Genomic DNA, 57,671 nt, shown 5'->3' on the forward strand with positions numbered 1-57,671 from the left:
AAGAAAGTATCAATACCCGCCGGTGCAAGTTGCTTTGCCGCACTCGCCATAAAGCTTGTTTTCACTAACGCTGCAACCTCTCCGGCATCGTCTGCCGTCATCTGTCTGATTGTCATGCGCTTCCCCTTCCTGACGCAATCTGCTGAATCGTTTTACTGTCGCTCTGTCAGCGCTGCACTTTTGCATTACTCTTTTAGCACTGCTCTTTCAACAGCGGTAAAATCACACGTCGATATTCCGCCAAAGCAATATTATCCGCTTCGACGGTGGCAGCGTCCGGTTCATGGAGCGATGTCCAGATGACCGCTTCTGCTTCCTGTGCCGACAGCTCACCCGTCCAGTCTGTGACCACATAATAATGCAACCGCTGTAACTCAGTGGTGGGATGGTACAGCGTACACAGTGGAAAATAGGCAATGGGTGTGACGGTCAACTCTTCGACAACTTCACGATGCAGTGCCTGTTCCAGGGTTTCTCCTGCTTCAACATGCCCACCGGGAATGGCCATCAGTCCAGGGTCAACCACTTTGGTCAGCTTGCGCTTTTCAAGCAGGACCTCTTCTCCGCGTATCAGCAAAAAAGACACGCAATCATGTACTTCCCTTTGCATTATTCTGCTCTTCCTCTTCTCGCCATGGGATGATCCGGGTGCAATTGCAGCAAATCCCACAAGTTGCCGTATAAATCTTCAAACACGGCCACTGTGCCGTAATCCTGCTCCTGAGGCGGACGCACAAAGCGGATGCCGTCAGAGACCATTCGCTCATAATCGCGCCAGAAATCGTCTGTGCTCAGAAACAGAAAGACCCGGCCTCCGGCCTGATGACCGATAAAATCGCGCTGTTCAGGTTTTGACGCTCTCGCCAGCAGCAAAGTGACACCGTTGGAACCCGGAGGCGACACCACCACCCAGCGCTTATCCTGTTCTGGTTGCTTATCTTTTTCAAATTGATAGCTATCTTCAATCAACTCAAATTTAAGCTTATTGACGTAAAAGTCGATCGCTTCATCATAGTCATCGACGACCAGCGCAATATGCACTATGGCTTGTTTCATCTGGGTCATTCCTGTTGATACTGCTGAATCATAAAGCCTTCGCTGCTTTGGGGTGGCTCAAAAAACCGGGTGATGGCATCAAATGCTTCATCCGTGGTAAACGGGCTGCCGGCAGGCAAATTTTGGCTGCGAATTTTCAACTGTGCTTTGCAAACCTCGTCCGGCTTGTCCACATAGTGCAAACAGTGTTCAACACCCGTGGCTGATATCAGGGCCGCGAACCACTGGCGCTGCGACACCGTATTCGCCGGGAAATCCAGCACAACCGATATCCCTTTGCCGAGTAAATCCTCAACATGCGGCTGTAAGGTTTTCTTGAGCCGCTCGGAATACTGAATGTAATCCGCCAGACTGCGAACCTCTTCCGGATATAAGGTGCTCAGCCAGTCATCTTCCACCAGCAATACGGCATGTTGCGTTTTGGCAATCTGTGCCGCTAATGTGGATTTTCCCGCCGCCATTTTGCCACACATAAAATGCAGGGTCGGAATCGCAGTCATTCGCTTCTCCTCATGGTTCATTTAATTTTCAGACATTCAGATTGTCTGACGCGTTAAAGGAATACATTCGCACTTCATCCCGTGCAAACCATCCCATACGCTCATAGAATCGCTGGGCCGCGGCATTTTCACAGAAGACAAACAGATGTGTTTTGGCTATCCCAATGCTTGCCAGCCCTTCAACGGCCTGTTCAACCAACAGCTGTCCGATCCCTTGAGATCTCAGCGTTTCACTCACCGCCAGATGCTGAAGATACCCCCTGCGGCCATCTGTTCCGGCCAATACAGTGCCGACGATATTGCCATCAATTTCAGCCACAAAACTGGTTGCCGGGTTTCGCGCCAGATACCGGGCGATGCTTTCCCTTGAGTCGGCGTCGCGCAGTGACAGTCCTTCAGCTTCTGCCCACAATGCCATGATGGCGTCATAATCTTGGATATCCATCAAGCGTATCACCACGCTTTCCACACCCGGTTTTGCAACGGTGTTCGTGTCATTGACGACCATGTCAGACGGCTCCGCTCTGTTCACACCGATACACCTTGCCGCCAACCCATAATTTGCCGTCTTTGGCTTCCAGATGAATCAGATTCAGATATTCCGGATACCCCATGTGAACGAAAGCCGGCTCTTCCAGAGATAAAGGCAGCGCCGCACAACATACCGCGCAAGCCGGGTCCTCCGGTATGTTATACAAGGGGTTAGAGGCTCTGGCATACCAACCGTCGCCAGTGGAGACATACAACACATAACCACTGAAATTTTTCCCCTGATTCCAGTTAGCCAGTGCATCCAGATCGAAACGGACGGCATTCAGTGCAGCGAGGTCTTTGAGCTCGATACACCATTTGGGTTTACCGGCACTGTAGAGTCCGGCTTTGAGGATCTGGCTGGCCTCCAGGCCAAACCAGCCAGGATCAGCTTGACCGGTAAAATCGGGAGAGACAGCTGTCGACAAGGTCATGCTGACGCTGACTACATCTCCGGATTTTTGTACGTCGCTGATACCCGTGCCGGTTTCAACACGAAACGACGCCTGAGCAATATGGCTGGCCGCACCCAATAGTGCATGGCCACAAATTGGCGCTTCTTTGGAACCGGGATAAAAAAAGCGAAACCGGACGTCGGCTTGCTCGCTGTCCGACATCACTACAATTACAGGAATACCGGAATCTATCGGATTTTCCGGTACTTCTGAGACAGCCATCAGGTTACCGCCCAGATCCTTGTGCTTTCCAAATACGTTATAAATGTGCATCTTTCAGTCCAGATAAGGTTCAACGACAGACAAACAACGACTTACCGTGTCTTCTTTCTCTCCGACCGGCGCAACATAGTGGATTGCGTTTTTGGCGGCCTCCACATTCGCTAATTTCGCAATGAGCCAGGTTGCAAGATACTGAGATGCCAGACAACCTCCTGCTGTTGCGACCGACTGGGATGCATGAAAAGGCTGCTCAAGCACCATTAATCCGGCGTCCATCGCCCAGGGCTGAGTCGTCAGGTCGGTACAGACAGGCGCGTTATCCAAAATGCCTAATGCCGGCAACAGCAGCACACCCGAACACTGAGTGGCAATCAGCTGTTTTTGCGGCTTCAGCGTTAATGCGCTCATGAGTGATTGGTCGGCTACGATCTGCCGGGTCAGCGACCCGCTGCCGATGATGACGGCATCGGCCTGATTGGCGTACGCCAGAGGTTGGTGGGCGGAGATGGTTAGTCCGTTCATTGAGGTTACTGTCGGCGTGGGACTGGTGATCTGCACCTGCCAGTTCTCGCTTTTGACCCGATTCAGTATTGAGTAAGCAACCAGTGAATCCAGTTCATTGAATCCTTCGAAAGTCAGTATGGCTATTTTCATTGCAGCATCCTTTGCAAATCAAAATGGTACGCTAGAGTAACGAAAGACAGATTACCCTGATTGAACAGCCAGTTACCAGCCCGAATTTACCTGTTTCATTGTCCTGGACGCGGCACTTTTTCATCGCTGACATTCTGTTCCTGAATAATCTCTTCCGCCCACTCATCGTCTTCAGCTTCAGCTTGCAGGCCGTTTTCCTTTTGGGCGGCAGACGGCTCAAGATACAGTTCAGTAAACAGAGCGAAATGATCCGATCCAATAGACGGCAGACGCTGAATCTGGCTAAGTCTGAAATGGTGGCTGTGGAAGATATGATCCAAAGGCCATCGCAGAAACGGATAGTCGGCGTGAAAGGTATTAAACATGCCCCGCCCCACGCGCGGATCCAGTAATCCGCTGATCTTCCGAAACAGCCGAGTGGTCGACGACCAGGCTACATCGTTCAGATCGCCTGTCACAATAATGGGCTGTGTACTGCCAGATACGCTGCGTGCCACCAGCACCAGTTCGGCATCCCGTTCTGCTGAAGCCGGATTTTCTGTCGGGCTGGGCGGTGCCGGATGCAGAAAATGCATTCTGATTTTTTCGCCGCAGGGAAGCACCAGCAACGCATGCATGGAAGGCACGTCGTCTTCGATCAAAAACTCAACGCTGGTATCCTCCAAAGGAAACCGGGCATAAACATGCATGCCGTAAAGATTATCCAGGGGACACTTCATGGTATAAGGCAGTTGGGTTTCAAGCGTATCCAACTGAGACTGCCACCAGTCGTCCGACTCCAGCGTCACCAGCACATCGGCCTGATACTGATGCACCAATGTGATGAGCTTATTTGCCTGACGGTTCGGGGTCAGCACATTGGCTGTGATGATGCGCAACCGCCTATGCCCGCTCTCACCGTTCGCCGTCTTCACTTCCTGACGCCAGAGCCGCGTATAAGGCAAAATCCACCACAACTGCCAGCCCAGACACACAAAACACGACAACGTGACCAGCCAATGGGCGTGAGCAAAAGCATTAGCCACCAGCAAAAACAACGCAAACACCGCCAGTTGCAAACGAGGAAAATCCCAGCCGCGCACCAGCCAGTGCGGGTGTCGCCATAAAGGCAACAGTGTGGCTATAACAAGTAACAACGTCAGAAACGTTAGCGCATCAACCATAACATTTGCTCTGAAACCCAACACTCGCCATTCGCCCATGCAGAAAGTCATTACTTCCTGCCCTAAGTATTGAGTTTAGAAGGTGTTTTTTACACTGGGGATATTTCCGCCAGCTCAGCGTCACAATGTCTCATCATGCTTCAGCTTTTTTGTACTCACAATCTCTGGCTGACTCATGGGTTGAGAATGACGATCAAAAAAGGGATTCGGCCGTCCTTTTCCGGTCAGTTTCCAGCCCAAAATTTTCAGCAATACGCGAATCATCATGGGCCAGACGCGATTATTGCGCAGTATGTCTTCAGGTAATGGCGGATTGGCATGTTGCGGGTAGGCATGCGCCCGGACCGGGCCAAGCCGCTCCTCCGTTCTGTCTTGCGCTGATATCACTTTTTCAATCAAGCCTACAAAAGGAAAACCAGGCTTGAGGGTGTTTGCTATAGGCGTTTTGCAGCATCCGGCATACCAGCGAAATAAGCCTTCCGGTGACAACCGTAAACAGCGAATATGCTCACTGCCATTTGTCCATTGCACGCTGGCCGGACTGAGCTGAAAAATCGCCGTGCCCCGATGTGCCGTGAGTATCCGTTCGGGCGAGAGTTGCTCGGCAAATGCCTGACAATCTTTGCAATAGCACACCACGCGGTTGCCAGACGACGGCGCGGGCACTTCTGCTTTTCCCTGTATCTGACCGCATTCACATCTCAGCTGAATTGTCGCCATGCTGCTTTCTCCCTGATCAATGAGATTTATTGTGTTGTCGCTGATGGGTTTGCTTTGACGTCAGCCATACTGGCATTCAAGTCCGACACCATCCGCTCTTGCAACTGTAAGGCATACTCTCTCAGACGCTTTGCATTATTCGCAAACTTTTCACCGCCACATGCTATTCCTTTGTAGGTAATATCCGGGCTTGAATAAACAGGAAGCCACTCATCTGCATAGGCCATCACAGTACCTTTCCCGCCACATCGATAGCCAAATGCGTATGGCCGGAATGCGTGTTGCTGATGTGATGCCGTGGTCTCTTTCAATTCATCTATTCGCACATCTATCTGACCTGAGAGAGTATCTATATCATGCTCGGCACCGGCCAGGTGTCCTAGCTCATGCTCAAGTATGTCACTGCTACAGGCTAAATCAGCAATAAAGAACTGAGGATAAACATCCACATATGTCATACCGCACTGTTCCGGTAATGTGTTTGTAGATCGCTTAGTGCTGAACAACACGCCGTAAAAATGATTGGGTCTGGACGCGAACGTCTCAATCAGATCAAAGTGATGATACTCAAGCAAATCATGGACAAGTGTAATCTCATCAAACTCTGCAAGATTCAGTTCATCAGCAACCACAATCTGATGAAATGTACGGCGCATAGGCACGCAGGAGTTTTTCAGAATCTGGTTAGATGTTTGTATCCAACTATCGATAATACCGCTCCTGACAAACGGTGAATAATCCTCCATTGCTTCTTTCGACACAAAAAAGGTAATCGGGGTATCTACCACGTCCGTCATTTCGCATTCAGGCAACTGCAACTGATTCGATGAAGCGGCACCATCAAAAGCAAGCGTTAAAGCAATAAAATACAATAAGATAGATAACACATCAGATTCTCGCTACTCAGAAGAACTCACTATAACAATCATGATGCATAACATCGCATGATATTAAGGTTAATGTGCGTCAATGCACATTTCCTCAACTCGACGATTTCAACTTATCCCGGACAGACACATTTTGGTTGTCCTCAGTTATAGTGTTACAACCTGCCAGTGAAAGAGACACATCAATGCCAGATAAGCTCAACGATTTCAGTACCAAACTGCTCATCAATCAGGCGTTAATTGATCATCAAATCGCCTGCAGAGAATTGCTGTACGACTTTAATCACTCGCGCCCCAGTGAGCAGCAAAAACGGCAAGACATCCTGAACAAGATCCTCAAACAATGCCAGGGCACACATATCGAACCGCCCTTTCGCTGCGACATGGGCAGCAACCTCTCGATTGGCAAAGACGGCTTTATCAATTACGGTCTGATTGTGCTGGATATTGCACCCGTCACGATTGGCGACCATGTGCTGATAGGCCCAAACGTTCAGCTTTGTGCGGCTGGCCATCCGGTGCTGTTATCAGAACGGGTACAACCCTATGCCTGTGGCGATCCCATCACGATTGGCAATCATGTGTGGATTGGTGCTGGTTCCATTGTGCTCGGAGGGGTTTCGATTGGCGATAACACAGTGATTGGCGCAGGCAGTATCGTGGTGAAAGACATCCCTTCAAATGTGATCGCTGCCGGTAACCCATGCAAGGTTCTCAGACGCATCGATCATGGTCAGTTACCTACAGAAGAGGAGATTCAGGCGTTATATCAGCAATTAGGGTTAAAAGAGTAAATGTCCATCCTTAAACATCATTGCTGACAACGGATATTGTTTTCTCTATTACAAATCGTCATAAATATCATCGTCGTCTTCAAAGGCAGATCCGATCGACCAGCTATCGACACGGCGAAAGTCTAAACCACTAAGGTCAGCGGCTCTGAGGGCTGCAACGACAGATTCATGAAACAGAAAAGTTGGGTCTTCTCTCAATCGAAAAACCAATCTTTTTTCTAAAGGCACTTGATCCAGCACCTCTTCATCTAGCGACAGTTTCAATAGAGTAAACCTGTCACCGACATAGGTTCCAGATATTTCACTGCGTTTCTTATGAATCGCTTGATGATGATTCCAGATATGCATGTAATAGTGTTCTGACCAAATTTTATCACCATTGACGATATTGGTTTGATAAAAATCTACGCCTGGTAAATTAAACGGTGCAAGAACTTGTCTGAATTTTTCAGAAACCAATTGTTCTGCGGTTTCATGATAGTCACAAGGTTGAAATTTGGCGCAATTACCTTCTGTAATTTCAACAACGCCAGGGCCAAGAACATGATTTTTCAAAGACCATAGAGACATTAAATGGTCTAACCCTTCATCAGAATTCTCCGCCATATCTAACATATATGCGCTTGACTCGTGGTTTTCTCTCAAAATATAGTACTGACTGTCGTATTTCATGATTACAGCTTCCGATGAATCCGAATATGTTGATCTGCATACTGAATCTTATACGCCAAATCTGGATGAAAATACAATGCTTCATCATCATAGGCCAACCAAACTTGTTCTCCGGATTGAATGGCACTCGCGACCTTATGCAAAGGTTTTGCCTGAACAAACTCGTATTCCAAATCCTCTTCATCGAAACGCACCATAGCCGGCAGGGTCTCGATATCCTCAGTAATCTCTAATTCATCGCTGATGTAAACGCCAGGGAAAAAAGTAAAATCAAGGATAACTTTTGGCTCATCTGAATAAAATTTTGTCTTTGCCATTTCCGCCAGTGGACCCGGTTGTTGAAAGCTTTGTTTGATCCAGTTTTCCATCAGATGATCTCCACAGGAGAAGCAACAACACCGGTGATATTGTTATCTTCAATGATTCTTTTGACTTTTTCGTTGATAACAATTGAGCTACTAAACTCTTTCACTCTGAATACATCATACTTAATATCAACTTCATTTATTTTATTTGCATCAAATACCATATCCATGATAAACCCATATGTCTCAAAATAATCACTATAGCTACTCGCTTGTGATTTAACGACGTCTAATAGTGAATATGTAGGAAATACATTCATATAAAAATAATTGTGATGTAGCTTTCCATCAACATCTACGACAACGGGAATAAATTGAACACCAGAAATGAAATTATCAATGAAAGTATTAACCAAACGCTGATGTGGTATCAAGTCAATCGCTTTAAGTACGTCAGACATATTTCGCTGTCGATATACTTCCCTAACATTAATTAAAGGCTTGTCAAAATACAATTTAATAGACAAGTCGCTTTTATCCAGAATATTCTTATACTTGCTATCAAAAGAAAATGAAGCTTCACCCCTTATAAAGTCACTTTTTAACTGATAAAATTTCACTGAGCCTCCAATTCAATAAACCTAGCGTCATTAAAATAATTATCCTACGCATGCACTCGGGTGGTCACTGTGAGAGTAGTCTGTTATTCAAAGGCAGATCCGATAGACCAGCTATCCACCCGTTCAAAACTCAAACCTGTAAGATTCGCCTCACGAAGTGCCTGCACAACTGTTTCATGGAACAGGAATTTAGGCTTCTCTTCCAATGTGAATACTAATCGTTTTTCTAGAGGGATTTTATCTAGAACATTTTCATCCAATGATAACACCTCTAACGTAAAATCATCATCTACATAAGTGCCATCTATTTCTGACCGTCCATGGTGGATTGCTTTATGATGATTCCAGATATGCATGTAATAGTGTTCTGACCAAATTTTATCGCCATTGACGATATTGGTTTGATAAAAATCTACACCGGGTAAGTGAAACGGCTCCAGAACTTGCCTGAATTTTTCAGAGACCAACTGCTCTGCGGTTTCATGATAGTCACACGGCTGAAATTTGGCGCGATTACCTTCTGTAATTTCAACAACACCAGGACCAAAAACATGATTTTTCAAGGACCAAAGAGACATTAAATGATCTAACCCTTCATCAGAATCCTCCGCCATATCTAACATATATGCGCCTGACTCATGATTTTCTCTCAAAATATAGTACTGACTGTCATATTTCATGATTACAACTTCCGATGAATCCGAATATGTTGATCTGCATGCTGAATCTTATCCGCCAAATCTGGATGAAAATATAATGCCTCATCATCATAGGCCAACCAAACTTGTTCTCCGGATTGAATGGCACTCGCAACCTTATACAAGGGTTTCGCCTGAACAAACTCGTATTCCAAATCCTCTTCATCGAAACGAACCATCGCTGGCAGGGTGTCGATTTTTTCAGCGATGTCTAATTCATCGCTGATATACATGCCAGGGAAAAGAGTAAAATCAAGGATAACTTTTGGCTCATCTGAATAAAATTTTGTCTTTACCACTTCCGCCAGTGGACCCGGTTGTTGAAAGCTTTGTTTGATCAAGTTTTCCATCAGATGATCTCCACAGGTGTTAATTTAACTCCTGATACATTTAGCTGACTTAAAATCAACTTCACCTTTTCGTTAACAATAATTTTCCAGCAATGTTCCTTTACTCTAAAGACATCGTGAACAATATTGGACTTAGCTAATTTTTTTGAATCAATTACCATTCGAGTAACTGTTTTGTAGCTTTCATAATAATTACTGTATCTCCTTGCTTCGGAGGCATACTCATTGAGTAATGGATATGAAGCAAAAACATTCATGTGATAATAATTCTTATATAACTTTCCGTCATTATTAACTGAAACAGGAAAAAATTGCACCCCACGAATATAATTATACGTAAGTATGTCTACAATATTTTGTATAGGCAATAAGTCAAGCGCCTTAAGGATATCAGACATTGCTTTTTCCTTATATTCTTCATCGACAAATATTTTAGGCGGAGAATTATAGAACCTAACCCCTAGCTGACTATAATCAAGGATGTCGATGTAATCTTCATCAAAATGAAATGAAGCCTCACCTTCAATAAACTCTCCCTCTAGCACATAATAGTTCATTTACCCACCTGATTTATCAAGAATACTTTTATCATTAAAATAACAGTCAGATATATAGCCTTATTTCCCTAGCCACAACATTTAAAAAAGACTCACCTTCATTACAATTAAATTACATCATTGTATCTTTCATTTCTTGATATTATATAAGTGTAATGACCATTCATCTACTCGCTGAAAACTCAAACCTGTGAGATTCGCCTCACGAAGTGCCTGAACGATTGTTTCATGGAATAAAAATATTGGATCTTCTTCTAACCTGAATACAAGACGTTCTTCAAGTGGAATCTTATCTAAAACATTTTCATCAAGTGATAAAGATTCTAATATAAAATCATCATCAATATAAGTACCATCTATCTTTGACCTTCCTTTATAAATTGCTCTATGATGATGCCAGACATGTATATAATAATGTTCACTCCACGTTTTACTTCCGCTAACAATATTTGTTTGGTAAAAATCCACGCCAGGTAAGTTAAACGGTGCCAGAACTTGCCTAAATTTTTCAGAGACCAACTGCTCTGCGGTTTCATGATAGTCACACGGCTGAAATTTGGCGAGATTACCTTCTGTAATTTCTACAACGCCAGGGCCAAGAACATGATTTTTTAAAGACCATAGAGACATTAAATGATCTAACCCTTCATCAGAATTCTCCGCCATATCTAACATATATGCGCCTGACTCATGATTTTCTCTCAAAATATAGTACTGACTGTCGTATTTCATATTATTACCATACATGTAACTTCCAGATGAACCTGACTAGCCCCAGACCTCTGACTCAAATCTCATTACATTCTGCTGTATCCATCATTAAAGCCCCAGTGAAGGGGCCGACATTAATCACATTATTTATAGCGATTACAAATCATCATAAAAATCATCGTCATCGTCTTCAAAGGCAGATCCGATCGACCAGCTATCGACACGGCGAAAACCTAAACCACTGAGGTCAGCGGCTCTGAGGGCTGCAACGACAGACTCATGAAACAGAAAAGTTGGGTCTTCTCTCAATCGAAAAACCAATCTTTTTTCTAAAGGGACTTGATCCAGCACCTCTTCATCTAACGACAGTTTCAATAGAGTAAACCTGTCACCGACATAGGTTCCAGATATTTCACTCCGCTTCTTATGAATCGCTTGATGATGATACCAGATATGCATGTAATAGTGTTCTGACCAAATTTTATCGCCATTGACGATATTGGTTTGATAAAAATCTACGCCAGGTAAGTGAAATGGATCCAGAACTTTCCTGAACTTTTCAGAGACCAATTGCTCTGCCGTTTCATGATAATCACACGGCTGAAATTTGGCGAGATTACCCTCTGAAATACCAACTCTTCCCGGTCCAATAACGTGCCTTTTCAAGGACCATAGAGACATCAAATGCCCTAACCCTTCATCTGATCCTTCTATTTTATCTAACATGTAATCCGTTGCACGACCACTTTCTTTTAACATGTAGTATTGACTATCATATTTCATTTTCTTGCCATCACACGATTCGTCTTCTCATTGACCATCTCTCAAACTGTTGATAATTCAGAATATTGAAAAAACATATGGCCACCATAAACATTTTATGGCAGCCAGTGTCGTAATAGTCTGTTATTCAAAGGCCGAACCAATTGACCATTCATCTACCCGCTGAAAGCTCAAACCTGTGAGATTAGCCTCACGAAGTGCCTGCACAACTGTTTCATGGAACAGGAATTTTGGCTTCTCTTCCAATGTGAATACTAAACGTTTTTCTAGAGGAATTTTATCTAGTACATTTTCATCCAATGACAACACCTCTAACGTAAAATCATCATCTACATAAGTGCCATCTATTTTTGACCGTCCATGGTGGATTGCCTTATGATGATTCCAAATGTGCATGTAATAGTGTTCTGACCAAATTTTATCACCATTGACGATATTGGTTTGATAAAAATCTACACCGGGTAATTGAAACGGCGCCAGAACTTTCCTGAATTTTTCAGAAACCAATTGTTCTGCCGTTTCATGATAATCGCAAGGGAAAAAATTTGATGTATTTCCATCATACACTTTCACTTTTCCTGGCCCTAAAACTCGACGACTAATCGAACGCAATGACATCAGACTGAACAATCCTTCATCAGTACCCTCTGTATGTCCAAGCATATATGCGCCTGACTCATGATTTTCTCTCAAAATATAGTACTGACTGTCATATTTCATGGTGTCACATATCCTATAGCTTCAAATATATCGATTTAATTTTTCCAGATTTTTACTACTAAAGACTGTCATACAATTCATCATCGAATGTTGATCCAATAGACCACTCATGAACACGAATAAAACTCACACCAGTTACATTAGCATCACGGAGTGCTTTTACAACAGTTTCATGGAACAGAAACTTAGGTTTTTCTTCCAATGTGAATACTAATCGTTTTTCAAGGGGTATTTTATCTAGCACATTTTCATCTAATGATAACGCCTCTAATATGAAATCATCATTTCTATATGTACCATCTACTTTTGAGCGGCCTTTATGGCTCACACTATAATGGTTCCATATGTGCATAAAATAATGATCATGCCAGACACTATTATTATGAATGATATCTGTTTGATAGAAATCAACACCAGGCAAGTTAAACGGCAACAAAACTTGCCTGAATTTTTCAGATACCAACTGCTCTGCTGTTTCATGGTAATCAAAAGGCTTAAAATTACTCATATCACCATGTGAAACTTTAACTTTACCAGGCCCTAACACACGACGACGAATTGAATGAATTGACATTAGGTGTTCCAACCCCTCATCTGAATCCATACGCTGACCTAGCATGTAAGCACCAGACTCTGAGTTTTCTCTCAAGATATAGTATTCATTGTCGTACTTCATATTATTACCATACATGTAACTTCCAGATGAACCTGACTAGCCCCAGACCTCTGACTCAAATCTCATTACATTCTGCTGTATCCATCATTAAATCCCCCAGTGAAGGGGCCGACATTAATAACACTATTAATATCAATTACAACTCATCATAAAAATCACCGTCGTCATCTTCAAAGGCAGATCCGATCGACCAGCTATCGACACGGCGAAAGCCTAAACCACTGAGATCAGCGGCACTGAGGGCTGCAACGACAGACTCATGAAACAGAAATGTTGGGTCTTCTCGCAACCGGAAAACCAATCTTTTTTCTAAAGGGACTTGATCCAGCACCTCTTCATCTAACGACAGTTTCAACAGAGTAAACCTGTCACCGACATAGGTTCCAGATATTTCACTCCGCTTCTTATGAATCGCTTGATGATGATTCCAGATATGCATGTAATAGTGTTCTGACCAAATTTTATCGCCATTGACGATATTGGTTTGATAAAAGTCCACGCCAGGTAAGTGAAACGGTGCCAGAACTTGCCTGAATTTTTCAGAGACCAACTGCTCTGCGGTTTCATGATAGTCACACGGTTGAAACTTAGCGCGATTACCTTCAGATATACCTACCCGACCCGGCCCCAGCACTTTTCGGTGAATAGGGAAAAGAGACATTAATCTCTCTAATCCATCATCTGAACCTTCAATTTGGTTTAACATGTAACTAGTCGAATCACCACTCTCTCCCAGAGTATAATATTCACTATCATATTTCATTTTCTTGCCATTATACGATTTGTCTTCAAATCGACTATCTCTCAACCTATTGATAATTCTGAATATTGAAAAAACATATGGCCACCAGAAGCACTTTAGGCAGCCATTGTAGTAATAGTCTGTTATTCAAAGGCCGAACCAATTGACCATTCATCTACCCGCAAAAACTTCAAGCCTGTTAAATTAGCTTCACGTAGAGCATTCACAACAGTTTCATGGAATAAAAATTTAGGTTTTTCTTCTAACCTAAAGACAAGACGCTCTGCTAATGGTATTTCTTCTAATACCTTATCATCCAAGGACAGACTTTCTAAGGTAAAACTATATGTTTTATAATTTCCATCAATTTCAGAACGTAATAAGTTTATACATTTATAACTATTCCAAATATGAAGATAATAATAATCTGACCAAACCTTATTACCATTGATGATATTTGTTTGATAAAAATCAACGCCAGGTAAGTTAAATTTCAACAATACCTGTCTAAATTTACCCGAGATCAACTGTTCTGCAGTCTCATGATAATCGCATGGGCTAAACCTGCTAGAATCGCCATCCAACACTTCTACAATGCCTGGACCTAACACCCTTTTACTAATGGACCTAAGTGACATTAGATGCTCTAATCCTTCATCAGAACCATCAGCTTGTTCAAGCATATATGCACCTGACTCATGATTTTCTCTCAATATATAGTACTGACTGTCGTATTTCATATTATTTTCATGCAAGGAATTTCCCAATGAACAGACTCAGCCACAGGCCTCTGAGTCAATGTTTATCAAATCCAGCCGTATCTATCATTAAAGCCCCACTGAAGGGGGCAATATCAATTACATTATTTATATCAATTACAAATCATCATAAAAATCATCGTCGTCGTCTTCAAAGGCAGATCCGATCGACCAACTATCGACACGGCGAAAGCCTAAACCACTGAGGTCAGCGTCACTGAGGGCTGCAACGACAGATTCATGAAACAAAAAAACAGGTTTTTCTTCCAAGGTGAAAACAAGCCTTTTTTCTAAAGGGACTTGATCAAGGACTTTTTCATCTAAAGACAACTTCAATAGGGTAAATCGGTCATCAACATAAGTCCCTAATATTTCACTCCGCTTCTTATGAATCGCTTGATGATGATTCCAGATATGCATGTAATAGTGTTCTGACCAAATTTTATCACCATTGACGATATTGGTTTGATAAAAATCCACGCCAGGTAAGTTAAACGGTGCCAGAACTTGCCTGAATTTTTCAGAGACCAACTGCTCTGCGGTTTCATGATAGTCACACGGTTTAAACTTAGCACGATTACCTTCAGATATACCTACCCGGCCCGGCCCCAGCACTTTTCGATGAATAGGGAAAAGAGACATTAACCTCTCTAACCCATCATCTGAACCTTCAATTTGGTTTAACATGTAACTAGTCGAATCACCACTCTCTTCCAAAAGATAATACTGACTGTCATATTTCATGATTACAGCTTCCGGTGAATCCGAATATGTTGATCTGCATGCTGAATCTTATACGCCAAATCTGGATGAAAATACAATGCCTCATCATCATAGGCCAACCAAACTTGTTCTCCAGATTGAATGGCAGCCGCGACCCTATGCAAAGGCTTTGCCTGAACAAACTCGTATTCCCAATCCTCTTCATCGAAACGCACCATAGCCGGCAGGGTCTCGATATTCTCAGTAATCTCTAATTCATCGCTGATGTACACGCCAGGAAAAAGAGTAAAATCAAGGATAACTCTTGGCTCGTCTGAATAAAATTTTGTCTTTGCCACTTCCGCTAATGGACCCGGTTGTTGAAAGCTTTGTTTGATCCAGTTTTCCATTAGACGATCTCCACAGGGAAAGCAACAACACCGGTGATATTATTTTCATCAATAATATTTTTTATTTTTTCGTTAATGATGACTTCACTAACATACTCTTTAACTCTAAAAAAATCATGACTAACATTAGCTTTATCAAGCTTATCCATATCGAAAACCATATTTAGTATGAAGTCATACGAATTATAATAATCACTATAATTTCTTGCTTGCGATGAAGATAAATGCAGCAAATTATAAGATGGAAAAACATTCATATAAAAATAGTCATGGTACACCTTACCATCAACATCAACATCAACAGGAATAAATTGTACACCTGTGACAAAATTTGCGGTAAGAACATCAACCAACCGTCGATGAGCGATGTAATCAACTGTTTTTAAAACATCTGACATTCTACGTTGTTTGTATACTTGATCGACCTTAATAAGAGGAGTTTTCTTATAGTATTTAATAGACAAATCACTTTTATCTTCAATGTCATTAAAATCTTCCACAAAAGAGAAATATGCTTCATCTTCAATAAACTTACTCTCTAGCAAATAATAATTCATTTATCCTCCAAGTTTTGCTTTTTTATTTCCAATTAACACTTTATCATTAAAGTAAAAATCAAGAAATTGAAGCACATCAATCAGACCATCCAGTGCTTTAGCACCGTTTCGGGCAGTGACGCCACCGGTAATGGCGACAGCGGCAACGGGGGCGCGACACCACCACTAACAGCACCGGCCAAGGCAGTACCGCCGGTGACAGCGGCAAAATCGATACCTTTTTGCGTCCCCTGCGACACCGCCAGACGCGTCAGTTCATCCGCTGGCATGGCTTCCAGAAAAAGGCGTGGCAGGCTGGCAAGATAGGCTCGGGTTTCAGGATCAACCACTAACAGCAAGAGTATTTCCATTGCCTGACTGGCTTCCTGCAGGCCCAGTTTCACCCGGTCAACTTCCTGCAGTTTGCGCTGCATCACGTCTATATCACCGTCCACAATGGCTTTCACCAGCAGGTCGATACCAATATCAGCTTCGTCCATCAGCTCGCCGAATTCGCCAAAATCAGGCAGATAATCGGTGACACCTGAACTGATCCCCATGCCGGTGCTTTTCGCATAAGACCAGCTTTGCTCCAGAAATGACAAGTCATCAAAGGCGTCTTTGCGGCTGCGCATTTCTGCCAGTTCTTCTTCAACGCTGGCCTTCAGTTCAGCAAACTGCTCTGCTGCGATCATCGGCGCGGTTGCAGCCTGTTGGCGGGCAGTTTGCACCATCTCGCCCACCTGGCCATTCAGTGCTTCAGGGATCGCTTCCCTGTGCTTTTCGAGCTCCTTTTCTGCCTTTTTGGCTTCTTCTTTGTCACCAAACGTCACTTCAGCACCGACTTGAGGTACGCCGTACAGCATCACACTGCCGTTCGCATCCAGTTTTCCTTCCTGTTTTTCGCCATTGGCGAACATGACAGAGTAAGACACATAGCCTGCTGGCGTTTGTTCAATGTCATCGTACGTCAGTCGAATCGCCAGCGGCGCTGGCAATGCGTTCAGCGAGTGAACCACATCGGTAATGCTGCCGCCCTGCGTGGTGCGCTGGTTATTGGTCGGCACCACCATGATGTTTTCGCCCTTGCTTCGAATGGTGGCGATTTTCTGTTTCAGGCCGCTCATTGCCGCTTAAATGTCATCGGGCAGATTTTTACGGACCGTTTTCACCGATTCCAGCCGGAATATGATTAAAGCCCCACTTAAGGGGCCAATATCAATCACCGTGTTAGTATCAATTACAAATTATTATAAAAATCGTCTTCCTCTTCTTCTGTAGAAAAAGCAGAACCTGGCCCCCAGTTCTGAATGTTCAGAAAATTAACACCAGTCAACCCAGCCGCTTTTAACGCAACAACAACTGACTCATGGTAGAGGTATTGGGGATCTTCATTCAATCTAAAGACTAGTCTCTCATGTAAAGGAACCTTATTTAAGACTTCTTCATTTAACGACATTTTCTCCAAAATAAACCGATCATCTTCATACGTACCATCATAGACAGATCGCTTCGGATGTAAGGCTCGATGATTTTGCCAAATATGAATCAGATAATGTTCTTTCCAGATATTCCCTCGATTCTCTATATAAGCAGGGTAAAAATCGACTCCGGGGAGCTGAAATGAATCCAAAATATTTTTAAATTTCTCAGACACTAGACCTGCTGGCAAGACCTCATGATAATCACAAGGTTTGAAATTACCATCATCGCCCATAGTTATGTGCACATACCCAGGACCAAGGACTTTTCTTTTTATCGAACGCATAGAAAGCAGCTTCAATAATCCATCATCAGATTTCTCGCTTTTAGATAGCATGTAAGGTGCTGATTGACTATCCTCAGTCAACAAATAATACTGTCTGTCGTATTTCATATTATTTTCATGCAAGGAATTTCCCAATAAACAGACTCAGCCACAGGCCTCTGAGTCAATGTTTATCAAATCCAGCCGTATCTATCATTAAAGCCCCACTGAAGGGGGCAATATCAGTTACAAATCATCATAAAAATCATCGTCGTCGTCTTCAAAGGCAGATCCGATCGACCAGCTATCCACTCGGCGAAAGCCTAAGCCGCTGAGGTCAGTGGCTCTGAGGGCTGCAACGACAGTTTCATGAAACAAAAAAAACAGGTTTTTCTTCCAAGGTAAAAACAAGCCTTTTTTCTAAAGGCACTTGATCCAGGACTTTCTCATCTAAGGAGAGCTTTAATAAAGTAAATCTGTTACCAATATAAGTTCCTTTTATTTCGCTTCGTTTTTTATGAATCGCCTGATGATGATTCCAGATATGCATATAATAGTGCTCTGACCAAATTTTATCGCCATTGACGATATTAGTTTGATAAAAATCTACACTGGGTAAGTGAAACGACGCCAGAACTTGCCTAAATTTTTCAGAGACCAACTGCTCTGCCGTTTCATGATAGTCACACGGTTGGAACTTGGCGCGATTACCTTCTGATATGCCTACCCGACCCGGTCCCAACACTCTTCTGTGAATTGGATGAATGGCCATGAGTCTTCCTAAACCTTCATCAGAACCATCAATCTGATCTAACATATAATCCGTTGCACGACCACTTTCGTTTAACATGTAGTATTGACTATCATATTTCATTTTCTTGCCATCACACGATTCGTCTTCTCATTGACCATCTCTCAAACAGTTGACAATCCAGAATATTGAAAAAACATATGGCCACCATAAACATTTTATGGCAGCCATCGTAGTAATAGTCTATTATTCAAAGGCCGAACCAATTGACCATTCATCTACCCGCTGAAAACTCAAACCTGTGAGATTAGCATCACGAAGTGCCTGCACAACTGTTTCATGGAACAGGAATTTTGGCTTCTCTTCCAATGTGAATACTAAACGTTTTTCTAGGGGTATTTTATCTAGTACATTTTCATCTAATGATAATACTTCTAGAATAAAATCATCATCCACATAAGTTCCATCAATTTTTGATCTACCTTTATGAATTGCCTGATAGTTATTCCATATATGCATATAGTAATGTTCTGACCAAGTTTTATTTCCGCTAACAATATTTGTTTGGTAAAAATCCACACCAGGCAAATTAAATCCTTGCAACACCTGCATGAATTTTTCTGAAACTAATTGCTCTGCAGTCTCATGATAATCTGATGGTGTAAATAAATCTGGATTTCCCTCAATAATTTCAACCACACCTGGACCAAGAACACGATGTTTAATTGAACGAATCGACATCAAGTGCCTTAACCCCTGATCAGAAGTTCTTTTTTGTTCTAGCATGTAACTGGATGAGTTACCACTTTCTCTTAAAAAGTAATATTCGCTATCATATTTCATTTTATTTACCCAATCGTAATGTACCGTTAAAATGACCTAGCCCGTAGTTATGATTTCTATTTCTCTTACAGACATTGCTTCTTTGTAAACCAAGTTTCTTAGCTTCAATACTTTTAACATTACAGCACCCCAACCGACTGCCTTTTTTATAATCTCGATTATCCCAAGCAATTGTCCATGTAAAATCTTCAATATAACGCAAAACTTTATTACTTATTTTTTTCATATTAAACTCAAACTTTCCATTTAATATCTCTCGATTTTCTGCATGCTCACAGAGCTTACCTTTTTCTATTTTTCTTTTAACATCTAGAACAAGAGCTTTTGCTGACTTAGGATAAGATAGGTTTCTATCTTCTTCAATTAATACTGAGTTATAATCATTCATCTCAATTGTTACTTCTTTTTTTACATCTTCATTTAAAATATCCCTCTCTAAACCCTCAAGTTCAGTAATTGCACCTCGCTTTCTATTATATGCAATTCCTTTTGCATGATTACCTTTATGTCGCTGAACTGCTAACTCACAAGCCAAACTCATATCAGCAGGTAATGTCACTAGGTTATGAATCCCATTAATATCATAACTAAAATTGTCAAAAAGCTCTGAAAAAATATCACCTTTCACTGCTTCTTTAGGTATAACATGATGAACTTCTAACGAACTATTCCCAATAAACCATTCATGCTCGCTTGGAAAAGATTTATTTCTTTTCTTATAAGCATCTGCCATGTTTTTCTTATGTGGACCATCACCATTATTCCCTTTCCCCGGCTTCAACCGATTCCGGTTCTTACATTTAGGGTCATCGCAGATCGGGCAATGTTTTGGCAGATTAGTCTCATTATCCTTTTCATGCTGTTTTTTATCGTGGCGGTTGAGCGTGGTCTTTTTGCTGTCGGAGATCTTCATCAGCACATCAATCAGACCTTCCAGTGCTTTACCACCGTTTCGGGCGGTAACGCCACCGGTAATAGCGACAGCGGCAATGGGGGCTCCGACGCCACCGCTGACAGCGCCGGCCAAGGCAGTACCGCCTGTAACAGCGGCAAAATCGATACCTTTTTGCGTCCCCTGCGACACCGCCAGGCGCGTCAGTTCATCCGCCGGCATGGCTTCCAGAAAAAGGCGTGGCAGGCTGGCAAGATAGGCTCGGGTTTCCGGGTCCGACAGTAACAGCAAGAGTATTTCCATTGCCTGACTGGCTTCCTGCAGACCCAGTTTCACCCGGTCAACTTGCTGCAGTTTGCGCTGCATCACGTCTATGTCACCGGTCGCAATCGCTTCTACCAGTACATCAATACCGATATCCGCTGCGTCCATCAGCTCGCCGAATTCGCCAAAATCAGGCAGATAGTCGGTGACACCTGAGCTGATCCCCATGCCGGTGCTTTTCGCATAAGACCAGCTTTGCTCCAGAAATGACAAGTCGTCAAAGGCGTCTTTACGGCTGCGCATTTCTGCCAGTTCTGCTTCAACGCTGGCCTTCAGTTCAGCAAATTGCTCTGCTGCGATCATCGGCGCGATTGCAGCCTGTTGGCGGGCAGTTTGCACCATCTCGCCCACCAGGCCATTCAGTGCTTCAGGGATCGCTTCCCTGTGCTTTTCGAGCTCCTTTTCTGCCTTTTTCGCTGCTTCTTTATCACCAAACGTCACTTCTGCGCCAACTTGGGGTACGCCGTACAGCATCACACTGCCGTTCGCATCCAGTTTTCCTTCCTGTTTTTCGCCATTGGCGAACATGACAGAGTAAGGCACATAACCTGCTGGCGTTTGCTCCATGTCATCGTATGTCAGTCGAATCGCCAAAGGCGCTGGCAATGCGTTCAGCGAGTGCACCACATCGGTAATGCTGCCGCCCTGCGTGGTGCGCTGGTTATTGGTCGGCACCACCATGATGTTTTCGCCCTTGCTGCGGATGGTGGCGATTTTCTGTTTCAGGCCGTTCATCGCCGCTGAAATGTCATCGGGCAGGTTTTTACGGACCGTTTTCACCGATTCCCGATGGGCTTTGATGTTGTCGGAGATATAGGTATACCCACGGGTATCTGAGTGAAAAAGGATCGTTTCCAGCCGGGCATCCGTTTTTTCCAGAATGCTGCCGCATTCGCGACTGAGCAGGGTTGCCTTGGCGTCCCAGTCCAGGTTGTCCAGCCACTCACTCGGGTTGCCAGTGCCCAGATGACGCATGGAAGCCAGCAGGTTGTTGCCGGATTCCTCTTTGTGATAATTGACGAACAGATCAAACAAGACGCCGTCTGCTTCCAGTATCGGCAGCATGGTGCTGATCAGGCCGAGGATGTCTTGCTCCGACACAGGCTGCTGGTCAAAGAAGTTGATCAGGCGCGCTGCGATCTCTTCTGCCTGACCCGGTTTGGGGTTCAATGGCAGATGCGCGCGAATTTCCACTTCCAGCATGTGACGAAATTCAAGGCTGTCTGCCAGCGTTTCGCCCAGATAACCCCAGATACGCTTTTGCATATCGCCCCTTGGGACCCAGAATGGCACGCACATGTGTGATGCGCGGTCAAAAAACACCTCGTCATCAAGCGTGGCTTTATCCGGGTTGGCAGGGCGAGGATAATTGATTTTATAAGGTGCTGGCGCTTCACCGTATTCAACGGTGCAGCCTTTGGTGGGCAAGCCGTCAACAATGGCTTCACCTGCGTTATTCAGTGTGCCTTCTGCCAGAACGGCACCGGATTCATCTTTCAGTTTGAAAGGGGCATTGGCGAGCGGTTTACCGGACGTGTAACGACATTGAACACGCAGCGCATGGGTTTTGTCTTCATCTGGCTGAACAGTCACCGACGGGTTTTCACAACCAAAACACATGGTATTGCCTGCGTTCATGGTCATCATGTCGGTTTTACGGGCCACCCCGACACCTTCAATTTTCACTGTGGAAGATGCCGTGGTGAATTTGGCTTCCGCTTCGGTCGTACCGGAAACAATGCCTTTTTTATCGCCGCCTGCATCGCCGGTGCTACACGAAAACTGGCTGCTTTTCAGGGCAATGCTATTGCCACCATCGGCGGTGACGGTTGTGCTTCCATCGGCCAGATCGGCCGACTTCGCATTGTTTCCGTAAGGGATGGGCACAACGGGTGGCCCGACTGTTGTCATACATACATCAGGGACGGCAGCATTCGCTTCACCGCCTGACCCTTTATGAACAATGCTCAGACCATCAGCACTGATAGTGACTCCCATGACGCTTTCCTCGCAACACAGACTAATGAATAGCCATTATTCTACCAGATGCCCATCATCGTATCCCATTGATAGAAAATAGGAAATAGTAGTTAATATGACTTTTTTTCCAGTCATTCTGACAGTTATTCAATTCTTGTGAGGAATATCAAGCTAACGACTAAAAAGGTTGGATTTGCCTCGCAACACCACGATGCACAGTGAAAAAAGAAAGCGCCATCAGCCTGACTGTATCTCGTAAACCATGGTGGTTGAGCCAGAAAAGCCTACCAGCCATTTCAGATAAGGAAAACGATCGGTTCTGACCGGATGGAAGCCTTTTTCGTCATACAGTTTTCTGGCTCTCGGGTTGCTGTCGATAACATCAAGCCGCACTTTCTGATACTGATTCTCACGGGCATACGTGATGATGTGCGATAACAGTTCCGAGCCGAGTCCCTGACCTCGGCAGGCGGGATCCACCACGATGCCGTCCATAATCAGCTCTTTGGGATCAGGCTTGCGCTCAAACAAACTCAGGACAAGCGCGGCCCAGGTTCCGCGCCAGAAGCCCAGGACTCGCCATAACCGCTTTAAGGTGATGCCACCCGTCAGCGAGCCCTGCGCTGTCTGATACCCGGCAATCCCCACGATTTTTTCATTGGCGATCACCACAAAAGAAAAATCCGGATTGAAAGATTCAGCCAGCAAATGAATCCGCTGCGCTTTGCTGGGAATCGCGGCTTTAAACTTGTGTCCAAACGCATTTTCATAAAGAGATGCAACAGCTAAAGCATGGGATGCATGCCAGCCTTGCTGAATCATTGAATTGTCCATGAAAAAACCTCTGAGCAGTCTTCTTGCAGGAAATCATAACCACGGCAGCACTGACTTTAATCGACAAAACATCGTCATCAAAACGAGATTACGCTGTGCGTGCGCCAAGCCACACAATACGCAATCAGATGTCTATATTAGGATACAAGATCACAGATCCTGTACCGTCATGATTCCCTCAGTGATCGCCACCTGTTGGTGTCTGAGATAATCAATATCCGCCAGATAAGCCAGATGATGCCCTTCAGCAAAGTGTTGTACGAACTGCGCGTCACCCATGTCAGCCTGTGCCCGCATGAAATCGACCAAACTCTGCAAGCGTGTGATCATTTCACTGACTAATTGCTGTCTGTCGGAGGCAGAAACGCCGTAGCTGTCACAGAACAATCTGGCCCGGGCTATCTGTGTGTCGAGCGTCCCCAGCTGATCGACAGGATCGGTTTTAAAAGGCGACCAGCAATAGACCGAATAGGCAATATCCCACAGCCGGGGTGCCGGATGAGCGGTATCGAAATCGAACACGCCCACGACTTCATGTCCGCTCAGTGCGACGTTGTACGGGGTGAAATCACCATGACAGATCACCTCGGCAGGCGCTCTGGCTGGCAGCATCCAAGCCGTTTCCGCCAGATTCACTGTTTTCAGGAAACCTTGCGAAGCATCATGCAATTGCCGCAGCAATCTGGCAGCGCTGATCAATGCCTCTTCTGAGGCTATCGCTCCTTCAAGTGGATAATTGTACGTCTCGCCTTCGACAAAGCTCAGTACCTCAGATCCCGCATCCATCCCAATCACTTCAGGACAGGCACGAAACCCCTGTTGATGCAGATAACGCAATAAAAGATGAACCGTCGCAGACCAAGCCTGTACTGGCCTGACAACCGTTTCACCCTGACGGTAAATCCCTGTTTCCCTTCCTCCGGAAAGCGTTTCCATGATCATCCTTATGATTGATTTGTCAGATCCGTCAGCACCTGCAACGCCAGGTCCGCTTTGTCCGCCGGTACAAAAACGTGATCGTGATAATACGCGGCAATCACATTGGCGCTGATGTCATGCTTTGCCAACGCAGTGGACACCGCCGCCGTCAGCCCGACGGCTTCCAGGCTGGAATGTACCGTCAGGGTAATACAGCGAAAGGTCGATTCATACTTGATTGCAGCCGCTTCTGCCGACTGGGTCGTCAACACCAGCGTTAAGCCTTCCTGCTCCTGAAATGTCGCCAGCGGGGCATACTGCAGATACTCGGTAATATCTCCGTTGACGGTGCAAAAAACATAGTCGTCTTCCCGCGTTACCGGCGACATGGTTTGCAGCAGCCGTTTCAAGTCCATGATGCCTGACATTTTTCCTCCTTGTTCAATGGTTCATTATTGGGTCAGCTGTTTGTACATCACGTAACAGTCAACCAAGCCTTGATTCTTGTGCCGGTAGGCGCCGGGTAACGTGCCGACGATCTGAAAGCCCAGTTTCTGCCAGAGCTTCACGGCAACCTCATTGGTCGATACCACTGAATTAAACTGCATTGCGCTGAACCCCTGTTCAAGCGCCACACGTTGTGAATGCTCGCACATGGCACGCGCGACGCCTTTGCCCCGCGCGGCCTGCGTCACCATATAGCCGCAGTTACAGACATGGTTCCCCGGCCCCATGGCATTAGCTTTCAGATAGTAAGAGCCCAGCACAATATCGTCTTCCACACATACAAACGTCTTGAGTGGCATCTCGCCCCACAATGTATAGGCTTGCTCACGGCTCATCTCCGGATCAAAGGCGTAAGTTTCCTGCGCCTGAATAATGCGCCTGAATTCAGGCCAGAATTGTTCAAAATCAGCGGCATCCATTTCACGTATCAGCATATCTGGGCTCCCTTGGCTGTGATTGACTGAATTTACGACGAAAACTGCGGGCTGTCATGCCTTGGTCTCACCGAAACAGACAGACAAAAACAATCATGGCTGTGTTACCGGCCTCCTTTGACAAGCACATCCGTCCCACAGTCCTGCCGTCACTCGCCTCTGACCTTTCTGGATCCTCAGACACACAGGAACTGGATCTCCTTTGGACAAACGGACCTTCCTAGAATGGGTTTTCAGACTTATGAGTCTATACCGACAATCTGCTCAGTTCAGGAAGCCGCTATGCCAGAAAATGCTCAATTACACCATTTTGCACTGAACAATCCGACATTACTGTCGGTTCTGTGCAACAAAAGCGACGATGCCATTGAAGTCATCAATCCGGCCAGCGATGAGACACTCGGTTATGTCCCGTCTCTGAGCAAAAACGCCATCATTGATATCATTGAACGGGCCCACCTTGCACAGAAGCAATGGGCTAATCTGCCGGCAAAATCCCGTTCAGCCATGCTGCGTCACTGGTATGAGCTTGTCATGGCGAATCAGGATGATCTTGCCCGTATTATGACACTGGAACAAGGTAAGCCCTTTGCTGAAGCCAAAGGTGAGGTGGCTTATGGCGCCTCATTTATTCAATGGTTTGCCGAGGAAGCAAAACGTACTTATGGCGAAAGTATTCCTGCCACCAGCGAAGACAAACGCATCATTACCATCAAGCAACCTGTGGGCGTGGCAGCCGCCATTACCCCCTGGAATTTTCCTATCGCCATGATTACCCGCAAAGCGGCACCCGCACTGGCTGCCGGATGCAGTTTCATTGCCAAGCCTGCCAACCAGACGCCTTTAAGTGCTTATGCGGTCGCCGAGCTGGCTTATCAGGCCGGGATTCCCAGAGATCTGCTGGCAATGGTCAACAGTCACTCTTCCGTGATGGTGGGCCAGTTGTTCAGCACCCACCCACTGATTCAAAAGCTGTCATTTACCGGCTCGACTGAAGTTGGCCGTGTCTTAATGAGCCAAAGTGCCGATACCGTCAAACGAACTTCTATGGAGCTTGGCGGTAACGCACCGTTTATTGTGTTCGAAGATGCCGATATTGAACGTGCGGTTCAGGGGGCGCTGGCCTCTAAGTTCCGGAATGCCGGGCAAACCTGTGTCTGTGCGAACCGCTTCTATGTCCATGACAGCGTTTATGACGATTTCGTCCAGCAGTTCAGCCGTGCTATCCGTACGCTGAAAGTCGGTCACGGTCTGGATGAAGGGGTATCCATCGGCCCGCTAATCGATCGCCGCGCCAAAGATCAGATCTTGGCACTGATCCAAGGCGCTGTGGTTCAGGGAGCACAAATCGCGACAGGAGGTGAAGATCTGGGTGGACTGTTCATCGCACCTACCCTGCTGACAGAAGTCACACAGAACATGGACATCGTGCAGAAAGAAATTTTTGGCCCGGTCGCCCCTGTGCTCCGCTTCAGCAACGACAGTGAGCTGATTGCAATGGCCAATGACACAATTCACGGTCTGGCCAGCTATTTCTTTAGTCAGAATATCAACCGGGTATTCCACATCGCCGAGGCTCTGGAGTTCGGCATGGTTGGCATCAATGAAGGCATTATTTCGACCGAAGTTGCCCCGTTTGGCGGCGTGAAGCAATCCGGCATCGGCCGCGAAGGCGGACGCCAGGGCATCGAAGAATATTTACACACGAAGTATCTGTGTTTTGGCTCCCTGTAAGCCAAGCCAGCCACTGCACATCATTTTGACAAGGAATTCTGCATGAACAATCACCACTGGCAACAACGCAAAGAGGCGGTTATCGCAAAAGGAATGGGGAATCTGGCACCGGTTTATATAACACAGGCTGAGAACATGACACTCAGCGATGTCGAAGGGAATCAGTACATTGACTTTGCGTCTGGCATTGCTGTTACCAATACAGGTCACAGTCATCCGCAGATCATTGACGCCGTCAAGCGACAGCTCGACCAATTCAGTCACACCTGTGCCATGGTTACCCCTTACCCGGCTTTTGTCGAGCTGGCTGAGCAGTTGGTAGAACGCACACCCGGAAGCAGTGCCAAAAAAGCCATTTTCCTGACCACAGGTGCCGAAGCGGTCGAAAACGCCGTGAAGATCGCGAGAGCAAAAACCGGACGCAGCGGTGTCATTGCGTTTAAAGGCGGGTTCCACGGCCGCACCAATCTGTGCATGGGACTGACAGGCAAAGTGACCCCATATAAAGCCGGTTTCGGTCCTTTTCCGAACGAGATCTATCACCTTCCCTTCCCGAATGCCTGCCATGGCATCAGCCAAGCCCACAGCCTGAATGCGCTGGAGGATTTATTTACCAGCACCATTGAACCCGCTCGCGTCGCGGCGATCATTTTTGAGCCGGTTCAGGGTGAAGGCGGTTTTTATCAGGCTCCGCCAGCGTGGGCTCAGGCGATTCGCCGCCTTTGCGACCAGCACGGCATTGTTCTGATTTGTGATGAAATTCAGACGGGGTTTGCACGCACAGGGAAACTGTTTGCGACCGAATACCTTGGCATCGAACCCGATCTCATGACACTGGCCAAAGGTATCGCCGGCGGTTTCCCGTTATCGGCCGTGGTCGGTAAAGCTGAGATCATGGATGCCGCCAGCCCTGGTGGATTGGGCGGTACGTATGCAGGCTCACCACTCGGCTGTGTCGCCGGACTGGAAGTGCTGAAGATCATCGACAAAGACAATCTGTGCGACAAAGCCAGCGCGATCGGCGAGGTGATGAAACAACAACTGGAAACGCTTCAGCAATCCTTCCCTGAAATTACCGATATCCGCCAGTTAGGCGCTATGGTCGCGATCGAATTAAGTGACCCTGTCACTCATAAGCCGCTTAGCGATCTGACAAAGCAGTTGGTTCAGTCGGCCCCCCAAGCCGGACTTATCCTGCTGTCGTGCGGTGTCAGAAGCAATGTCATTCGGCTTCTGCCACCGCTCACCGCTGACATGGATGAGATCCGACTCGGACTGAACCGGCTCAGGGTGCTGTTTGAGCAACTCGTTAAATAACACTCAACTCACCGGCCGTGCAAGCAGCCGGTGAGATACCTGCCTGGATCACAAGTTGCCATACTTTTCTGCTTTTAGCGCTGTTCTCTGTTCTCCCCTGCACTTGTTACTGATATGTTAAACAGTGAAGGTATAGCGACAGGTTTGCCCAAGGATAAGGGCACCTTGAAATAGGACGTAACATGCTAAACCAACTGATTGCACTGGATCCGCAGTCTCGCTTATCTCTGGGCGAACAAATACAGGCCGGCATTACTGATGCTGTGATTAAGGGCTATTTTCCCTCTGAAAAAAGCCTGCCTTCTTCGCGTAAACTCTCTCAAACCTTGAATGTGGCACGTAATACCGTCATCCGAGCCTACGAGCAACTGGTTGAAGACGGGATCTTAATCTCAAGGGAACGCTCAGGCTATTATCCGAATCCGGGTATGGTCAACACAGCAGCAATGGCAGACTCTCCCCCTCTCACCAATGAAGATTCAGTAAACTGGGCGACGCTGATCACCAATCCTGCAGAGCAGTCTTCCGAGCCAATTCATGATGATTGGCGCACATTCACCTACCCTTTCGTTTATGGCCAGGTCGATAGCAGCATGTTTCCGGCCAATGAATGGCGAAAATGCAGTCTCAGGGTGCTCAACCGAAAAAGTTGTGAAGTCTGGACGGGTGATCAGGCTAACGATGATGAGTTGATTGAACACATTCGCACACGCATCCTGCCCCGCAGAGGCATTCTGGTCAATCGTGACCAGATTCTGATTACATTGGGCAGCCAGCAAGCACTGTTCATCCTGGCGCATTTATTCAAACGAGACGGCCTAACCGTTGGGATTGAAGAACCAGGATACCCGGAAGCCAGAAAAGTGTTTGAGGCTCACCATGCCAGACTGTGCCCGCTGGATGTCGACAGCGAAGGCCTGATGGTCGATGACAAACTGGCACAATGCGATTTGGTGTACACCACACCCAGCCACCAGCTTCCGACCACAGTGACGTTATCCGACGAAAGGCGCCATGCGTTGCTGGCGATGGCAGAGAAGCATAATCTGCTGATCATTGAAGATGACTATGAACATGAAACCAATTATCTCGACTCCCCCGTTCCGGCGCTCAAGTCGCGGGCGGATGCAGAACGTGTCATCTACATTTCCAGCTTGTCCCGGGTTTTGGCACCCGGGCTGCGCATTGGTTTTATGGTGGCATCCCCTGCCGTGATTCAGCATGCGAAAACCGTACGTTCGCTGATGATCCGCCAGCCACCGGCCAACAACGTCAGCAGCCTTTCTCTGTTTTTGTCTATGGGATATTACGATTCGCTGATGCAAAAGCTGATTCATGCCTACCGCCAAAAGTGGCAGGTGATGGAAGACAGCCTGAATTATTACTTTCCCCAGTACAATGCGACACCGGCTTTTGGCGGAACCGCGTTCTGGATTGAAGGGCCACCTGAGCTGGATGCCAATGAATTACAACGCATTGCCAAAGAACACAGCATTCTGATTGAACCCGGGGATCGCTTTTTCAGCCGCAACAATGGCCGCCACTGTTTTCGGCTGGGTTTTGCCGCGATACCGATTGACCGTATCCGTGAAGGCATTGCCCAGCTCGCAAGGCTAATGAATAAGCTACTACCGCCGGAGCACATCGACAATGCCGTGGGCGTACGCTACCGGGGCGATGCTTTGCGTGAGCTGCTTAATGGCTGTCAGGTTCTGGCCAGTGACTGCTACCACGTGCCCTATCTGATTACCTTTCAGCGTGACGGGCAAATTCATGGGATTGCCGATCATCCCAATGATGAAGATGAAGGTTACTGGTGGATTAAAGATGACCGATGGTACAGACAATGGCGCAGATGGCAATTTGCAGAAGAGCGCAGCTTTGCCATTGTGGTACATGGTGAAATTTTCAAATGGTTTGATGAATCAGGCTGGTGCGTCAATCAGGGGATTCTGAACCCGAAGACCACGTTTCAGGTAAACAGCGAAGAGGTATTATCCAATACGGTGACCGCACTGCCGGGGTGATGTGTCTGATGCGTAAGGGAAGTATGTAAAGCTATCTGAAGCAAAAAAATCGGGGCTGTTAAGCCCCGCACTCAAGGAACCATTGTTCAGTTTCTTATTATAATTCTGTAGGCTTACGGCATAATGCCGCACGGCCAGATACCTTAAGAGTATCCAATCGATCCAAATATGGCGAGCGATCTCCCTGATATTGCGGAAAAATCACGTCATGATCACGATAACTCTTTAAAATTTGTCCCAAGCCAAGTACACCTCGCTCTCTGGAACGGCGTACCCGGTTCAAATCCAGCTCCAGTGCAATCACTTGTTCAGTCGTACCCGCCTGATAGAGTATGTCGCCATCCGGGCCGACCACAATAGACTGGCCGTTCCCCAGATTTCCGGCACTATTAATATCAACAAAGTAACACTGATTTGTGACAGCATGGGTACGCGCCATGCAACATTCCAGTTCTCTGTCCAGCGTACCTGTCATGGTGGGATGAATGATCACCTCCGCACCTTGCCAGACCATGGCACGAATCGTTTCAGGCACCCACATGTCATAGCAGATAGAAACCCCGAAGCGGCCGACATCCGGTACATCAAACACCACAAATTCATTGCCGGCGCTGATACCCTGCTCGTAGGGCTGAAAAGGATACATCTTCCTATACCGGCTGACAATTTCTCCTTGCGGATTTATTACCTGCACAGTATTAAACACCTGATCACCAGCCCGCTCATACATAGACCCGGGTACCAGCCAGATCTGCAGTTCACGCGCCAAGGCCTGTAACCGCTCTTCAGTCGGCCCGGGCATCGGTTCCCGAAACGCCGGATGTGAGCCAAATGGTGCTAACTCACTAAAAATCACCATGTCTACCCAGGGAAAACGCTGACAAGTCAAGCGGGTTTCCGCTTCAAGCCGACTCAGGTTATCGCTCTGTCCCAGTGCAAGCTGCAGACCCGCAATCGCAAAATAACTCATTTCATCAACTCCCCGATTGGAAAGTGGCAGGCCACCCTGTGTTGACTCTGTTCATGTTCGTCATCGCCAGGCTCATCGTTTCTGGCGTCAATCACCGGCTGTTTCTGCTGACACAACTCATTCCCGTTGGGACAGCGCGTATGAAAAAGACAACCAGCCGGTTTATTCATCGGACTGGGGATTTCCCCTTGCAGCGGCTGCAGACTATCCCGTTTGGCTGGATCCAGCGAAGGAATCGAATCCAGCAACGCACGGGTGTAATGATGTTTTGGCTGACCAAAGACCTGCCCGACGGGTCCGGATTCAATCATCTGACCGAGATACATCACCAGCACATGATCGGCGATTCGCTCCACCAGCCCCAGGTTATGCGTAATGAATAAGTAACTCAGGTTGCGCTGCAAACGCAGCCGATTCAGTAAATTCACCACAGTCGCCTGGACTGACACATCCAGTGCAGCGGTCGGTTCATCCAGAACCAGCAGGTCGGGATCAAGGATCAGTGCCCTTGCGATGCCAACACGTTGCCGCTGACCACCCGACAGTTCGTGCGGCATCCGGAGTAACATCAGCGCATCCAATCCGACATCGGCCATGACAGCCAGTACCCGTTCCCGACGTTCTGCCTTACTCAGCCGGAAGTGAGTTTTAAGGGGTTCTTCGATTAATTGAAAGACATTGAGTCTGGGATTCAGCGAAGAATACGGGTTCTGAAACACGATACTGAAACGCTGCCGAAGTGATTTCATCGATTTTCGATCCACCTTGGCCAGATCCATACCGTCGAAAATCACTGTTCCCTGATCCGGTTCAATCAAGTGCAACACACTCATGGCCACCGAGCTTTTACCACACCCCGATTCCCCCACTAAAGCCACACACTGACCGCGGTGGATATCAAAATTAACTTCAGAAAAGGCCTGCAGCGGCTGTTTACCGACCCAATACTGCTTGCCCAATCCGCGAACGGACAACAAAGGTGCCGTCACACCCATTCCTTCTGATTCATGAACCAATGCCTGACTGTTAACCATTAGCGACCTCCCTGTTGAAGCTGGCTAGCACGCCTTCGGCCTGAAAACATCTGACTTGTCGTTGCCCTATCGTGGACATGTTCACCGCCTGCTCATAACACTGCGAAACACAGTGCTGACAACGGCTGACAAACGCGCAGCCTGAAAGCGGCTGACGCAGATCCGGCACGCTGCCTTTAATCGCAAACAGGGGCGCGTTGCCATGCCCGATTTCCGGTACAGATTGCAGCAGCCCTTGTGTGTAGGGATGCAAAGGCTGAGCAAAAAGCTGCTCGGTTGGCGCAATCTCCACCACTTGCCCGGCATACATCACCGCAACGCGGTCACACAGCGAGGCCACCACGGACAAATCATGGGTAATAAAAATGACAGACAGGCCTTCTGTGCTGGCCAGTTCACGCAGCAGCACAATAATCTGAGCCTGTATGGTGACATCCAGCGCCGTGGTTGGTTCATCGGCAATCAGCACCTCCGGCTCGCAACTCAACGCCATAGCGATCATGATTCGCTGCAGCTGACCGCCTGAAAACTGGTGCGGGTATTTTTTCAGCGCGATGTCGGGATCGGGTAAATGCACTTTATTTAAGAGGGCGCTGGCTTTGCTGTACGCTGATTTTTTATCAAGGGGCTGATGCCGTCGAATCACATCGGTCAACTGCCTGCCGACCGTAAAAAACGGATTCAGTGCCGTCATCGGATTTTGAAAAATCATGGCAATTTTTTGCCCGCGCAGGCTGGCGAGTTCTGCCTCGCCCGCCGACACCATGTCGGTTTCACCCAGACGAATCCGGCCTGAAACCTCAGCGTTCGCCGGCAGGATCCCCATACAGGCGGCGGACGTCAGCGATTTCCCGCAACCCGATTCACCAACCAAGCCAAGCAGCTCCCCCTTTCTCACCTCAAAGCTGCAGCCGTTGATTGCATGCATTGTGTGGTGAAAACCGGGAAATCGCACCGTCAGATTCTCGACGGATAAAAGTATGTGATTTTCCATCATTCACGTCCTTTGAAAGTCGGATCCAGCATATCGCGAAGGCCATCACCCAGCAGGTTCACGGCCAATACACACAGAAAGATGGCCAGACCAGGGAAAACCGCTGTCCACCAGAATTCAAGAAACAAGCTTTGCGCATCGCCAATCATCAGTCCCCACTCGATGGTCGGCGGCACAGCGCCTAAGCCCAGAAAGCTCAGGGCAGCAGCCCAAAGGATGACGTAACCAAAATCCATCGAGACCTGCACCAGTAAAGGGGTCATCGCATTCGGTAATAAATGCCGAAACATGATGGTGACATGGCTGACGCCAATCGCCTGGGCTGAATGCACATACAGCTCATTGCGCACACTGAGCACAGCGGCACGTAATATCCGGGCATACCAGGGGAACCAGGAGACAGCGATCGCCAGCATCACGTTAAACAAGCCCGGCCCGAGGATCGCAATCATACAGATAGGCAATAGCATGGGCGGAAACGCCAGAAAGACATCCGATACCCGCATCAGGATCGTATCAACCCGCCCACCGGCATAACCAGCGACTAGCCCGACCGGCAAACCGATCAACAGGGAAAAAACCACGGTGACAAAACCGATAATCAATGACACCTGGGCCCCATAAAGCACACGGGAAAAGATATCGCGACCCAAATTATCAGTGCCGAACCAATGCGCCGCATTGGGCGCCTGCAATTTATGAGCGAAATTCATCTGGGCCGGATCATAGGGTGCCAGCCAGGGCGCCAATACCGCAGCCATGCAGAGCAGGATCAGTAACCCTGCGCCGATAAATAACAGCGGGTTATTGCGTACTCTGTGAGACCATAAGGCTGCCGTATGGCGCCAGCCTGTTTGTAAAGTCAGTGCCTGTTCCATGACTACCCCTTCACACTTAAACGCGGATCAACGGCGAAATAAATCAGATCCACAATCACATTCACCAGCAAATAACTTCCGGACAAAGCCAGCGTCACACCCATCACCGCCGGAAAATCATTGGTGATGACAGAATCCACGACATAACGACCGATCCCGGGCCAGTCGAACACGAATTCGACAATCACACTGTTACCCAGCATGAAACCGTAGGTCAGCCCCACAACCGTCAGTAACGGCACCAGCGTCGCTTTCAGGGCATAGATAAAATGCGTGGTCCGTTTGGGCATGCCGAACGCGTGACTGGTCCGTATGTAGTCCTGATTCAGCACTTCGACCATCAGATTTCGGGTGGTCCGTACGAAAATGGCAAAGGTCGCCAGACTCAGTGACATCACGGGTAAGATTAGGTGAAAGACTGCACTCTTGAATGCCTGCCACTGTCCATCCAGTAAGGTATCGAGCAAATAAAAACCGGTCACAGACGGAAATGGATGTTCAATAAAGACCGCTGAGGCAATCCGTCCCTGAAGCGGAAACCAGCCCAGCCAGCCGTAAAACACCATTTGCAGTATGATGGCGAGGAAAAAAGAAGGGACGGCAATCCCCATCAGGGAAACCGCTCTGGAAGCCTGATCTGCCAGGGTATTTTTACGCACCGCGGAAAACACCCCAACCGGTACACCCATCAGGACAGAAACCAGAATAGCGATAGTCACCAGTTCAATGGTCGCTGTCATGTGTGTGCCGATATCCGACACCACACTCTGGCCGGTTCTCAGGCTGTTGCCCAAATCCCCGGTGAGCGCTTTACCCAGATAGTCTGCATACTGATAAATCAGGGGCTTATCCAGCCCCAGCGCTATGGTTGCCTCGGCAATTTGTTCCTGTGTCGGTTTGGACCCCAGCATCATTTCTACCGGTGACGAGGGCAGCACCCTCGTCAGAAAAAATGTGATGGTCAGGACACCGAACAGAATACCGCATAGCATGCCCAAGCGTTTGGCAATGTAACTGCTCATCGCCGTCACCTCCCTGTGATTGTGCCTGAATGGTGGGCGTCTCTCAGCCTTGGTTCAGCTGATAGAAAAAGGTCGCTGCATAGGCAGGATTAGGTTTCAGCCCTTCAATTCCCTTGCGGTAAATCACCCTGTCTTTCAGATCGGCATAGAAGATCGCCACAGCGTCATCTACCAGAATCTTCTGAGCCTGCTGATACAGACGGATTGCTTTTGACCGGTCTGAGCCTTCCAGTTTGACACCTTGATCCACCAGGCTGTCGTAGCGCTGGTTCGAGTAATGCGACAGGTTAAACGAGGTTTTATCTTCGGTACGGAATAACCCGATCAGCCAGTCCGACGGCGTGGCATAGGTCGGCCACCAGGTCATGGATTGCAGGTTAGGCGCTGTTCGCAGGTTCTTGGCATCGTTCCAGATTTTACCCCAAGGGCCTGGTTTAACTTCCAGTGTCACCCCAATTTGACGCAGGTTTTCCTGGTACATCAGAATGGCGTTTTTATAAGCATCTGACGAGTTGATATAAGAAACAGACACTTTCCAGTCTTTTTCCGGCACGCCGGACGATTTGAGTAACTGCCTGGCTTTTTTGAGATCAAAACCGGGCGACTGGATGTCAGAATTCGCGCCCCACATTGAGGTTGGGACAATCCCTTTAGCGACAGAAGCACCGCCTGCGTAGACATAATCAACCACAGACTGATAATCCCATGCATGGGTCAGTGCCTGACGAAACTGCAGATTATCCGTGGGGTATTTTTGCGTATTGATCAGAAATTGTGAGTTTTTCCAGGAAGCGACTTCCTGCACCACCACGTCTTTGTTTTTCGCCAAAGACTGAATCAGATCCGCTGACGGCAGACTGATGAAATCCGCATCACCCGCTTTGATCATCTGAATCTGGGTGGCTGGATTGGCAACCAGTTTTAAGATCACACGCTCATACTGATTGTCTTTCCAGCCGCCCCAGTAGGCCGTATTTTTATCCAGCACCACTTGTTGCCCTTGCTCCCAGGAGCGCACCTGATAGGGACCGGTGCCTGCAGCATGCCCTTCATTAAACCAGTCGGTGCCTTTTTCGGCGGCTTTCGGAGAATAGATATAAGCGCCATATTGAGAAGAGGCAATGAGATCGATGGGCGCGGGATTTTTCGTGGTAATCGTCAGTGTGTGAGTGTCAGGCGCATGGATAGCTTCGACTTCAGACCAGATATAATGCGCGCCTTTTTTCATCGCAATGGTACGTTCAAGTGACTGTTTCGCAGCCTGTGCAGTCAGCTTTTCACCGTCATGAAAGGTGACCCCTTCACGCAGTCTGAACGTCCAGGTCAGGCCATCATCGCTTACCGACCAGGCGGTTGCTAACGCTGGTGTGAAGGTTTCTTCGCTGCCCGGTGGGTTATACCACAGCAAAGGTTCATACACGTTGCTGAGCATATTCACTTCCAGTGAAAAGGCAACAGCCGGATCCCAGTCCTTGATATCGGCATACTGGGCATAGGTTAAAGTGTCTGTGCCGGCGGCCAGTGTGTCTGCTGAATACATCACGCTACCGGCTGCCATGGTCACACTCAGTGCACCCAGTAAGGTCATTCCCTTTTTCTTCAACATATGTCGCTCCACGTTAAGCTCTGTAGTGAGGATTTGCGCCTCGTACAGCCGCGCACTTCACCCGCTGCGCGGCGGTCTTTTCGTAACATCAGCTTAACAATAGAGGGATTAGGACACCTGTCATAGATCCAGATTTTTCTGATGAGGGGTCCAGTTGGGAAAATTCACGATCAAACCAGTCAGCAGGCTATCTCTGAGCTTAAAAAGTCAACAGCTGTCATGTATTTACCGCCAGGACATATGACAAAAACTGGTTTTATGATTCCCATTATCTTCCAGGATGAGATCGAGCGGCAATAAAGCGGTATCTAAAGCAGCCGACGTTACAATATCCACCACGGAAAGTGGGATCGTGACAATCACTATGGGTGGGAATGCCAGAAGCGCATAAACATTACACTCCGCATTATCCGTTGCATAATCGAAACCACCGTAAGGCTGCCCGACCTGGTAACCCGAGCCAACTCTCGATGCAATACTCGAACAACCCGTCAATAGACAAACGCACAGCAATAAACTCATCTTTCTCATGAACACATATGCCTTTCATTTCATTACACATGGGCGTTCTATATCATGAATTCCGATAAAAACGTTCTGCAGCAAAGACTTTTGGAGCACAGCTCGCAACAAAAAACGGCCCCGCAGGGCCGCTGTCATTCTGGTTTTTTTCAATGAATTACTGGCAGTAGGGTTTGATTTTTCCCGCCTCTGCGAAGGCTTTGTCCCACTTAAACTCGTCATTGTCACTGACGTAGTAATAGATCATATCGTTCGGCAACATCACGAACTGGATACCACCATAACCAGACATATAAGGTACGTGGACATCACACTGACCCGGTACGCTTTGTTTCAGTGACCAGAAACTGTTGCTGTAATATTTGTTGGTGTAGGTCGTGCTAAACGGCGGTGTTGACAGGTCACGGAATAACGCAATATCCAACTGTGCAGGATCCAGTACCTGCTGTCCGTTTACCTGACCATGATCAATGCTGGTAAAACGGGCCAGTTTGACAATGTCATCTCGCAGGAAAGTCAGGCCGTATCCGCCAAATGGCATTTTCACACTGTCGTAAGTGCGACGGGTATCCTGCGTACCGAGATCCATGTTCAGTGGTGCCCAGATATCTTTGACAATCACGTCTTTGAAGACGTCAGCCTGTGCGCCAAACTTGTCTTTCACGTAGGCCTGAGCCGTCGCGGTGGCAATATACGTATCCGTGGTGTGGTAAATAAACAGTGTGCCAGGTTCTGAACTTCTCGGATAACGGCTGACTGAATAGTCCAGCTTATTTTGATGACCTTCCACCAGGAAGAATCCCGTATCATTGGCAACCGACCCTTCATCGCTCAGTGAATCACTGGTCAGACGATAATTTCCTGTCGCCATGTCAATCGCGTGATTCACTGTGACTTGCTGCCAGTCATTTTCCGGATCGTTCGCAGCTTCGGGCAGCCAGTCTGTAATCTGCTCCTGCATATAACCCGGATACAGGTATTCCAGTCGCATGGTCGCAGTCCCTGCCATCGCCGATTTCGCGGTCGAGTAAGAAGGCACACGCAAGCGATCACAATAAGGGTGTGTCCCGGCCCGGGTTTCACAGCCCGCAGTATAGTGCGTGCCGTCAACATAAACACCGTATACAGACATGTAATCAGAGCTGACTTCACTGCTGTTGCCAAACTGACTGACATCCACATTGGCCGCAGGATAGTCAGAAGCCAGTGCTGAAATAGGTTTGACCGGCACTTTACTGGCTTCATAGGCCTGATGCTGTTGCTTAATCAGCAAGGCATCAGTGACTGTTGAGGGTGTGTAAGTTGCCGCGACCCTGCCCCACATATCGACCTGATAATACAGGCAGGTTTCAGACGAAATCTGATACGCGACATCACTCATCCCGTTGTCGTTGAACGTAAAGCTCATCAAACCGTTATGGACACAATTCGAATTTTTCTGCATCAGTGCAAAAGGAATGGCGGCTCGCGAATCACCGCTGTCACTGGCTTCTCGCCAGACACGGCCTGGTTCAAGAATATACTCCCAGTATGGATGGTTACCCAGCACAATCCCCCGGGTTTCTGGGATCAGGTGTGTGCCAGATTGTACGAAACGAAAATCAAAGTCTGGCAGGTGTTTACGGGGATCATCCCCTGAGCCGGTATACCTGAATGTATCCCGTTGCTCTGCAAACTGGCCGGTGCTCCCCGGATTGTGAAGCTGAATACGGCCTTCAAACTGATGCGTGGGCTGCGCTGCATTCGCGGGTACAGCAAAAGCTGACAAATTCACCTGGGTATCACTGCCAGTCCCTTGCAGATAGCCATAAGTCAGCCCTGAACGGGACACACTGCCCGAACCACTCAGTGGCTCATAGTTATCCACATAGCCTTCTCCCTGATCATCCAGACCATATCCGCTGACAGACAAATTCAGAACAGGTTGATCAGGATCGTTAGACTGAATAGACAGTGACTGATTAACCGCCCCTTCAATACTTGGCAGATAGTTCAGCGTGATCTGGCACTGGCTCTGTGCACTCAAGGTTGCGTTGCTGCAACTGTCCGCCGTGATCGCAAAATCACCCGACAGACCCGAAATGCTGTTAATCAGCAAATCGGCTTGCCCCTGATTTGTGATTGTCAGTGTCTGATTGACCGATGAGCCAATCAATACACTGCCAAAGTTCACTGAACTGCTGGTTTGAATATCCGCTTCTGGCGTGCCTGAGCCGGGCTCTCCGGTTACAGTGACATTTTCGACAAAGCAATTATCGGCGGTTGAAGCCGCAGCACGAAAACGGAGCACCACACCCGGGTTATTGGCAAGATCAGCCGTGTTGATCAGACCATGCTGAAATGTCCCTGTATCCTGTCCGTTGGTCAGGCTGGTGACAACTGTGTACTGATTTCCGCCGTCGGTAGAATATTCCGCATAGCAATAGTCCGGATCTTCCAGTAAGGTCGCGGCAAAATAATATTCTATGGTGACATTGGAATAGCCAGTTGTATCCCATGTTTTCCAGAGTTGCCCCGTCTGCTGCAGCCGGACCGCATCACCCCCGAGGTTTTCGCTGTTGTTACTCTCGACCACACCTGAACTGGACCATTGGGTAAAACCACTGTCGAAATTATCGGTAAAAAGAATCTCTGCCTGTACGCTGTAGCTTAGCGTCATGCCTGCTACGAAAAGCGTTGCCACTGTTTTCATCTCAACCACCTTAAATCAATCATTTGATATGGGTTAATCGGAACACGTCCTTGTTTACCCTAGTGGCAGGTGTTTTTGTAAAAGAGTACCAACGGCAAAAATCAGAGGATCCAGAATGCAGTTATTAATAAAATTATCATTTTCTCAGACTTTAAAGCTGCTGCCGGGCAGCACGAATTTTTGCCTGCATCAGTCGTCCCCCTAAAATACAGCATGACAAACCGGCAAAGATCAGCCCTGCACCTGCCACTTCCGTTACCGTCATGCGCTCATTCAGCACCAGTGTGGATGTGAACATCCCGACAACGGGAATAAGCAACGCAAAAGGCGTCACTGTGGCTGCGGGATAACTTTTCAGTAAATGTCCCCACAATGCAAAGGCCAGCAGCGTTGAAATATAGCTCACGTAAAGCAGTGCCAGCCAGGTGTCCGTTGTGGCAGCAAGCAGCACGTCCAGTGGCTGTGCCGTTTCGGTGAAATACGAGATTAGCAGTAAAGGCAGCGGAGGAACCAGACTGACCCATACCATGAAATGAAGCAAATTGACCCCTTGCATCCGCTTCATGATGGTATTGGCGATAGCCCAGCAAAAAGCGGCCGCCAGAATCATCATCAGGCCCATGGCGGTAATGTTGCCGCCGGCATCAAGAAAAAACAGCCCGAAACCGGCCACGGCCACCAAAATACCCAGCGCCTGATACCGGCTGATCCTTTCTTGATACAGCAAGACACTCAAACCTATGGTGAAGAACACTTGAGCTTGCAAGATCAGCGATGATAAACCGGCTGAAGCATCCGCTTTCATGGCAATGAACAATAAGCCGAATTTCAGTACCCCCAGAAATACACCGACACCCAGCACGTTCCAGACAGATGTTTTCGGGAAGGGGATAAAAAACACAGCCGGAATCGCCACCACAGCGAAACGTAAAGCAGAAAATAATATCGGCGGCAGCGTCTCCAGCCCTATCTTAATCACAGAAAAATTGACGCCCCAAATGACGACAACCAACAGTGCAATGCTCAAGTCCCTTGATTTCATGTTTCCGTCCTATTCAGCCATCACGATCAGGCTTTGTGAACCACAAACTCTCCTTTGCCAACGGGTACCAGACAGGTTGTTAATCCATCCTGGCGGCTCAGATAGTCGGTAAAGGCTTCGAGTTCATGACGATGTGAAATCGCATTGTCACACACTAATACCCCACCGGCTGAGAGTTTACTTAGCAGCAGCTCAATATAATCCATGTAAGCTGAACGCTCGGCGTCGAGAAAAATAAAATCAAAGATCAGATCTGTGCGTTGTATGAATTCACCGGCATCTGCCTGAACCTGTTCAATCCGATCCTGTAATCCGGCCCGGACGAAGTTTTCAGCTGCCATTGCGATCTTATCTGTCTGTTTTTCAATGGTGACCACTTTACCTTTAGCGGACAGCGACGAAGCCAGCCACAGCGTTGAGTACCCATTCGAGGTGCCAATTTCCAGTATGTTTTCGGCGCTTGTTGCCTTCACCATGACAGACAGGAACTCACCTGTGTCCCGGGTAATATTCAGCAGTTTTTTCGATCGGTCGGATTGAATTGCGTCATTGTGTTCCCCTAACAATTCTAATTCAGCCAGTAATAATGCGAACGACATCCGTTTCTCCCTATTCATGATTTCGGGCAGAGCAATCATCCACCACAAATATATGAACCTGGAAACATATCAATGGTGCTGCATTTCATCAATGATAACTGCTGAACAGCAGGCAAAAAAAAGGCTGCCAAAGGCAGCCAAGCATCACAACTTATAGGGTTTGGTAACCCATTCTTATACCGTTCAACATCTTTCTGTTACTGGCAGATTGATGTATCAGTATTAAGAGACGACAGTATGACGCTGAGTATTAAGCATTATTTTGTCAGAGAACACGGCGTTATCTGATTTTCTTTATAACCGCACATCACAGGATAATTTCCCGCCTGCTTGATATCGGGGGAATCTTCCAGCACATGGTCTTTATAATGGCGCCAGGTATATTCCGCCATCAGCACGCAATAGCTGGGGTCGGTATCTTTTTCGCACTGCTGTCTTGCCCGTAACAGTGCCGACATCTCGACTTCGCACTGATAAATCTGGGCCTCATCTTTGTAAAGCTCTCTGCACAATGACAGAGGCTCCTCGGCGGCGCTTGCTTGCACGGCATTGGACGAAATATCCCGCCAATGTACCTGAGATGAAGAACAGGCCGTGAGCAAACAGAAAAACGGTATGATCAGCAACCACTGAAATCGCATTGTCAGCCCTTCCTTTTGCACTGGACGCTATAGAATGGCGACCGTTCAGGAAAGATTCATAAACGCAAAATAGTGTGTCTAGTTTAACCGTCCAGTCTTAAAACTGCCCACGACATTGTTTTCTCGTTTTAATGCGCCCTCAAACCCCTGACTTCCTCTTCCCGGTAGGCCTTTTTCAATGCCAGCCAACTCGTCTTCGGACCAAGAATCAATGACAGCACGGCCACGCCGCCAACCATCAGTATACCGCCCACAATCGGCCCCAGAACAAAACTGTAAAACACCAGATACGGCACATAAACGCCATAGCGCAATACCTGAAGCATTGCTCTTTTCATTAAAAGTAAATAATTCATGATTCGGCTTCTCCATCTTTCTGTTTCATTGAATTGAGCGCGCTCATTTATAGTAATTTGAGCGCGCTCAATTTTCAACATTCAAGATGAAGTCCGCTCCTTAATTACGGTATGATGGCAACTCATCCGCAACTGGCTATCAGCAAAGCAGCACAAGACATGATGAAAAAAGAACAGACAAAACGACGAATTCAGGAAGCCGCCTGGCAATTATTTCGTGAGAACGGATATCAAGACACAACGACCCGGCACATTGCTGAGCGCGCTGAAGTCGCAGCCGGAACGGTATTCAGCCACTTTCCGACAAAGCTGGATTTACTGAAAGCGGGTTTGAGTCAGCAAATTGATCATGTCTTAGCGGCAGCAAATACTGATTGCCCCGAGACCGGCCCCAAAGAAAAACTCATGCACTTTGCCGGTTACCTTTACGCGTTTTATTGTCTGGAAGCGGATTTCAGCAGAGAGCTGTTTCGGGTTTTAATCTGGCAGCAAGAAGAGTTCGAACAGCAACTGGAAACCTTCCGCCAGCGCTTGTTTTCACATGAACCCAGTTACGATCAACAGTACGCCGCCGTCATGATGGATTGCTACTTTATGACACTGATCACAGGTTTGAATGCCGAAAAACCGGATGCGGCATTCATGCTGAATCAATTAGAAAAGAAGTTAGATGTTTTGCAGTAAGTTCGCCTTCATCGGAGCACCTGCCGACGCGCGTGGGACACCGCAATCAAACGCTTCACCAGCACAGGTTTTTGACTGTCTGCCGCCGTTTTCAAATCACGTAACAAGCGGGTGATTTCTGCGTCAAGGTAACGGGCATTTTTGGTTCTGATCAGGGAGCGAATCACCTTCTCTGCGTTATCCGGCAAAGGCTGTTCAATGGCCCACAGGTAGCTGTAATCGCCCGTGCAGGCGTGATTGGCTGCTTTTGTGATCACTTTTCCTGACGCGCTAAGACTCACACTTTGCACGGCATCTGCGGCCCGGCCGACACGTTCATAATACCTTTCCGTGACCGGGGATTGTGCAGCAGGCAAAGAGCCGTTTTGATACAGCGCCGGTCCAATGGCTTTGGCCTGCTCAATGGCGGCTTCCCGAACGAAGGAACTGGCGTTACGTTTACCTTTCTTTTCTGAATCTGTGTAATACACAGCCGAATACGCTTTCGCCCGCGTTAAAGCCACATAAGCCAGCCGCCGTTCTTCTTCCTGGTCTGTTTTCATATCCGTAGCTGCCGGATTGCGGTAGGGAAACGCATCTTTATCCCAGAACGGCAGGAACACACGCGGGTACTCACACCCTTTAGCCCGGAATATCGTCGTCACTTGCACGCTGGCTGAACGGGGCTTCTGATCGGACTGACCCTGACCGGTATCGCGGGATTGCGCAGTATAGAACTCGAAGTACTGCAGGGCTTTTTCACAGCGTTGATCCATCGACTCCAGCACGGTCGAGACCGCATCTAACCTGTCTATCGCTTCTTCTATCTCACTGGCTGTGGCTTCGGTTTTCCAGATCCAGCTGTCCAGGCCACTTTCTCGTCGATACTGTTCAAACACATCAAAGGCCTTCTGCCCGCCTTTGCGCTGCAACCGGGTAAAAAGTTCAAGGCGTTCAATCAGGTTATCCAGTTTCAGATTGGGGTTCACCTGGGCATGTCGTTCAGCAAATTCAACCCAACGGCTATCCGGCATTTTCACCAGCTGATCGCACAGAGGTCTGAGCGCTTTATTGGGTACGTAACAATGGGGAAATGACAGCAAGCTGAATAGCAGTGCGGATCTGTCCTGCTCATTGAGTTGAGAAAATCGCCCGATGGCCAGGGTCATGACTTCCATCAGTAAGCGCACTTCACGGCTGTTTGCCAGCACAGAAGGTACGGGCATGTGGTACGGAATCTGTTTGCTGAGAAACGCCAGTTCAAACAGCAGCGTCTGAGACCAGCGTCGGACCAGAATGGCGATATCGTCCGGCTGACCACCCTGTTCAATATACGCCTGTACCGCACTGACAATTTCCCCCACTTGGCGGGGAGAGCCTATCAAATGCACCTGAGTATCCGGGATATTGTCAGCGGGCACGGTCAGAAAATCTGAAAAACGCGCCTGGTTATGCGCAATCAGATGGCTGGCGGCCAGCGCCAGACTATGACCAAAGCGAAAAGTCTGCGACAGCGTATAAACCTGCGCGGGGGCGAAGTCACGTTCGAAATTCAGCATGAACTGCGGTGCACTGCCCCGCCAGGTATAAATGCACTGATCAACATCCCCAACGGCCACCAGCTGACAGTCAGGCCCGAGCAACTGCTTCAGTAATCGGTACTGCGCATTGTTGATATCCTGAAATTCGTCAACCACCAGGAGTCGGCACTGTTGCTGACAATGCGCACGCAATGCGACATTCTGTTCAAGCAGTGACACGACAGTCACCAGCCAGTCATCAAAAAACAGGAGCTTCTGCGCCTGCCGCAAGTGTTCAAAGGCGGTATAGGCATCCAGAATAAAGCGATAGTCATTGTTGATACCCGCCATGGCAAACACTTCATGAGGCGGTAACATATGCGCTTTCACCAAGCCGACAAAACTGAGCAGCAGTTCAAGGGTTTTCGGCTCTTTTAATTGCTGCTGTTTACTGTAAGCCGTCTCTTTCCCCGTCATTTGTCGCAGCACTTGTTTCGCCAGGCTTTTGTCGTTTTCGCCGGGATTGAAATCAACGCGGTATCCGCTTTCAGCCAGATAACCCGACTGATTCAACACCCGCAGACAAAAACTGTGGAACGTATGAACAGGGACCGGCTGAGTGATACCGGACTGGTTGAGTTTCTGCTGAAAATCACGGCGTATATCGCTGTTGAACATCAGCACCAGTATTTCGCTGGCCGACCGCATGTCGAGCTGAGCCTGGATCAGGCCAACCAGAGTCGTCGTTTTCCCTGTCCCTGCACCGGCAATACATAAGGCATTTCCCTCGCGATGCTGAATAAAACACTGCTGCTCGGATGTAAAATGCATCATGTACCGTTTTTACCTGCTGGTCTGAAAGGACAGTGATTTTGCCACAGTTCTACCCGTCGCACTAACACCTGTCAGTCTTTTGCGATTACCGCTGAAAATTCAGGCAAAATGGCGGTACTGTTGCATTTCGCGTCACTCAGAGAAACATCAAGGCAAACGTTTGCTTTTTTGCTGAAAGGCGAAAACACTTCTGCTATCATCTGCCTCGCCAACAGGATATGCGCTGATTGGGCGACACCCAAACAGCGATTTTCATCGAATTGACTCTTGAAATAGGAACTTCACCATGAGCCTTGCTGATCAAGTTCTTGCTGTAAATGATGATCTCCCAATCCGTACCGACCAGCCGGTTCACAGCGGTAAAGTCCGCTCCGTCTATTGGCTGACTGAGGCTGACAGCCGTCGACTGATTAAAGAGAAAGGCTACAATGTTCGCCCGAATGCGCCTTTGGCAATCATGGTGATCAGTGATCGTATTTCTGCGTTCGACTGCATCTGGCATGGTGAAGGGGGCCTGAACGGTGTACCGGGCAAAGGCGCGGCACTGAATGCGATTTCCAATCACTGGTTCCACCTGTTCCGCGAGAAAGGCCTGGCAGACAGCCATATTCTGGATATCCCACACCCGTTTGTCTGGATCGTTCAAAAAGCCCGTCCCATCAAAGTAGAAGCAATTTGCCGTCAATATATTACCGGTTCTATGTGGCGCGCCTATGCCAACGGCGACCGTGAGTTTTGCGGGATTCAGGTGCCAGATGGCCTGCAAAAAGATCAGAAATTACCTGAGGTTCTGATCACCCCTTCCACCAAAGGGATTCTGCACGATATTCCGGGCGTGCCTGCTGTGGATGACGTCAATGTCACGCGCAGTGATTTGCTGAACAACTATCAGGCGTTCAATTTCAGCCAGCCTGAAGATGTTGATCATTACGAAGTGCTGCTGAAAGAAGGTTTTGCCGTTATCAGCGACGCGTTAGCGCAACTGGATCAGATCTTTGTCGATACAAAGTTCGAGTTTGGTTATGTCACCGATGCGCAAGGTCAGGAAAAGATGATCTACATGGATGAAGTCGGCACACCGGATTCATCCCGCATCTGGGATGGCCCTTCTTATCGCGAAGGCAAGATTGTCGAAAACTCGAAAGAAGATTTCCGCCAGTTGCTGCTGAACCACTTCCCTGATCCGGACATTCTGCTGAACAAAGACCGGATGGAAGAACGTGAAGCACTGGCCCGTGACAATGCCCTGCCCGAAGAAGTCCTGATGCAGGTTTCCCGTATTTACACCGGCATTGCAGAGAAAGTGACCGGTCAGAAAGTCGAACTCAGTGGCAACCCGAAAGAAGAAATCATTACTGTGCTACGCAATGAATATGGTCTGATCGACTAATATTCCATTTGTGGATTATCAGGGCAGCTGATCGCTGCCCTTTTTTATTGAGCCCTGGGTTAATATTCGGAACAGGAATGCATTATTCCTCACAAAATCATTGCTAATATTTATCCCCCATCACAATTACATATTTTTGCTATTAAGTCTTTTTAACCCTGCGCCGACAATGGAAGAACAATAATAGCAATGACAGTCGTTGAGGGACTCCATGAAGTTTAGCCACAAAATCGTTGCCACTTCGTCGGCAATACTATTCGCCGCTTTAGTGCTGCTTTCCGGCATCCAGTACGTTCACACCAGGGATGATGTGCATCAGTTGGTAGACAACAGCATCGATGAAATTGTATCCGGCGTGAATCAGACCTTAGTCACCGAGATTGCCAGCCGGACGAAATTAGCCAATATCACCGCTGGGATCGTCGAGCAAAATTTATCCCCGGACAGTATTCGTCAGATTATCAGCCAGCCTGTGCTCAAAAACACCTTTGAGCTGACCGGCATCGGGTTCGAAAAAGACGGTTCTTTTATCATCAGTGATCCGTCATGGAAACCAGCACCGGGCTGGGATCCCCGTGCCCGCCCCTGGTACACCCAGGCAAAAGAAGCCGGGCATATGATCATTACCTCGCCTTACCGGGATTCAGTGACCAATGAAATTCTGGTCTCTTTTGCTGCACCGGTTAAAAACAACGGTCAGTTTGTCGGCGCCATCTTCTTTGATGTCAGCATGAGTAAAATTGCCAATCTGATTAACCAGGCCTCTTTGTTTAATGCCGGCTATCTCTTTTTGGTCTCTGAGAAAGATGTGATCATCGCGCACCCGAACAAAGAAGTGAACGGTAAAGCGCTATCGGAAGCGTATCCCGGCATTCAAATCTCAGCGCAGCCTCTGGATACTGTGCTCGATAATGAATCCGTCAACATCAGCTTCCATAAAGTACAGGGACAGACACTCTATATTGGTGCGGTGCTGAAAAATGATGTGGCGTTTGCCGCTGTTGATCAAATCAAAAACAACGCCATCACTTATTCCCTGTTATTCATCGTTGCAGGTTTCGCCGCAGTCTTCTTTTTGGTCAAACGTCTGATGCGCCCATTGGATGTCATCAATCAGGCCATGAAAAACATTGCCACCGGACAGGCTGACCTCACGCAGCGACTGAGCACCAATACTGAGCCGGAATTTGCGTCACTGGCGCAAAGTTTTAATCAGTTCACTGAACGGATGCAGCAACAGATCATCCGCTCGCAAGCACTGAGTCACGACATCATGCAAGGCACTGAGTTAACAGCTCAGGGCGCGAGTCGCTCATCCGAAGCCATGAACAGCCAGCTGCAACAGCTTGAGCTACTGGCAACGGCGATGAATGAAATGGCATCAACATCAGCCAACGTGGCAGACAATGCGCACAGCGCGGCATCTGCAGCCTCCGCGGCTGAATTAGCGGCGCAGGAAGGTGGCAATATCGTCTCCCGGACTTCTGTGTCTATTCATGACTTATCGGATCAAATTGATCAGGCTGTCGATGTCGTCAAAGAGCTGGAATCCGCCACGGGTAATATTGAGCGAATTCTGCAGGTGATCAATGACATTGCCGATCAGACGAACCTGCTGGCGCTGAATGCTGCCATTGAAGCCGCAAGGGCTGGGGATTCCGGCCGTGGCTTTGCGGTCGTTGCCGATGAAGTGCGCACACTGGCACAACGTACGCAGCAATCTACCACTGAAATACGCCAAATGATTGAGCAGCTTCAGGCCGGTGCCAGCTCTGCCACCAGCACCATGGCACTGAGTAAAAACACGGCCAGCGAAACCGTGGCAACGGCACAGGAAGCCGATGAAGCCCTGTCGCGGATTCGTGAAGCCATCCAGCAAATCAACGATATGAATATACAAATCGCCTCGGCTGCCGAAGAACAGAGCCTGGTTGCTGAGGATATCAATGGCAATACCATCAATATTAAGGACTTGTCGGTTCAGGTTGCTGAAACGGCCAACGAAACCAGTATTGCGATGGCAACCCAGATTAAAAACGTGCGTGAACAAAATGAGCTGATGAAGCAGTTTACTGTGTAAACATGTCAAAGCCGCCGGCACCAGTTGGCGGCTTTCTATGTCTCTTTATGGATTTTCACCCCGTTGAAACCCGCTGATAAATATGATCGGCGTACAACTGACCGCCTATCTCATAAGCTTCAGGTATTTTCTCCTGTAACCTGAAACCGCACTTTTCCAGCACACGCTCAGAAGCGATATTGCCTTCGGTTACCACGGCTCTGAACAAGGCAAGTCCTAGTTCTTCTTCCGCCCAGTCAATCACTACACGCAGGGATTCTGTCCCATAGCCTTTGCCATAAAATTCAGGCATCAGCAGATAACCCATTTCCGCAATCCCTTGATCAACAAAAAAACCTGTAATGCCGACTTTTTCACCCGACGCTTTTTCTTTAATGACCAGGGTTAACCAGGCGCCGCTGTCAGGTGTCCACGCCTGAAGACGCGCATGAAATTTTGCTTTTAATTCATCGTCAGACGGCGCATCAAAACATTTTTCGATCACAGCCGGTATCGTATGAAGCGCTTTAAAAAGCGCCCAATCTGTTTCGGTGATGGGATCTAATACTAATTGTTGTGTTTCTAAATTCATCCTGAATCACCTCTTATAGACTGCCTTAAGATTCAATAATCATCCATTTTCACAATGCTGAAGACAACACATCCATCCCTCAGGTTACTCATGCTTCTGAAAGCGTACGGCTAATTAATGCTTCAAATATTTCTGACTGGCCTGCAGGAATAAGCTGCCGATGAATCTCCCGACGTTTATCCACACCATACAAACGCTCTGCCAGCCAACCTGTAAGATACAATTGCGACAAGCACCCACCTGCTGTGGCAAGATTTCCATGCACGACCAGTGCCTTATCTTGGACATAAATACCCTCCGCCTCGAGCGCTGATTTTGCATCCGGATGAGTCGTAGCAGTAATGCCATCCAGCAACCCCAGTTTGGCCAGAAAAAACGCACCTGCACAAATTGACCCAATAAGCTGGTTTTGAGGATCCAGCTTAAGCGATGCCATAAATTCCTGATTATTTAACGCAGCCGGCACCCCTTTATAACCACTGCTGAATAACACAACATCGGCTTCCGAGGCCTCTGCAACATGCCCATCGGTTTTTACTTCCATGCCTAAAGTCGATACATGTGACGGCTTAGTACCCAATATTTTAACGGCCCAGTCTTTTTGGCTTCTTCCCAAAATATCGCGTAGCAAGAAAAAATCGATATCCGTGAAATCATCAAAAATGATGATAGCTATTTGATACATATATCCATATCCACTCATCTGCTTATACTTTACAATGCCAAAAGCTAACACATAAGCATCAACATGTATAAGCTAGTGTGTCTAGTACTGCTTATATTGAATGAGCAACTGAGCAACTGAAACAAAAAAGGCCAGCAAACGCTGGCCTTTGTTCATCAATAACTGTCTGTCAATTCACATTACAAGGTTGATTTGGCTGTACCTGCAGAGGAATCTTCACCCAGGTCAGGCGACTTCTGGCCTTTACGTTTCATACGCTCTTCCCAGTAATCAGCACCTTTGATGCCCAGTTTCACAGGATCGAATACGTATTCTTTCACGCCGGCTTTCTTCTGCAGTTCATAGTCTCTCAACGCTTTCAGCGCTGGTTTCGCCATGAAGAAGATAATCAGAATACCGATGATGTTCAGCCAGGCCATCAGACCAACACCCACATCACCCAGTGCCCAAGCCAGATCTGCGGTTTTCACTGCGCCGTAGAATACGGATGACAGCAAGAACAACTTCAGTACAAACATCAGGCCAGGTACATGAATCGTACGGTGGATGTACGCAACATTGGTTTCAGCAATGTAGTAGTACGCCAGAATGGTCGTGAATGAGAAGAAGAACAGTGCAATCGCAACGAATGGTTTACCCAGACCCGGCATTGCAGTTTCAATTGCCATCTGAGTAAATACCGGGCTGTTTGCAGCAATGTCAGAAGGCAGATTTTGAACCAGGAAAGCACCTTCAGCACCATGGACGTTAAACGCACCAGTGATGATAATCATGAATGCTGTCGCACTACAAACCAGCAGCGTATCGATGTAAATCGAGAACGCTTGCACCATGCCTTGCTGCGCAGGGTGATCAACCTGAGCTGCTGCTGCTGCATGCGGACCTGTACCCTGACCGGCTTCGTTGGAGTAAACACCACGTTTTACACCCCAGCCGATTGCCGCACCGACACCCGCCATTGGCGTAAAGGCATCTCCCACAATCGTGGCAAATACACTCGGCACCATGTCAATGTTCAGCAGAATCACAACGAAGGCAATGACGATATAGCCCAGCGCCATGAAAGGAACAACGATTTGAGTAAAGTGAGCGATACGCTTCACACCACCAAAGATGATGAAAGCCAGTACCACACAGACGATCGCACCAGTGATGATCTTCGCAGAACTGAATGTACCTAAAGTGGTTTCGATCACATCACCAGAACCGAATGCTGCTTCAACCGCATTACCGATACTGTTTGACTGCACGCCTGGCAGAAGAAGACCACAAGCCACAATGGTTGAAATCGCAAAAATCCATGCATACCATTTCTGACCCATCGCTTTTTCAATGTAATAGGCTGGGCCACCACGGAACTGGCCTTCATCTTCTTCTTTATAAATCTGAGCAAGCGTTGATTCATAGTAAGCTGTAGAAGCACCCAGGAAGGCAACAACCCACATCCAGAAGACGGCACCCGGACCACCAAAACCGATGGCTGCAGCAACACCTGCAATGTTACCTGTACCGACACGGCCTGACAGCGAAACTGCCAGTGCCTGGAAAGACGAAATCCCTTTCTCAGAACTCTGTCCGGCGAACAGCAGGCGAATCATCTCGCCGAAATGGCGAACCTGCATAAAACGTGTTGTGATGGAATAAAACAAACCGGCACCCAAGCAAAGATAAATCAATGCCGGACTCCATATTATCCCGTTGATAAAATCGACCAATGACTGCATATGAGTCTCCCTGTTATAGTCTGTTTGGTTACAACTCGGGCAGTATAATACGCAAATTGTAACCCGATTGTTAAGAATTATATTTCATCAGCATTGATTTGCTTGATGAAGGCATCAAATAGTAACAAAACGACAACATCCAGTTGTTGCGACCAGCATTCAGGACACATTCAGAATACATCACCAATCAACACCAATTCGACCTGTGATAATTTGTATAAGGATTAGCCAGGTGATTCATGAAAGATGTCAATAATGTGCAGTATGTCAGCATAAAGCGGGCGTGACAGAAAGCTGCTACGCATCAATAAGCATAAAATACTGTATTTCAAGCATATGCCATCCACAGCATTTATGTGAACTCTGACGCACGAACTGCCCATTAAAAATGGCAGTTCAGCTTAAAGGTCGTCTGTTTAGGTGGGTATCAGCGAACAGCAGACAAATTGACTAAGTGGCGGGTATATTCTGCCTCTGGATGATGAAACAGCTGACGGGTTGGCCCCTGCTCAACCACACAGCCATCTTTCAAGACCAAGGTATAGTGACATAGCGACTTCACAACATTCAGATCGTGACTGATAAACAGGTAACTCAGGCCATACTTCAACTGCAATTCTTTTAGTAAATTCAGCACCTGATGCTGAACGGTGCGATCCAGAGAGGAGGTGGGCTCATCCAGCAGAATAAACTCAGGTTTCAAGACCAGCGCCCTTGCAATGGCGATCCGCTGACGTTGCCCACCTGAAAATTCATTGGGATAACGAAAACGGGTAGACGGATCCAGCTCGACATCTTTCATGGCCTGGCAAATCGCGGCATCTTCTTCCTCATCCGATAGTGCCTGATGGACTTTCAGGCCTTCGCCGATAATCTGGGCGACGGACATTCTTGGATTCAAAGCGGAAAACGGGTCCTGAAAGACGACCTGTAAGCGGCTGCGGAAAGGTAACATACCTTTCCGGTTCAGATGACTGATCTCGTGACCGTCAAAGCGGATGCTCCCTTCGCTGTTTAGTAATCGGAGTATTGCCATTCCGGTCGTCGACTTTCCTGAACCACTTTCCCCGACCAGACCAACACTCTGCCCCTTCTTCAGCTGGAAGCTCACATCGGTCACGGCTTTAATATGGCTGATCACACGTTTCATGATCCCACCCTTGACCGGAAACCAGACACGTAATTTGTCGATTTCAAATAGCGCGGCAGGATCCCCGTTGACCGGGACAGGCTCACCACTGGGATCAGATTGAATGAGTTTCTGGGTATATGGATGAGACGGTGACGCAAAAAGAATCTCTTTCTGATTGGTTTCCACTAATTGTCCGAGTTGCATGACCGCCACACGGTCAGCAATTTTGCGCACAATACTCAAATCATGCGTAATAAACAGCATCGCCATGCCCAGTTCCTGCTGCAGGTTTTTCAGCAAATCGAGGATTTGGGCCTGAACAGACACATCGAGCGCGGTCGTGGGTTCATCTGCAATCAGGAGATCAGGCTCATTGATCAGCGCCATAGCAATCATCACCCGCTGGCGCTCACCACCGGACAACTCATGAGGATAGGCATACATGCGTTGCTCCGGGTTGCGGATACCCACTTTTTTCAGCCAGACCAGCGCACGTTTCTCCGCCGTTCTCTGGCGTATTCCCTTATGGATCGCCAGAGTTTCGCACAGTTGCCGGCCAATTTTATGCAGCGGATTCAGCGACATCATCGGTTCCTGAAAAATCATGCCGATTTTGTTGCCGCGTAACCCGCGCATCTGGCGTTCACTGCAGCGCAGCATGTCCACACCATCGTAATAAATATGACCATCCAGATAACGGGCCGACGCTTTCGGCAGCAAACGCAAAATGGCATTGGCCGTCACAGACTTGCCTGAGCCACTTTCACCCACCAGTGCCAGAGTTTCTCCCCGTTTGATTGTCAGGCTGACATTCTGTGTCACCGGGCGGACAGGCTTACCATTGGCAAAGCCCACAGAGAGATTTTCAATCGTCAGTAAAGCTTCACTCATTGCAGTATCCCGGTCGTTACGATTGGTGGTGTGGGTCGAAAGCATCGCGCACCGCCTCGCCGATAAAAACCAGCAGGCTCAGCATGATAGAAAGCACAACAAACGCAGACAGCCCCAGCCAGGGTGCCTGAAGGTTGGTTTTACCCTGGGCAAGCAATTCACCCAGTGATGGGGAGCCTACAGGCAAACCAAACCCCAGAAAGTCCAGCGATGTCAGCGTGGTTACTGACCCGCTGAGAATAAAAGGCATCATCGTCAGGGAAGCCACCATGGCATTGGGCAACATATGACGCAGCATGATGCGTCTGTCATTGACGCCCAGCGCCTGCGCGGCACGCACATAATCCAGATTCCGGCAGCGGAGAAATTCTGCCCGCACAACGCCCACCAACCCCATCCAGCTAAAGAGCACCATAATGCCCAGCAGCCACCAGAAGTTAGGCTCAACAAAGCTGGACAGGATAATCAGCAAAAACAAAGTCGGCATGCCTGACCAGACTTCAATAAACCGCTGGCCAAACAAATCCAGCCAGCCGCCATAATAGCCCTGCCCGGCTCCGACCATGACACCGACAATGGTTGAAATAACCGTCAGCGCAAAACCAAATAGCACGGATATCCGAAAACCGTAAATGATGCGTGCCAGCACATCACGGCCTTTATCATCGGTACCCAGCCAGTTCACACTATCCGGTGCCGAGGGCGCCGGGCCGGACAAATTATAGTTAATCGTGTCATAGCTGAAATGGATCAGTGGCCAGATCATATAGCCGTCTTGGTTGATCAGATCCTGCACATACGGGTCGGTATAATCGGCTTCTGTGGCAAACTCGCCGCCAAACTGTGTCTCGGCGTATTGTTCAGTGATCGGGAAATACCAGCCCCCTTTAAAACTGACAAACAAGGGCTTATCGTTGGCGATCACTTCAGCAAACAAGCTGATAATAAACAGCACGCCAAACAACCACATCGACCAGTATCCACGCCTGTGCGCTTTAAACCGGGCCCAGCGCTCTTTTGTCAGCGGATTAAAGGTAAATAAGGTCGTCAATGTCTTTCTCATGAGATTACCTGGCCTCAAAATCAATACGTGGATCAACCAGGGTATAAGTCAGGTCAGAGATGATATTCAGAATAAGCCCCAGCAATGTCATGATATAAAGCGAGCTGAATACCACAGGGTAATCCCGCTGAATGGTAGATTCAAAACCCAGCAAGCCAATGCCCTCCAGCGAAAACATCACTTCAATCAGCATTGAGCCAGTAAAGAAAATGCTGATAAACGCACTGGGAAAACCAGCAATAATAATTAACATCGCATTACGAAAGACATGCTTATACAAGATGCTTCTGTCATCGAGGCCTTTCGCGCGGGCAGTGACAACGTACTGTTTGTTGATCTCATCCAGAAACGAGTTTTTGGTCAGCATCGTCAGCGTCGCAAAGCCACCGATGACCATGGCTAAGATAGGCAGTGCAAGGTGCCAGAAGTAATCACCAATTTGCTGATACCAGGTCATCTGATCGAAATCCGTCGAAAACAGCCCGCGTAGCGGAAACCAGCTGAAATAGTTACCACTGGCAAAGAAAATAATCAGCACGATGGCGAACAGGAAACCGGGAATCGCGTACCCGGCTATCACTAATGCGCTGCTCCAGATATCAAACCGGCTGCCATGATTCACCGCTTTCGCAATCCCCAGAGGAATAGAGACGAAGTAAATGATCAAGGTGCTCCACAAACCCAGTGAAATCGATACCGGCAGCCGCTCGATAATCAGATCGATGACATCACCACCACGAAACAGGCTCTCACCAAAATTGAACGTGACATAGTTTTTCAGCATGTCGACATACCGCTCCCAGAGCGGTTTATCAAAACCAAACTGTTTACGTATTTCAGCCACCACTTCCGGGTCCAGCCCGCGGGAGCCACGGTAGCCACTTCCGCCATTGCCATTTGCTTGTGAACTTTCCGACGGCTGCACCTCCTGACCGCCGCCGGTAAAGCGCTCCATAATACCGGAAGTATGCCCTTCAAGCTGCGCCACCGCCTGTTCAACAGGCCCGCCCGGTGCAATCTGAATCACGAAAAAGTTAATCGTAATAATCGCCCAGAGCGTTGGGATCACCAGCAAAAGTCGCCGGATTATATATGCCGTCATACTGCTTTACCTGTTTTCACGTTTCGATTAACGGCGTTTTTCCGGCAACTTGGCCGCCTTGGCCGTATCCACCCACCAAGTATCAACACCCAGTGCATATTTAGGCCGGACCGCAGGACGGTCGAACTTATCCCAGGTCGCCACACGGAATTTACTTAAATGCCACTGAGGTATGACAAAAAAGTTCCATTGCAGCACCCGGTCCAGCGCCGGGCCTAATGCAGCCAGCGCGGCAGGATCTTGCTGGTGCGCAGCGATTTGCTCGGTCAGCGCATCAATCGCCGGATCCTGAACCCCGGCAGTATTGTAGGTGGAGTCCAGGTAGTTGCTGTTCCAGGCAATCAGCAGATTCTGTGTCGGATAGGCATTGGCACTGTAACCGGAAGACACCATGTCAAAATCCCGATCACGCAGGCGCTTGATATATTGCGTTGTATCAACCGTACGGATTTTCATCTCGATGCCCAGTTGCTTGAGGTTTTTCTGCAACGGAATCGCGATGCGCTCCGAGGTCGGACTGTAGATCAGTAGCTCAAACGCCAGAGGCTCTCCAGTCTTCACATTGGTCATGACCTGATTTTTCAGCTCCCAGCCAGCAGCCTTTAATAATGCAAATGCTTTACGTGATTGCGCACGAACACGGCCTGAGCCGTCAGTGACAGGTGGCTGGTAAGATTCAGTAAAAACACGCGCCGGGATCTTGTCTTTTAACGGTTCCAGATAATTCAACTCAGCAGGTGTCGGCAAACCTTTTGCTTCATAAGGGGTATTCTGGAAAAAACTGCGGGTACGTGAGTACTGGTTATAGAAAAGCGTTTTATTCATCCACTCAAAGTCCATGGCGTAATTCAGGGCTTCTCTGACACGGACATCACTGAAAACCGGGCGCTGGGTATTAAAGACAAAGGCCTGCATCGCCTGAGGAATTTCGTGAGGAATTTCTTCCTTCTTTATATAACCGTCATCAAAATTATTTCCCTCATAGAGGGTCGCCCAGAACTTAGCAACATTTTCCTGGCGAAAGTCATATTCACCGGCTTTGAACGCTTCCAGGGTCACAGTATCATCACGATAATAATCGTACCGGATGGTGTCGAAATTATGCCGCCCGACATTCACCGGAAGATCAG

At 47.7% G+C, this 57,671-nt stretch carries 61 protein-coding genes (2 of these 61 running past the window's edge); 7 read left to right on the forward strand and 54 right to left on the reverse strand.

Going from position 1 to position 57,671, the window contains the following annotated elements; genetic code table 11:
• The 10 genes from LN341_RS08535 to LN341_RS08580 all read right to left on the reverse strand — a co-directional run.
• Window positions 1-116, reverse strand: partial view of a GNAT family N-acetyltransferase gene (locus LN341_RS08535; RefSeq protein WP_234203030.1) — the beginning only. 373 nt of this gene lie to the left of the window's left edge; only the first 116 of its 489 coding nucleotides appear in the window; the start codon lies at window positions 114-116; its stop codon lies beyond the left edge, outside the window.
• Window positions 117-193: 77 nt separating this feature from the next.
• Entirely contained in the window at window positions 194-610 is a 417-nt protein-coding gene (locus tag LN341_RS08540; protein ID WP_234203031.1) for an NUDIX hydrolase, read from the reverse strand.
• A complete protein-coding gene (locus LN341_RS08545) occupies window positions 610-1,056 on the reverse strand; it encodes a VOC family protein (protein WP_234203032.1) in 447 nt (148 codons plus the stop codon). Before LN341_RS08545 ends, LN341_RS08540 begins: the two co-directional genes overlap by 1 nt.
• Before the next feature lie 5 nt (window positions 1,057-1,061).
• The gene (locus LN341_RS08550; RefSeq protein ID WP_234203033.1) at window positions 1,062-1,556 is read right to left on the reverse strand and encodes an ATP-binding protein; all 495 of its coding nucleotides are present in this window, start codon (window positions 1,554-1,556) and stop codon (window positions 1,062-1,064) included.
• 28 nt (window positions 1,557-1,584) lie between these two features.
• Window positions 1,585-2,001 carry a GNAT family N-acetyltransferase gene (locus LN341_RS08555; RefSeq protein WP_046221352.1) on the reverse strand — a complete coding sequence of 139 codons (417 nt, stop codon included), beginning with the start codon at window positions 1,999-2,001 and terminating at the stop codon, window positions 1,585-1,587.
• A 64-nt stretch (window positions 2,002-2,065) separates the two neighbouring features.
• Window positions 2,066-2,815 carry a PhzF family phenazine biosynthesis protein gene (locus tag LN341_RS08560; RefSeq protein WP_234203034.1) on the reverse strand — a complete coding sequence of 250 codons (750 nt, stop codon included), beginning with the start codon at window positions 2,813-2,815 and terminating at the stop codon, window positions 2,066-2,068.
• Window positions 2,816-2,818: 3 nt separating this feature from the next.
• Window positions 2,819-3,418: a DJ-1/PfpI family protein gene (locus LN341_RS08565; protein ID WP_234203035.1), complete on the reverse strand. Its 600-nt coding sequence runs from the start codon at window positions 3,416-3,418 to the stop codon at window positions 2,819-2,821.
• Between the two features lie 95 nt (window positions 3,419-3,513).
• A complete protein-coding gene (locus tag LN341_RS08570) occupies window positions 3,514-4,581 on the reverse strand; it encodes an endonuclease/exonuclease/phosphatase family protein (RefSeq protein ID WP_234203036.1) in 1,068 nt (355 codons plus the stop codon).
• Window positions 4,582-4,701: 120 nt separating this feature from the next.
• Window positions 4,702-5,301: a DUF6151 family protein gene (locus tag LN341_RS08575; RefSeq protein WP_234203037.1), complete on the reverse strand. Its 600-nt coding sequence runs from the start codon at window positions 5,299-5,301 to the stop codon at window positions 4,702-4,704.
• 26 nt (window positions 5,302-5,327) lie between these two features.
• On the reverse strand, window positions 5,328-6,188 hold the full coding sequence (locus LN341_RS08580; RefSeq protein WP_234203038.1) for a hypothetical protein: 861 nt from the start codon (window positions 6,186-6,188) through the stop codon (window positions 5,328-5,330).
• A 185-nt stretch (window positions 6,189-6,373) separates the two neighbouring features.
• Here LN341_RS08580 and LN341_RS08585 point away from each other — a divergent pair, with 185 nt between their 5' ends.
• Window positions 6,374-6,982: a sugar O-acetyltransferase gene (locus LN341_RS08585; protein WP_234203039.1), complete on the forward strand. Its 609-nt coding sequence runs from the start codon at window positions 6,374-6,376 to the stop codon at window positions 6,980-6,982.
• A 48-nt stretch (window positions 6,983-7,030) separates the two neighbouring features.
• Here the strand turns inward: LN341_RS08585 and LN341_RS08590 are convergent, their stop codons facing one another.
• From LN341_RS08590 to LN341_RS08705, 24 genes are all read right to left on the reverse strand, one after another.
• On the reverse strand, window positions 7,031-7,654 hold the full coding sequence (locus LN341_RS08590; protein WP_234203040.1) for a hypothetical protein: 624 nt from the start codon (window positions 7,652-7,654) through the stop codon (window positions 7,031-7,033).
• 2 nt (window positions 7,655-7,656) lie between these two features.
• Window positions 7,657-8,022: a hypothetical protein gene (locus tag LN341_RS08595; protein WP_234203041.1), complete on the reverse strand. Its 366-nt coding sequence runs from the start codon at window positions 8,020-8,022 to the stop codon at window positions 7,657-7,659.
• Entirely contained in the window at window positions 8,022-8,579 is a 558-nt protein-coding gene (locus tag LN341_RS08600; protein ID WP_234203042.1) for an imm11 family protein, read from the reverse strand. The genes LN341_RS08595 and LN341_RS08600 overlap by 1 nt, the downstream gene beginning before the upstream one ends.
• Before the next feature lie 83 nt (window positions 8,580-8,662).
• A complete protein-coding gene (locus LN341_RS08605) occupies window positions 8,663-9,259 on the reverse strand; it encodes an imm11 family protein (RefSeq protein ID WP_234203043.1) in 597 nt (198 codons plus the stop codon).
• A gap of 2 nt (window positions 9,260-9,261) precedes the next feature.
• Window positions 9,262-9,627 (reverse strand): hypothetical protein, encoded by a 366-nt coding sequence (locus LN341_RS08610; RefSeq protein WP_234203044.1) that lies wholly within the window; start codon window positions 9,625-9,627, stop codon window positions 9,262-9,264.
• Window positions 9,627-10,184, reverse strand: a complete 558-nt coding sequence (locus LN341_RS08615; RefSeq protein WP_234203045.1) for an imm11 family protein — start codon at window positions 10,182-10,184, stop codon at window positions 9,627-9,629. The genes LN341_RS08610 and LN341_RS08615 overlap by 1 nt, the downstream gene beginning before the upstream one ends.
• 129 nt (window positions 10,185-10,313) lie before the next feature.
• On the reverse strand, window positions 10,314-10,931 hold the full coding sequence (locus tag LN341_RS08620) for a hypothetical protein (RefSeq protein WP_234203046.1): 618 nt from the start codon (window positions 10,929-10,931) through the stop codon (window positions 10,314-10,316).
• Window positions 10,932-11,051: 120 nt separating this feature from the next.
• Window positions 11,052-11,678 (reverse strand): hypothetical protein, encoded by a 627-nt coding sequence (locus LN341_RS08625; protein WP_234203047.1) that lies wholly within the window; start codon window positions 11,676-11,678, stop codon window positions 11,052-11,054.
• 123 nt (window positions 11,679-11,801) lie between these two features.
• The gene (locus LN341_RS08630) at window positions 11,802-12,398 is read right to left on the reverse strand and encodes a hypothetical protein (RefSeq protein WP_234203048.1); all 597 of its coding nucleotides are present in this window, start codon (window positions 12,396-12,398) and stop codon (window positions 11,802-11,804) included.
• 58 nt (window positions 12,399-12,456) lie between these two features.
• Entirely contained in the window at window positions 12,457-13,089 is a 633-nt protein-coding gene (locus LN341_RS08635) for a hypothetical protein (protein ID WP_234203049.1), read from the reverse strand.
• Between the two features lie 121 nt (window positions 13,090-13,210).
• Window positions 13,211-13,837, reverse strand: coding sequence for a hypothetical protein (locus tag LN341_RS08640; protein WP_234203050.1), 627 nt, complete (start codon window positions 13,835-13,837; stop codon window positions 13,211-13,213).
• Between the two features lie 122 nt (window positions 13,838-13,959).
• A complete protein-coding gene (locus LN341_RS08645) occupies window positions 13,960-14,556 on the reverse strand; it encodes a hypothetical protein (protein WP_234203051.1) in 597 nt (198 codons plus the stop codon).
• Window positions 14,557-14,691: 135 nt separating this feature from the next.
• Window positions 14,692-15,318: a hypothetical protein gene (locus LN341_RS08650; protein ID WP_234203052.1), complete on the reverse strand. Its 627-nt coding sequence runs from the start codon at window positions 15,316-15,318 to the stop codon at window positions 14,692-14,694.
• A 2-nt stretch (window positions 15,319-15,320) separates the two neighbouring features.
• Complete coding sequence (locus LN341_RS08655; protein WP_234203053.1) at window positions 15,321-15,686, reverse strand: hypothetical protein; 366 nt, start codon at window positions 15,684-15,686, stop codon at window positions 15,321-15,323.
• Window positions 15,686-16,243 carry an imm11 family protein gene (locus LN341_RS08660; protein ID WP_234203054.1) on the reverse strand — a complete coding sequence of 186 codons (558 nt, stop codon included), beginning with the start codon at window positions 16,241-16,243 and terminating at the stop codon, window positions 15,686-15,688. Before LN341_RS08660 ends, LN341_RS08655 begins: the two co-directional genes overlap by 1 nt.
• An 80-nt stretch (window positions 16,244-16,323) precedes the next feature.
• Window positions 16,324-17,349: a hypothetical protein gene (locus LN341_RS08665; protein WP_234203055.1), complete on the reverse strand. Its 1,026-nt coding sequence runs from the start codon at window positions 17,347-17,349 to the stop codon at window positions 16,324-16,326.
• A 113-nt stretch (window positions 17,350-17,462) separates the two neighbouring features.
• The gene (locus LN341_RS08670) at window positions 17,463-18,098 is read right to left on the reverse strand and encodes a hypothetical protein (RefSeq protein ID WP_234203056.1); all 636 of its coding nucleotides are present in this window, start codon (window positions 18,096-18,098) and stop codon (window positions 17,463-17,465) included.
• Between the two features lie 238 nt (window positions 18,099-18,336).
• Entirely contained in the window at window positions 18,337-18,843 is a 507-nt protein-coding gene (locus LN341_RS08675) for a hypothetical protein (RefSeq protein WP_234203057.1), read from the reverse strand.
• Window positions 18,844-18,966: 123 nt separating this feature from the next.
• A complete protein-coding gene (locus LN341_RS08680) occupies window positions 18,967-19,563 on the reverse strand; it encodes an imm11 family protein (RefSeq protein WP_234203058.1) in 597 nt (198 codons plus the stop codon).
• Window position 19,564: 1 nt separating this feature from the next.
• Window positions 19,565-22,777, reverse strand: coding sequence for a PAAR-like domain-containing protein (locus tag LN341_RS08685; protein ID WP_234203059.1), 3,213 nt, complete (start codon window positions 22,775-22,777; stop codon window positions 19,565-19,567).
• Between the two features lie 219 nt (window positions 22,778-22,996).
• Entirely contained in the window at window positions 22,997-23,593 is a 597-nt protein-coding gene (locus LN341_RS08690; RefSeq protein ID WP_234203060.1) for a GNAT family N-acetyltransferase, read from the reverse strand.
• 150 nt (window positions 23,594-23,743) lie between these two features.
• Window positions 23,744-24,529: an aminoglycoside phosphotransferase family protein gene (locus LN341_RS08695; protein WP_234203061.1), complete on the reverse strand. Its 786-nt coding sequence runs from the start codon at window positions 24,527-24,529 to the stop codon at window positions 23,744-23,746.
• 8 nt (window positions 24,530-24,537) lie between these two features.
• The gene (locus tag LN341_RS08700) at window positions 24,538-24,939 is read right to left on the reverse strand and encodes an ACT domain-containing protein (protein WP_234203062.1); all 402 of its coding nucleotides are present in this window, start codon (window positions 24,937-24,939) and stop codon (window positions 24,538-24,540) included.
• Window positions 24,940-24,963: 24 nt separating this feature from the next.
• Window positions 24,964-25,449 carry a GNAT family N-acetyltransferase gene (locus LN341_RS08705; RefSeq protein WP_234204985.1) on the reverse strand — a complete coding sequence of 162 codons (486 nt, stop codon included), beginning with the start codon at window positions 25,447-25,449 and terminating at the stop codon, window positions 24,964-24,966.
• Window positions 25,450-25,734: 285 nt separating this feature from the next.
• Here LN341_RS08705 and LN341_RS08710 point away from each other — a divergent pair, with 285 nt between their 5' ends.
• The 3 genes from LN341_RS08710 (at window position 25,735) to LN341_RS08720 (ending at window position 30,530) form a co-directional block, all read left to right on the forward strand.
• Entirely contained in the window at window positions 25,735-27,186 is a 1,452-nt protein-coding gene (locus tag LN341_RS08710; RefSeq protein ID WP_234203063.1) for an NAD-dependent succinate-semialdehyde dehydrogenase, read from the forward strand.
• 42 nt (window positions 27,187-27,228) lie between these two features.
• Entirely contained in the window at window positions 27,229-28,503 is a 1,275-nt protein-coding gene (gene gabT, locus LN341_RS08715; RefSeq protein ID WP_234203064.1) for a 4-aminobutyrate--2-oxoglutarate transaminase, read from the forward strand.
• Window positions 28,504-28,685: 182 nt separating this feature from the next.
• Entirely contained in the window at window positions 28,686-30,530 is a 1,845-nt protein-coding gene (locus LN341_RS08720) for a PLP-dependent aminotransferase family protein (RefSeq protein ID WP_234203065.1), read from the forward strand.
• Between the two features lie 97 nt (window positions 30,531-30,627).
• Here LN341_RS08720 and LN341_RS08725 read toward each other — a convergent pair whose 3' ends face one another.
• The 12 genes from LN341_RS08725 to LN341_RS08780 form a co-directional block, all read right to left on the reverse strand.
• Window positions 30,628-31,500 carry a carbon-nitrogen hydrolase family protein gene (locus tag LN341_RS08725; protein ID WP_234203066.1) on the reverse strand — a complete coding sequence of 291 codons (873 nt, stop codon included), beginning with the start codon at window positions 31,498-31,500 and terminating at the stop codon, window positions 30,628-30,630.
• Window positions 31,497-32,534 carry an ABC transporter ATP-binding protein gene (locus LN341_RS08730; protein WP_234203067.1) on the reverse strand — a complete coding sequence of 346 codons (1,038 nt, stop codon included), beginning with the start codon at window positions 32,532-32,534 and terminating at the stop codon, window positions 31,497-31,499. Before LN341_RS08730 ends, LN341_RS08725 begins: the two co-directional genes overlap by 4 nt.
• On the reverse strand, window positions 32,527-33,531 hold the full coding sequence (locus tag LN341_RS08735; protein WP_234203068.1) for an ABC transporter ATP-binding protein: 1,005 nt from the start codon (window positions 33,529-33,531) through the stop codon (window positions 32,527-32,529). The genes LN341_RS08730 and LN341_RS08735 overlap by 8 nt, the downstream gene beginning before the upstream one ends.
• Window positions 33,528-34,406 carry an ABC transporter permease gene (locus tag LN341_RS08740; protein WP_234203069.1) on the reverse strand — a complete coding sequence of 293 codons (879 nt, stop codon included), beginning with the start codon at window positions 34,404-34,406 and terminating at the stop codon, window positions 33,528-33,530. Before LN341_RS08740 ends, LN341_RS08735 begins: the two co-directional genes overlap by 4 nt.
• A gap of 2 nt (window positions 34,407-34,408) precedes the next feature.
• Window positions 34,409-35,428 carry an ABC transporter permease gene (locus LN341_RS08745; RefSeq protein ID WP_234203070.1) on the reverse strand — a complete coding sequence of 340 codons (1,020 nt, stop codon included), beginning with the start codon at window positions 35,426-35,428 and terminating at the stop codon, window positions 34,409-34,411.
• Between the two features lie 43 nt (window positions 35,429-35,471).
• Entirely contained in the window at window positions 35,472-37,034 is a 1,563-nt protein-coding gene (locus LN341_RS08750; RefSeq protein ID WP_052729913.1) for an ABC transporter substrate-binding protein, read from the reverse strand.
• 225 nt (window positions 37,035-37,259) lie between these two features.
• The gene (locus LN341_RS08755) at window positions 37,260-37,565 is read right to left on the reverse strand and encodes a YceK/YidQ family lipoprotein (RefSeq protein ID WP_234203071.1); all 306 of its coding nucleotides are present in this window, start codon (window positions 37,563-37,565) and stop codon (window positions 37,260-37,262) included.
• Window positions 37,566-37,713: 148 nt separating this feature from the next.
• Window positions 37,714-40,248, reverse strand: coding sequence for a choice-of-anchor D domain-containing protein (locus tag LN341_RS08760; RefSeq protein WP_234203072.1), 2,535 nt, complete (start codon window positions 40,246-40,248; stop codon window positions 37,714-37,716).
• A gap of 151 nt (window positions 40,249-40,399) precedes the next feature.
• A complete protein-coding gene (locus tag LN341_RS08765; protein WP_234203073.1) occupies window positions 40,400-41,290 on the reverse strand; it encodes an EamA family transporter in 891 nt (296 codons plus the stop codon).
• Window positions 41,291-41,316: 26 nt separating this feature from the next.
• Complete coding sequence (locus LN341_RS08770) at window positions 41,317-41,889, reverse strand: O-methyltransferase (protein ID WP_234203074.1); 573 nt, start codon at window positions 41,887-41,889, stop codon at window positions 41,317-41,319.
• A 257-nt stretch (window positions 41,890-42,146) separates the two neighbouring features.
• On the reverse strand, window positions 42,147-42,530 hold the full coding sequence (locus LN341_RS08775; protein ID WP_046219846.1) for a hypothetical protein: 384 nt from the start codon (window positions 42,528-42,530) through the stop codon (window positions 42,147-42,149).
• Window positions 42,531-42,658: 128 nt separating this feature from the next.
• Window positions 42,659-42,886 carry a hypothetical protein gene (locus LN341_RS08780; protein WP_234203075.1) on the reverse strand — a complete coding sequence of 76 codons (228 nt, stop codon included), beginning with the start codon at window positions 42,884-42,886 and terminating at the stop codon, window positions 42,659-42,661.
• A 159-nt stretch (window positions 42,887-43,045) separates the two neighbouring features.
• Here LN341_RS08780 and LN341_RS08785 point away from each other — a divergent pair, with 159 nt between their 5' ends.
• On the forward strand, window positions 43,046-43,570 hold the full coding sequence (locus LN341_RS08785) for a TetR/AcrR family transcriptional regulator (protein ID WP_234203076.1): 525 nt from the start codon (window positions 43,046-43,048) through the stop codon (window positions 43,568-43,570).
• A gap of 8 nt (window positions 43,571-43,578) precedes the next feature.
• On the opposite strand, the gene LN341_RS08790 is transcribed toward LN341_RS08785, so the two are convergent.
• Window positions 43,579-45,903, reverse strand: coding sequence for an ATP-dependent helicase (locus tag LN341_RS08790; RefSeq protein ID WP_234203077.1), 2,325 nt, complete (start codon window positions 45,901-45,903; stop codon window positions 43,579-43,581).
• 286 nt (window positions 45,904-46,189) lie between these two features.
• Here LN341_RS08790 and LN341_RS08795 point away from each other — a divergent pair, with 286 nt between their 5' ends.
• Both LN341_RS08795 and LN341_RS08800 read left to right on the forward strand, forming a co-directional pair.
• Window positions 46,190-47,293 (forward strand): phosphoribosylaminoimidazolesuccinocarboxamide synthase, encoded by a 1,104-nt coding sequence (locus tag LN341_RS08795; protein WP_234203078.1) that lies wholly within the window; start codon window positions 46,190-46,192, stop codon window positions 47,291-47,293.
• Window positions 47,294-47,504: 211 nt separating this feature from the next.
• Complete coding sequence (locus LN341_RS08800; protein WP_046219842.1) at window positions 47,505-49,373, forward strand: methyl-accepting chemotaxis protein; 1,869 nt, start codon at window positions 47,505-47,507, stop codon at window positions 49,371-49,373.
• Window positions 49,374-49,428: 55 nt separating this feature from the next.
• Here the strand turns inward: LN341_RS08800 and LN341_RS08805 are convergent, their stop codons facing one another.
• The 7 genes from LN341_RS08805 to LN341_RS08835 all read right to left on the reverse strand — a co-directional run.
• Entirely contained in the window at window positions 49,429-49,944 is a 516-nt protein-coding gene (locus LN341_RS08805; protein WP_234203079.1) for a GNAT family N-acetyltransferase, read from the reverse strand.
• Between the two features lie 88 nt (window positions 49,945-50,032).
• Window positions 50,033-50,629, reverse strand: coding sequence for a DJ-1/PfpI family protein (locus LN341_RS08810; RefSeq protein ID WP_234203080.1), 597 nt, complete (start codon window positions 50,627-50,629; stop codon window positions 50,033-50,035).
• Between the two features lie 179 nt (window positions 50,630-50,808).
• Window positions 50,809-52,353, reverse strand: a complete 1,545-nt coding sequence (locus LN341_RS08815; RefSeq protein ID WP_234203081.1) for a sodium:alanine symporter family protein — start codon at window positions 52,351-52,353, stop codon at window positions 50,809-50,811.
• 427 nt (window positions 52,354-52,780) lie between these two features.
• Window positions 52,781-54,376, reverse strand: coding sequence for an ABC transporter ATP-binding protein (locus LN341_RS08820; protein ID WP_234203082.1), 1,596 nt, complete (start codon window positions 54,374-54,376; stop codon window positions 52,781-52,783).
• Window positions 54,377-54,392: 16 nt separating this feature from the next.
• A complete protein-coding gene (locus tag LN341_RS08825; RefSeq protein ID WP_234203083.1) occupies window positions 54,393-55,439 on the reverse strand; it encodes an ABC transporter permease in 1,047 nt (348 codons plus the stop codon).
• 4 nt (window positions 55,440-55,443) lie between these two features.
• The gene (locus LN341_RS08830) at window positions 55,444-56,541 is read right to left on the reverse strand and encodes a microcin C ABC transporter permease YejB (protein ID WP_046219837.1); all 1,098 of its coding nucleotides are present in this window, start codon (window positions 56,539-56,541) and stop codon (window positions 55,444-55,446) included.
• 27 nt (window positions 56,542-56,568) lie between these two features.
• On the reverse strand, window positions 56,569-57,671 hold the 3' portion of the coding sequence (locus LN341_RS08835) for an extracellular solute-binding protein (protein WP_370643622.1). The gene runs 724 nt beyond the window's last position; the window shows 1,103 of its 1,827 coding nt (coding positions 725-1,827); the start codon falls outside the window, past its right edge — the gene reads right to left on this strand; its stop codon occupies window positions 56,569-56,571.

The sequence above is a fragment of the Photobacterium sp. TLY01 genome, assembly GCF_021432065.1.
Lineage (GTDB): Bacteria > Pseudomonadota > Gammaproteobacteria > Enterobacterales > Vibrionaceae > Photobacterium > Photobacterium halotolerans_A.

Excerpts from the sequence above, each read along its gene's own strand:
- LN341_RS08785 (WP_234203076.1), top strand. The coding sequence starts at position 43,046 with ATGATGAAAAAAGAACAGACAAAACGACGAATTCAGGAAGCCGCCTGG.
- LN341_RS08615 (WP_234203045.1), bottom strand. The coding sequence starts at position 10,184 with ATGAACTATTATGTGCTAGAGGGAGAGTTTATTGAAGGTGAGGCTTCA.
- LN341_RS08590 (WP_234203040.1), bottom strand. The coding sequence starts at position 7,654 with ATGAAATACGACAGTCAGTACTATATTTTGAGAGAAAACCACGAGTCA.
- LN341_RS08610 (WP_234203044.1), bottom strand. The coding sequence starts at position 9,627 with ATGGAAAACTTGATCAAACAAAGCTTTCAACAACCGGGTCCACTGGCG.
- LN341_RS08820 (WP_234203082.1), bottom strand. The coding sequence starts at position 54,376 with ATGAGTGAAGCTTTACTGACGATTGAAAATCTCTCTGTGGGCTTTGCC.
- LN341_RS08720 (WP_234203065.1), top strand. The coding sequence starts at position 28,686 with ATGCTAAACCAACTGATTGCACTGGATCCGCAGTCTCGCTTATCTCTG.
- LN341_RS08770 (WP_234203074.1), bottom strand. The coding sequence starts at position 41,889 with ATGTCGTTCGCATTATTACTGGCTGAATTAGAATTGTTAGGGGAACAC.
- LN341_RS08575 (WP_234203037.1), bottom strand. The coding sequence starts at position 5,301 with ATGGCGACAATTCAGCTGAGATGTGAATGCGGTCAGATACAGGGAAAA.
- LN341_RS08655 (WP_234203053.1), bottom strand. The coding sequence starts at position 15,686 with ATGGAAAACTGGATCAAACAAAGCTTTCAACAACCGGGTCCATTAGCG.
- LN341_RS08550 (WP_234203033.1), bottom strand. The coding sequence starts at position 1,556 with ATGACTGCGATTCCGACCCTGCATTTTATGTGTGGCAAAATGGCGGCG.
- LN341_RS08585 (WP_234203039.1), top strand. The coding sequence starts at position 6,374 with ATGCCAGATAAGCTCAACGATTTCAGTACCAAACTGCTCATCAATCAG.
- LN341_RS08555 (WP_046221352.1), bottom strand. The coding sequence starts at position 2,001 with ATGGATATCCAAGATTATGACGCCATCATGGCATTGTGGGCAGAAGCT.
- LN341_RS08650 (WP_234203052.1), bottom strand. The coding sequence starts at position 15,318 with ATGAAATATGACAGTCAGTATTATCTTTTGGAAGAGAGTGGTGATTCG.
- LN341_RS08640 (WP_234203050.1), bottom strand. The coding sequence starts at position 13,837 with ATGAAATATGATAGTGAATATTATACTCTGGGAGAGAGTGGTGATTCG.
- gabT (WP_234203064.1), top strand. The coding sequence starts at position 27,229 with ATGAACAATCACCACTGGCAACAACGCAAAGAGGCGGTTATCGCAAAA.
- LN341_RS08670 (WP_234203056.1), bottom strand. The coding sequence starts at position 18,098 with ATGAAATACGACAGACAGTATTATTTGTTGACTGAGGATAGTCAATCA.
- LN341_RS08570 (WP_234203036.1), bottom strand. The coding sequence starts at position 4,581 with ATGGTTGATGCGCTAACGTTTCTGACGTTGTTACTTGTTATAGCCACA.
- LN341_RS08630 (WP_234203048.1), bottom strand. The coding sequence starts at position 12,398 with ATGAAATATGACAGTCAGTACTATATTTTGAGAGAAAATCATGAGTCA.
- LN341_RS08665 (WP_234203055.1), bottom strand. The coding sequence starts at position 17,349 with ATGAGCGGCCTGAAACAGAAAATCGCCACCATTCGAAGCAAGGGCGAA.
- LN341_RS08645 (WP_234203051.1), bottom strand. The coding sequence starts at position 14,556 with ATGAAATACGACAGTCAGTACTATATATTGAGAGAAAATCATGAGTCA.
- LN341_RS08685 (WP_234203059.1), bottom strand. The coding sequence starts at position 22,777 with ATGGGAGTCACTATCAGTGCTGATGGTCTGAGCATTGTTCATAAAGGG.
- LN341_RS08830 (WP_046219837.1), bottom strand. The coding sequence starts at position 56,541 with ATGACGGCATATATAATCCGGCGACTTTTGCTGGTGATCCCAACGCTC.
- LN341_RS08545 (WP_234203032.1), bottom strand. The coding sequence starts at position 1,056 with ATGAAACAAGCCATAGTGCATATTGCGCTGGTCGTCGATGACTATGAT.
- LN341_RS08795 (WP_234203078.1), top strand. The coding sequence starts at position 46,190 with ATGAGCCTTGCTGATCAAGTTCTTGCTGTAAATGATGATCTCCCAATC.
- LN341_RS08625 (WP_234203047.1), bottom strand. The coding sequence starts at position 11,678 with ATGAAATATGATAGTCAATACTACATGTTAAAAGAAAGTGGTCGTGCA.
- LN341_RS08690 (WP_234203060.1), bottom strand. The coding sequence starts at position 23,593 with ATGGACAATTCAATGATTCAGCAAGGCTGGCATGCATCCCATGCTTTA.
- LN341_RS08635 (WP_234203049.1), bottom strand. The coding sequence starts at position 13,089 with ATGTATGGTAATAATATGAAGTACGACAATGAATACTATATCTTGAGA.
- LN341_RS08735 (WP_234203068.1), bottom strand. The coding sequence starts at position 33,531 with ATGATGGAAAATCACATACTTTTATCCGTCGAGAATCTGACGGTGCGA.
- LN341_RS08730 (WP_234203067.1), bottom strand. The coding sequence starts at position 32,534 with ATGGTTAACAGTCAGGCATTGGTTCATGAATCAGAAGGAATGGGTGTG.
- LN341_RS08540 (WP_234203031.1), bottom strand. The coding sequence starts at position 610 with ATGCAAAGGGAAGTACATGATTGCGTGTCTTTTTTGCTGATACGCGGA.
- LN341_RS08760 (WP_234203072.1), bottom strand. The coding sequence starts at position 40,248 with ATGAAAACAGTGGCAACGCTTTTCGTAGCAGGCATGACGCTAAGCTAC.
- LN341_RS08815 (WP_234203081.1), bottom strand. The coding sequence starts at position 52,353 with ATGCAGTCATTGGTCGATTTTATCAACGGGATAATATGGAGTCCGGCA.
- LN341_RS08695 (WP_234203061.1), bottom strand. The coding sequence starts at position 24,529 with ATGGAAACGCTTTCCGGAGGAAGGGAAACAGGGATTTACCGTCAGGGT.
- LN341_RS08660 (WP_234203054.1), bottom strand. The coding sequence starts at position 16,243 with ATGAATTATTATTTGCTAGAGAGTAAGTTTATTGAAGATGAAGCATAT.
- LN341_RS08595 (WP_234203041.1), bottom strand. The coding sequence starts at position 8,022 with ATGGAAAACTGGATCAAACAAAGCTTTCAACAACCGGGTCCACTGGCG.
- LN341_RS08565 (WP_234203035.1), bottom strand. The coding sequence starts at position 3,418 with ATGAAAATAGCCATACTGACTTTCGAAGGATTCAATGAACTGGATTCA.
- LN341_RS08755 (WP_234203071.1), bottom strand. The coding sequence starts at position 37,565 with ATGAGAAAGATGAGTTTATTGCTGTGCGTTTGTCTATTGACGGGTTGT.
- LN341_RS08790 (WP_234203077.1), bottom strand. The coding sequence starts at position 45,903 with ATGATGCATTTTACATCCGAGCAGCAGTGTTTTATTCAGCATCGCGAG.
- LN341_RS08675 (WP_234203057.1), bottom strand. The coding sequence starts at position 18,843 with ATGAAATATGATAGTCAATACTACATGTTAAACGAAAGTGGTCGTGCA.
- LN341_RS08780 (WP_234203075.1), bottom strand. The coding sequence starts at position 42,886 with ATGAATTATTTACTTTTAATGAAAAGAGCAATGCTTCAGGTATTGCGC.
- LN341_RS08680 (WP_234203058.1), bottom strand. The coding sequence starts at position 19,563 with ATGAAATATGATAGCGAATATTACTTTTTAAGAGAAAGTGGTAACTCA.
- LN341_RS08825 (WP_234203083.1), bottom strand. The coding sequence starts at position 55,439 with ATGAGAAAGACATTGACGACCTTATTTACCTTTAATCCGCTGACAAAA.
- LN341_RS08805 (WP_234203079.1), bottom strand. The coding sequence starts at position 49,944 with ATGAATTTAGAAACACAACAATTAGTATTAGATCCCATCACCGAAACA.
- LN341_RS08800 (WP_046219842.1), top strand. The coding sequence starts at position 47,505 with ATGAAGTTTAGCCACAAAATCGTTGCCACTTCGTCGGCAATACTATTC.
- LN341_RS08700 (WP_234203062.1), bottom strand. The coding sequence starts at position 24,939 with ATGTCAGGCATCATGGACTTGAAACGGCTGCTGCAAACCATGTCGCCG.
- LN341_RS08750 (WP_052729913.1), bottom strand. The coding sequence starts at position 37,034 with ATGTTGAAGAAAAAGGGAATGACCTTACTGGGTGCACTGAGTGTGACC.
- LN341_RS08765 (WP_234203073.1), bottom strand. The coding sequence starts at position 41,290 with ATGAAATCAAGGGACTTGAGCATTGCACTGTTGGTTGTCGTCATTTGG.
- LN341_RS08740 (WP_234203069.1), bottom strand. The coding sequence starts at position 34,406 with ATGGAACAGGCACTGACTTTACAAACAGGCTGGCGCCATACGGCAGCC.
- LN341_RS08620 (WP_234203046.1), bottom strand. The coding sequence starts at position 10,931 with ATGTATGGTAATAATATGAAATACGACAGTCAGTACTATATTTTGAGA.
- LN341_RS08725 (WP_234203066.1), bottom strand. The coding sequence starts at position 31,500 with ATGAGTTATTTTGCGATTGCGGGTCTGCAGCTTGCACTGGGACAGAGC.
- LN341_RS08605 (WP_234203043.1), bottom strand. The coding sequence starts at position 9,259 with ATGAAATATGACAGTCAGTACTATATTTTGAGAGAAAATCATGAGTCA.
- LN341_RS08810 (WP_234203080.1), bottom strand. The coding sequence starts at position 50,629 with ATGTATCAAATAGCTATCATCATTTTTGATGATTTCACGGATATCGAT.
- LN341_RS08710 (WP_234203063.1), top strand. The coding sequence starts at position 25,735 with ATGCCAGAAAATGCTCAATTACACCATTTTGCACTGAACAATCCGACA.
- LN341_RS08560 (WP_234203034.1), bottom strand. The coding sequence starts at position 2,815 with ATGCACATTTATAACGTATTTGGAAAGCACAAGGATCTGGGCGGTAAC.
- LN341_RS08775 (WP_046219846.1), bottom strand. The coding sequence starts at position 42,530 with ATGCGATTTCAGTGGTTGCTGATCATACCGTTTTTCTGTTTGCTCACG.
- LN341_RS08745 (WP_234203070.1), bottom strand. The coding sequence starts at position 35,428 with ATGAGCAGTTACATTGCCAAACGCTTGGGCATGCTATGCGGTATTCTG.